Source organism: Enterobacter cloacae complex sp. GF14B (assembly GCF_004136805.1).
GTDB classification, from domain to species: Bacteria; Pseudomonadota; Gammaproteobacteria; order Enterobacterales; family Enterobacteriaceae; genus Enterobacter; species Enterobacter hormaechei_C.
Window position 1 is genome coordinate 1 of sequence record NZ_QFRV01000017.1, and the last position, 57,671, is coordinate 57,671.

The 57,671-nt window shown below is 55.7% G+C and carries 46 protein-coding genes and 1 tRNA gene (1 of these 47 running past the window's edge); 25 read left to right on the top strand and 22 right to left on the bottom strand.

Features of this window, described 5'->3' with window-relative positions:
* Positions 1 to 385 (bottom strand): YbfB/YjiJ family MFS transporter (locus DD606_RS08255; protein ID WP_129258509.1); only part of this gene is annotated, 385 nt, incomplete at its 3' end.
* A gap of 137 nt (positions 386 to 522) precedes the next feature.
* On the opposite strand from DD606_RS08255, the gene fghA reads away from it, so the two are divergent.
* A complete protein-coding gene (gene fghA, locus DD606_RS08260; RefSeq protein ID WP_003859332.1) occupies positions 523 to 1,350 on the top strand; it encodes an S-formylglutathione hydrolase in 828 nt (275 codons plus the stop codon).
* Between the two features lie 268 nt (positions 1,351 to 1,618).
* The gene (locus DD606_RS08265; protein WP_129258511.1) at positions 1,619 to 3,604 is read left to right on the top strand and encodes a ligand-gated channel protein; all 1,986 of its coding nucleotides are present in this window, start codon (positions 1,619 to 1,621) and stop codon (positions 3,602 to 3,604) included.
* Between the two features lie 56 nt (positions 3,605 to 3,660).
* On the opposite strand, the gene DD606_RS08270 is transcribed toward DD606_RS08265, so the two are convergent.
* Both DD606_RS08270 and yieE read right to left on the bottom strand, forming a co-directional pair.
* Positions 3,661 to 5,127: an amino acid permease gene (locus DD606_RS08270; RefSeq protein WP_003859336.1), complete on the bottom strand. Its 1,467-nt coding sequence runs from the start codon at positions 5,125 to 5,127 to the stop codon at positions 3,661 to 3,663.
* A gap of 170 nt (positions 5,128 to 5,297) precedes the next feature.
* The gene (gene yieE / locus DD606_RS08275; RefSeq protein WP_003859337.1) at positions 5,298 to 6,164 is read right to left on the bottom strand and encodes a DNA-binding transcriptional regulator YeiE; all 867 of its coding nucleotides are present in this window, start codon (positions 6,162 to 6,164) and stop codon (positions 5,298 to 5,300) included.
* 97 nt (positions 6,165 to 6,261) lie between these two features.
* Here yieE and DD606_RS08280 point away from each other — a divergent pair, with 97 nt between their 5' ends.
* Entirely contained in the window at positions 6,262 to 7,308 is a 1,047-nt protein-coding gene (locus tag DD606_RS08280; protein WP_129258513.1) for a YeiH family protein, read from the top strand.
* Between the two features lie 64 nt (positions 7,309 to 7,372).
* The gene (gene nfo, locus DD606_RS08285) at positions 7,373 to 8,230 is read left to right on the top strand and encodes a deoxyribonuclease IV (protein ID WP_003859342.1); all 858 of its coding nucleotides are present in this window, start codon (positions 7,373 to 7,375) and stop codon (positions 8,228 to 8,230) included.
* A gap of 46 nt (positions 8,231 to 8,276) precedes the next feature.
* Here nfo and fruA read toward each other — a convergent pair whose 3' ends face one another.
* Genes fruA through fruB form a run of 3 tightly spaced genes read right to left on the bottom strand, consistent with a single transcriptional unit; the run spans position 8,277 to position 12,047 of the window.
* Positions 8,277 to 9,962, bottom strand: a complete 1,686-nt coding sequence (fruA, locus tag DD606_RS08290; protein WP_003859344.1) for a PTS fructose transporter subunit IIBC — start codon at positions 9,960 to 9,962, stop codon at positions 8,277 to 8,279.
* A 16-nt stretch (positions 9,963 to 9,978) separates the two neighbouring features.
* Entirely contained in the window at positions 9,979 to 10,917 is a 939-nt protein-coding gene (fruK, locus tag DD606_RS08295) for a 1-phosphofructokinase (RefSeq protein WP_006811313.1), read from the bottom strand.
* Positions 10,917 to 12,047 (bottom strand): fused PTS fructose transporter subunit IIA/HPr protein, encoded by a 1,131-nt coding sequence (gene fruB / locus DD606_RS08300; protein ID WP_003859349.1) that lies wholly within the window; start codon positions 12,045 to 12,047, stop codon positions 10,917 to 10,919. The genes fruK and fruB overlap by 1 nt, the downstream gene beginning before the upstream one ends.
* A gap of 75 nt (positions 12,048 to 12,122) precedes the next feature.
* On the opposite strand from fruB, the gene DD606_RS25830 reads away from it, so the two are divergent.
* Both DD606_RS25830 and setB read left to right on the top strand, forming a co-directional pair.
* The gene (locus tag DD606_RS25830; protein WP_136129487.1) at positions 12,123 to 12,302 is read left to right on the top strand and encodes a hypothetical protein; all 180 of its coding nucleotides are present in this window, start codon (positions 12,123 to 12,125) and stop codon (positions 12,300 to 12,302) included.
* Positions 12,303 to 12,405: 103 nt separating this feature from the next.
* Entirely contained in the window at positions 12,406 to 13,587 is a 1,182-nt protein-coding gene (gene setB / locus DD606_RS08305) for a sugar efflux transporter SetB (protein WP_032609703.1), read from the top strand.
* Here the strand turns inward: setB and DD606_RS08310 are convergent.
* On the bottom strand, positions 13,584 to 13,838 hold the full coding sequence (locus DD606_RS08310; protein WP_003859353.1) for a YkgJ family cysteine cluster protein: 255 nt from the start codon (positions 13,836 to 13,838) through the stop codon (positions 13,584 to 13,586). The two genes, setB and DD606_RS08310, sit on opposite strands and share 4 nt — an antisense overlap.
* Before the next feature lie 164 nt (positions 13,839 to 14,002).
* On the opposite strand from DD606_RS08310, the gene yeiP reads away from it, so the two are divergent.
* Complete coding sequence (gene yeiP / locus DD606_RS08315; RefSeq protein WP_003859355.1) at positions 14,003 to 14,575, top strand: elongation factor P-like protein YeiP; 573 nt, start codon at positions 14,003 to 14,005, stop codon at positions 14,573 to 14,575.
* Positions 14,576 to 14,691: 116 nt separating this feature from the next.
* Here the strand turns inward: yeiP and uxuA are convergent, their stop codons facing one another.
* On the bottom strand, positions 14,692 to 15,882 hold the full coding sequence (gene uxuA, locus DD606_RS08320) for a mannonate dehydratase (protein WP_032609705.1): 1,191 nt from the start codon (positions 15,880 to 15,882) through the stop codon (positions 14,692 to 14,694).
* Positions 15,883 to 16,087: 205 nt separating this feature from the next.
* On the opposite strand from uxuA, the gene DD606_RS08325 reads away from it, so the two are divergent.
* The 9 genes from DD606_RS08325 to yejF all read left to right on the top strand — a co-directional run bounded on the left by DD606_RS08325 (position 16,088) and on the right by yejF (position 27,678).
* Entirely contained in the window at positions 16,088 to 17,554 is a 1,467-nt protein-coding gene (locus tag DD606_RS08325; protein ID WP_045345859.1) for a mannitol dehydrogenase family protein, read from the top strand.
* A 123-nt stretch (positions 17,555 to 17,677) separates the two neighbouring features.
* Positions 17,678 to 18,664 (top strand): GTP-binding protein, encoded by a 987-nt coding sequence (locus DD606_RS08330; protein ID WP_003859361.1) that lies wholly within the window; start codon positions 17,678 to 17,680, stop codon positions 18,662 to 18,664.
* A gap of 33 nt (positions 18,665 to 18,697) precedes the next feature.
* The gene (locus DD606_RS08335) at positions 18,698 to 19,411 is read left to right on the top strand and encodes a phosphatase PAP2 family protein (RefSeq protein ID WP_129258515.1); all 714 of its coding nucleotides are present in this window, start codon (positions 18,698 to 18,700) and stop codon (positions 19,409 to 19,411) included.
* A gap of 415 nt (positions 19,412 to 19,826) precedes the next feature.
* Positions 19,827 to 20,396 carry a bifunctional murein DD-endopeptidase/murein LD-carboxypeptidase gene (gene mepS, locus DD606_RS08340; RefSeq protein ID WP_003859364.1) on the top strand — a complete coding sequence of 190 codons (570 nt, stop codon included), beginning with the start codon at positions 19,827 to 19,829 and terminating at the stop codon, positions 20,394 to 20,396.
* A 127-nt stretch (positions 20,397 to 20,523) separates the two neighbouring features.
* Positions 20,524 to 22,077, top strand: coding sequence for a cyclic di-GMP phosphodiesterase (locus tag DD606_RS08345; RefSeq protein WP_032609708.1), 1,554 nt, complete (start codon positions 20,524 to 20,526; stop codon positions 22,075 to 22,077).
* A gap of 75 nt (positions 22,078 to 22,152) precedes the next feature.
* Positions 22,153 to 23,958 (top strand): extracellular solute-binding protein, encoded by a 1,806-nt coding sequence (locus DD606_RS08350; RefSeq protein WP_045337662.1) that lies wholly within the window; start codon positions 22,153 to 22,155, stop codon positions 23,956 to 23,958.
* Between the two features lie 9 nt (positions 23,959 to 23,967).
* Positions 23,968 to 25,062 carry a microcin C ABC transporter permease YejB gene (locus DD606_RS08355; RefSeq protein ID WP_063855601.1) on the top strand — a complete coding sequence of 365 codons (1,095 nt, stop codon included), beginning with the start codon at positions 23,968 to 23,970 and terminating at the stop codon, positions 25,060 to 25,062.
* Positions 25,062 to 26,087 carry an ABC transporter permease gene (locus DD606_RS08360; RefSeq protein ID WP_023314555.1) on the top strand — a complete coding sequence of 342 codons (1,026 nt, stop codon included), beginning with the start codon at positions 25,062 to 25,064 and terminating at the stop codon, positions 26,085 to 26,087. Before DD606_RS08355 ends, DD606_RS08360 begins: the two co-directional genes overlap by 1 nt.
* A gap of 1 nt (position 26,088) precedes the next feature.
* Complete coding sequence (gene yejF, locus DD606_RS08365) at positions 26,089 to 27,678, top strand: microcin C ABC transporter ATP-binding protein YejF (protein ID WP_129258517.1); 1,590 nt, start codon at positions 26,089 to 26,091, stop codon at positions 27,676 to 27,678.
* 3 nt (positions 27,679 to 27,681) lie between these two features.
* Here yejF and DD606_RS08370 read toward each other — a convergent pair whose 3' ends face one another.
* The 3 genes from DD606_RS08370 to rsuA form a co-directional block, all read right to left on the bottom strand.
* Entirely contained in the window at positions 27,682 to 28,026 is a 345-nt protein-coding gene (locus tag DD606_RS08370) for a YejG family protein (RefSeq protein ID WP_003859372.1), read from the bottom strand.
* Between the two features lie 276 nt (positions 28,027 to 28,302).
* Positions 28,303 to 29,502 carry a Bcr/CflA family multidrug efflux MFS transporter gene (locus DD606_RS08375; RefSeq protein ID WP_003859373.1) on the bottom strand — a complete coding sequence of 400 codons (1,200 nt, stop codon included), beginning with the start codon at positions 29,500 to 29,502 and terminating at the stop codon, positions 28,303 to 28,305.
* A 15-nt stretch (positions 29,503 to 29,517) separates the two neighbouring features.
* Positions 29,518 to 30,225, bottom strand: coding sequence for a 16S rRNA pseudouridine(516) synthase RsuA (rsuA, locus tag DD606_RS08380; RefSeq protein WP_045896180.1), 708 nt, complete (start codon positions 30,223 to 30,225; stop codon positions 29,518 to 29,520).
* Positions 30,226 to 30,376: 151 nt separating this feature from the next.
* On the opposite strand from rsuA, the gene DD606_RS08385 reads away from it, so the two are divergent.
* Entirely contained in the window at positions 30,377 to 32,137 is a 1,761-nt protein-coding gene (locus tag DD606_RS08385; RefSeq protein ID WP_022651520.1) for a DEAD/DEAH box helicase, read from the top strand.
* A gap of 125 nt (positions 32,138 to 32,262) precedes the next feature.
* The gene (gene rplY, locus DD606_RS08390) at positions 32,263 to 32,547 is read left to right on the top strand and encodes a 50S ribosomal protein L25 (RefSeq protein WP_003859376.1); all 285 of its coding nucleotides are present in this window, start codon (positions 32,263 to 32,265) and stop codon (positions 32,545 to 32,547) included.
* 51 nt (positions 32,548 to 32,598) lie between these two features.
* Here rplY and yejK read toward each other — a convergent pair whose 3' ends face one another.
* Positions 32,599 to 33,606: a nucleoid-associated protein YejK gene (gene yejK, locus DD606_RS08395; protein ID WP_017383403.1), complete on the bottom strand. Its 1,008-nt coding sequence runs from the start codon at positions 33,604 to 33,606 to the stop codon at positions 32,599 to 32,601.
* A gap of 134 nt (positions 33,607 to 33,740) precedes the next feature.
* Here yejK and DD606_RS08400 point away from each other — a divergent pair, with 134 nt between their 5' ends.
* From DD606_RS08400 to DD606_RS08410, 3 genes are all read left to right on the top strand, one after another.
* Positions 33,741 to 33,968, top strand: a complete 228-nt coding sequence (locus DD606_RS08400; RefSeq protein WP_001135586.1) for a YejL family protein — start codon at positions 33,741 to 33,743, stop codon at positions 33,966 to 33,968.
* 19 nt (positions 33,969 to 33,987) lie between these two features.
* A complete protein-coding gene (yejM, locus tag DD606_RS08405) occupies positions 33,988 to 35,748 on the top strand; it encodes an LPS biosynthesis-modulating metalloenzyme YejM (protein ID WP_047054729.1) in 1,761 nt (586 codons plus the stop codon).
* A 73-nt stretch (positions 35,749 to 35,821) separates the two neighbouring features.
* Positions 35,822 to 35,898, top strand: a tRNA-Pro gene (locus DD606_RS08410).
* A 66-nt stretch (positions 35,899 to 35,964) separates the two neighbouring features.
* On the opposite strand, the gene DD606_RS08415 is transcribed toward DD606_RS08410, so the two are convergent.
* Positions 35,965 to 36,225, bottom strand: a complete 261-nt coding sequence (locus DD606_RS08415; protein WP_006811332.1) for a DUF2534 family protein — start codon at positions 36,223 to 36,225, stop codon at positions 35,965 to 35,967.
* Between the two features lie 202 nt (positions 36,226 to 36,427).
* On the opposite strand from DD606_RS08415, the gene eco reads away from it, so the two are divergent.
* Positions 36,428 to 36,937 (top strand): serine protease inhibitor ecotin, encoded by a 510-nt coding sequence (gene eco / locus DD606_RS08420; protein ID WP_032609713.1) that lies wholly within the window; start codon positions 36,428 to 36,430, stop codon positions 36,935 to 36,937.
* A gap of 569 nt (positions 36,938 to 37,506) precedes the next feature.
* Here eco and mqo read toward each other — a convergent pair.
* Complete coding sequence (gene mqo, locus DD606_RS08430) at positions 37,507 to 39,156, bottom strand: malate dehydrogenase (quinone) (protein WP_003859385.1); 1,650 nt, start codon at positions 39,154 to 39,156, stop codon at positions 37,507 to 37,509.
* Between the two features lie 187 nt (positions 39,157 to 39,343).
* On the opposite strand from mqo, the gene DD606_RS08435 reads away from it, so the two are divergent.
* Positions 39,344 to 40,639, top strand: a complete 1,296-nt coding sequence (locus DD606_RS08435) for a SulP family inorganic anion transporter (protein ID WP_032610259.1) — start codon at positions 39,344 to 39,346, stop codon at positions 40,637 to 40,639.
* Here the strand turns inward: DD606_RS08435 and mgtE are convergent.
* From mgtE to DD606_RS08465, 6 genes are all read right to left on the bottom strand, one after another.
* Complete coding sequence (gene mgtE, locus DD606_RS08440; RefSeq protein WP_006811337.1) at positions 40,602 to 42,038, bottom strand: magnesium transporter; 1,437 nt, start codon at positions 42,036 to 42,038, stop codon at positions 40,602 to 40,604. The genes DD606_RS08435 and mgtE overlap by 38 nt on opposite strands.
* 141 nt (positions 42,039 to 42,179) lie before the next feature.
* Entirely contained in the window at positions 42,180 to 43,823 is a 1,644-nt protein-coding gene (locus tag DD606_RS08445) for a multidrug ABC transporter permease/ATP-binding protein (RefSeq protein WP_003859392.1), read from the bottom strand.
* A 76-nt stretch (positions 43,824 to 43,899) separates the two neighbouring features.
* Positions 43,900 to 44,550: a DNA oxidative demethylase AlkB gene (alkB, locus tag DD606_RS08450; RefSeq protein WP_045343033.1), complete on the bottom strand. Its 651-nt coding sequence runs from the start codon at positions 44,548 to 44,550 to the stop codon at positions 43,900 to 43,902.
* Positions 44,550 to 45,608 carry a bifunctional DNA-binding transcriptional regulator/O6-methylguanine-DNA methyltransferase Ada gene (gene ada / locus DD606_RS08455; protein ID WP_049126144.1) on the bottom strand — a complete coding sequence of 353 codons (1,059 nt, stop codon included), beginning with the start codon at positions 45,606 to 45,608 and terminating at the stop codon, positions 44,550 to 44,552. Before ada ends, alkB begins: the two co-directional genes overlap by 1 nt.
* Positions 45,609 to 45,680: 72 nt before the next feature.
* Entirely contained in the window at positions 45,681 to 46,736 is a 1,056-nt protein-coding gene (gene apbE, locus DD606_RS08460) for an FAD:protein FMN transferase ApbE (RefSeq protein ID WP_003859399.1), read from the bottom strand.
* A gap of 114 nt (positions 46,737 to 46,850) precedes the next feature.
* Complete coding sequence (locus DD606_RS08465) at positions 46,851 to 47,945, bottom strand: porin OmpC (RefSeq protein ID WP_003859401.1); 1,095 nt, start codon at positions 47,943 to 47,945, stop codon at positions 46,851 to 46,853.
* Positions 47,946 to 48,688: 743 nt separating this feature from the next.
* On the opposite strand from DD606_RS08465, the gene rcsD reads away from it, so the two are divergent.
* Both rcsD and rcsB read left to right on the top strand, forming a co-directional pair.
* Positions 48,689 to 51,361, top strand: coding sequence for a phosphotransferase RcsD (gene rcsD, locus DD606_RS08470; protein WP_003859403.1), 2,673 nt, complete (start codon positions 48,689 to 48,691; stop codon positions 51,359 to 51,361).
* A 16-nt stretch (positions 51,362 to 51,377) separates the two neighbouring features.
* Entirely contained in the window at positions 51,378 to 52,028 is a 651-nt protein-coding gene (rcsB, locus tag DD606_RS08475; protein WP_003859405.1) for a response regulator transcription factor RcsB, read from the top strand.
* A 111-nt stretch (positions 52,029 to 52,139) separates the two neighbouring features.
* On the opposite strand, the gene rcsC is transcribed toward rcsB, so the two are convergent.
* On the bottom strand, positions 52,140 to 54,986 hold the full coding sequence (gene rcsC, locus DD606_RS08480) for a two-component system sensor histidine kinase RcsC (RefSeq protein ID WP_059356627.1): 2,847 nt from the start codon (positions 54,984 to 54,986) through the stop codon (positions 52,140 to 52,142).
* Positions 54,987 to 55,121: 135 nt separating this feature from the next.
* Positions 55,122 to 57,671, bottom strand: partial view of a DNA topoisomerase (ATP-hydrolyzing) subunit A gene (gene gyrA / locus DD606_RS08485; protein WP_015572288.1) — the 3' portion only. It continues 87 nt past the right edge of the window; 2,550 of the gene's 2,637 nt are visible here — the last part of the coding sequence; the start codon falls outside the window, past its right edge — the gene reads right to left on this strand; it ends in the stop codon at positions 55,122 to 55,124.

The window sequence follows — 57,671 nt, forward strand, 5'->3', positions numbered from 1 at the left end:
TGAGTCCCGGTTTGCCCAGCTGCCCCAGCCGCTCGTTGGTCCAGGCGGCAATCAGCACCATCGACCAGCCGCTCATGCATCCGATCACAAAGCGCAGCAGACCGTGAACAACGGCATTCTCTGCCGCCGCGGAGAGCAGCGTCAGCGCCACCGCACCGGTGATGCCAAGCCAGAGGCGCGTTTCAACGAAGCGATGGGCGCGCATGGCATCCCATGCCCCCACCAGATAGCCCAGATAGTTCATTGCCGCCACCAGCCCCGCGCTGGTAAGCGTGAGTTGCCCGGCGGCTATCATCAGCGGCACCTGAGGCGTGAAGGCGAAGCGTCCTATCCCCATCGCCACGACCAGAACCACAAATCCGCTGAGCGCGATACGCAGCGCCATGATCGCTCCAATTGTTAAAGAAAAGTAAATTTATGATGCAACATCTCGCCGTCCTGCGAAAGTGAAAGTTGCTCACAGGTCAATGAAAACTCTGTATTATGCGTTTTATGAATAGTCTTTCGTATAAGGAGCCCTGCATGGAACTGCTCGAAGAGCATCGTTGTTTTGAAGGTCGACAGCAGCGCTGGCGGCACGACTCCACCACGCTGAATTGTGCTATGACGTTCAGCATTTTCCTGCCCCCTGCGGACAACCCACCGGTGCTGTACTGGCTTTCAGGCCTGACCTGCAACGACGAAAACTTCACCACCAAAGCGGGCGCCCAGCGTATTGCCGCCGAACTGGGCATTGCGCTGGTGATGCCAGATACCAGCCCGCGTGGCGAGGACGTGGCCGACGATGCCGGATACGACTTGGGTAAAGGCGCTGGCTTCTATCTCAACGCCACGGAACAACCGTGGGCGAGCCATTACCGCATGTATGACTACATTCGCGATGAACTGCCTGCCCTGGTGCACTCTCAGTTCGCGGTCAGCGAGCGCTGCGCGATAAGCGGACATTCGATGGGTGGCCACGGGGCGCTGATAATGGCGCTAAAAAATCCGGGGAAATACACCAGCGTGTCCGCATTTGCGCCGATTGTGAACCCAACGCAGGTGCCGTGGGGGCAAAAAGCCTTTAGGCACTATCTGGGTGAAGATGTAGAGAAATGGCAGGAATGGGACAGCTGCGCGCTGATGCTGGCGAGCCAGTCAGAAGACGCTATCCCGATGCTGGTGGATCAGGGTGATGCCGATCAGTTCCTCGCCGGGCAGTTACAGCCTGCGGTGCTGGCGGAAGCCGCGCGCCAGAAGGACTGGCCGCTAACGCTGCGCATTCAACCGGGATACGACCACAGCTATTACTTCATGGCGTCCTTTATTGAGGATCATCTCCGCTTCCATGCGGAGCATCTGTTCAGGTAAGTTCCGCCTTTTGCCCGGTAGCGCCTCCTGCCTGCCGGGTCTTTCCCCTCCCCCTCTTTACATACTTCTATCCGCTTGAATCCAGCCTGTTTTCCGTCGCCATCTCTCAAACACAAATGATTTCAATTATCATTTGTGTTTACAATTCTACATTCTTTTGTACAATTCCAAGCTCTTCTCCATCTCAAAGAGTTCTTACAAGACAAAAACATACAGTTCTCAGGGTTATCCCGATGGAGTTTTTTTCATTTTTATACGGAATGTACAAATGACAATACCACGCATTAAGCTCCTGGCCGTCGCCATTGGCGCTGCCACATGTTCCCCCTTCGTTCACGCAGCCGATCAGGACACCGTTGTCGTCACTGCAACGGGTTTTGAACAAAAGATCCAGAATGCCCCCGCCTCCATCTCTGTGATTTCAAAACAGCAGATTGAAGATAAAGCCTACCGTGATGTTACCGATGCCCTGAGAGATGTCCCGGGTGTTGTCGTCACTGGCGGCGGGAGCAGCAGTGATATCAGTATTCGCGGCATGGCCTCTCAGTACACCCTGTTCCTGGTGAACGGCAAACGCGTCAGTACGCGAAGCACCCGCCCCAACAGCGACAACTCGGGTATTGAACAAGGCTGGCTGCCGCCGCTGGAGTCCATTGAGCGCATCGAGGTCATCCGCGGCCCGATGTCCTCGCTTTACGGCTCCGATGCGATGGGTGGCGTCATTAACGTCATTACCAAAAAAGTCTCGAACACCAAAGCCTGGACCGGTTCGTTGCATGGCGATGCAACCTACCAGGAAAATCATGATTCCGGCGATATCTTCCAGACCAACGCCTACGCCTCTGGTCCCCTGATCGACGGACTTCTGGGCGCAAAGGTGACGGGGCTGTTGTCACGCCGCGCAGAAGATAAAATCGTGAACGGCTATAACGAGCAGAAAATGCGTAACGGTGGCATTACGCTGAACTTCACGCCGGACGAGAAGAACGATTTCGACCTCGACTTTGCTCGCGAACTTCAGGACAGAAACAGCACCCCGGGGATGTCGAAAGCGGCTGAAACCTGCCGGGGAACAACCTGTACGCCAAATACCAAAAGCGACTCGCGCTATGAGCACACGACCTACTCGTTAACCCACAGTGGTTATTACGAAGACTTCAATACCACCAGCTATATCCAGCAGGAAGAGACCAATAATCCAGGTCGCGAAATGCGCTCCTATAACACCACCTTCAACAACCAGAACCAGATTTTCCTCGGCGATCATACGTTGACCCTCGGCGGGCAGTATCGCTATGAGAAACTGCGCGACAACGGTAATCAGCTGGAAGCTGCTGACGGCCTGAACAAACTGACGCGCTGGAGCTGGGCCCTGTTTGCCGAAGATGAATGGTCAATGACGGAAAGCTTTACGTTGACCGGCGGCCTGCGTATGGACAAAGACCAAAACTACGGTACTAACTGGACGCCGCGCGGTTACGGCGTATGGCACCTGGCCGATCAGTGGACGTTGAAAGGCGGGGTTTCTGCTGGCTATCGTGCGCCGGATCTGCGTCAGTCGTCTGCCAGCTGGGGCCAGGTGACAGGTGGCGGCCGTCTTGACGGTATCATCGTCGGCAACCCGGATCTGAAACCAGAGAAGAGCCTGAGCGAAGAGCTCGCCCTGCTCTGGGATAACAACGATGACCTGAATGCCGGCGTAACGCTGTTTAATACCGACTTCAAGGACAAAATTACGGAAGTTCGCCGCTGTAACAGCAGCGCCGATCCCGCCTGTACGATTGGCGGTCACAGCTATGATTTCGTCAGCGATCGCGTCAACGTGGACAAAGCCAACATGCGCGGTGTGGAGTCCTCCTTCGGGTGGAAGATCACGCGTGATGTGAACTGGACTGCAAACTACACCTATACAGAGTCCGAGCAGAAGAGCGGCCAGTTCTCCGGCAAGCCGCTGAACAAAATGCCGAAACACATGTTCAACACCACCCTGGACTGGCAGGCGACGCCAGACGTCGGGTTCTGGAGCCGTCTGAACCTGCGCGGTAAAACGTCTGAGTACCTGAGCCGCACGTCAATGTCCCAGGGTACGCCGTCCTACACTCAGATTGATGTCGGTATGCGCTACAACGCCAACAAAAACCTGCTGGTTACTGCCGGTGTGTATAACGTGCTCGATAAGCAGATTGATTACGATACGTATGACACCGTGCTGGATGGCCGCCGCTATACCGTTGGCATGACCTACAGCTTCTGATCTGCCATAAAAAAGCCCGCTCAACTGAGCGGGCTAAAAGAGAGGAAGTGCGGTTATTATTTAAATCGTTCCGGGAAATCCATTTCACTGTAGCGAACGAAGCGTGTTCCTTTCGTCAGTTTGTAGCCAAACCAGATGATCAGGAACAGCGGAATGCCAATATAGGTGGCCGTGACGGCGCCCCAGTCAATGGTGTCCGCAAGGAAGGCCTCATAGTTCTGACCCAGGGTAATAATCAGGCACAGAACGAAGGCGAAGATCGGCCCCAGCGGGAAGAATCCTGACCGGTACGGCAGGTTATTCAGATCATGCCCCTGCTTGACGTACCCGCGACGGAAACGGTAGTGGCTGATGGCAATGCCCAGCCAGGCAATGAAGCCCGTCATACCAGAGGTGTTCAGCAGCCACAGGTAGACCGTCTGGTTGCCGAACATGGAGGTCAGGAAACAGAGACCCGCAATCACCGTGGTCGCATACAGCGCGTTGCGTGGCACGCCACCGCGAGACAGTTTCGAGAAAATACGCGGTGCTTTACCGTCGCAGGCCAGGGTGTAGAGCATGCGGGTGGAGGCGTACATCCCGGAGTTACCCGCAGACAGTACCGCCGTCAGGATCACCGCGTTCATCACCGCCGCCGCTGAGAGCAGACCCGCGTGCTGGAAGACCAGCGTGAACGGGCTGACGCTGATGTCTTTTACGTCGTTACGCAGCAGGCTTGGGTCGGTATACGGAATGATCAGGCTGATAATCAGGATCGCGAACACATAGAACAGCAGGATACGCCAGAACACCTGACGCACCGCGCGCGGAATATTCTTCTCCGGGTTTTCGGATTCACCGGCCGCAATGCCAATCAACTCGGTACCCTGGAAGGAGAAGCCGACAATCATCGCCACGCCAATCATCGCCGAGAAGCCCCCGGCAAACGGCGCATCGCCTATTGTCCAGTTACTCCAGCCCGCCGGTTCAGCCCCTTTGAAAATACCAACGATCATCGCCACACCGACGACGATAAAGATGATGACGGTTGCCACTTTAATCAAAGAGAACCAGTATTCCGCTTCGCCGAAACCGCGCACGGAGATGTAGTTCAGCAGGAAGATGACCGCCAGGAACAGGGCGCTCCAGATCCAGCCGGGCGTGTCCGGGAACCACCAGGTCATTACCAGCTGTGCCGCGACGAGGTCAACGGCGATGGTCACCGCCCAGTTGTACCAATAGTTCCAGCCCAGAGCGAAGCCGAAGCCTTCCTCAACGTATTTTTGTCCGTAGGTCGAAAACGAACCAGACACCGGCATGTATGCCGCCAGTTCACCCAGGCTGGTCATCAGGAAGTAGACCATCAGGCCAATCAGGATATAAGAGAATAATGCCCCACCCGGGCCGGCTGCCGAAATCGTTGCGCCAGAGGCAACGAAAAGACCTGTACCGATTGAGCCGCCAATGGCGATCATCGTCAGGTGACGCGCCTTAAGTGCGCGACGTAGCGCGGGCGCTTGTGTGGTTTTAGTTTCTGAAACCATGTGAAAATGCTGTCCATTCAATAAATGAGGCGCGATTGTAGCAGACGATCTGCGTTGCTTCCGGCAGAAATACTCAGTTATAAGAGAGCTTCATGACTCGGCCAGGATTATAAGTAAAGCATAATTTTTCCCTCTCCCCTTTGGGGAGAGGGCCAGGGTGAGGTGCGCTTTTACATCTCGCAGTAGCGCAGAAAACGCTGGAGCGAGCTGGAAAGGTGTTTCTGACGATGATGGATGCACCACAGCGTGCGCACCAGCTTCGGCAGCGGAACGGGGATCTCAACCAGTGAGCCGGTTTCCAGCTGTTCGGCAATCACCCGTCGGGAAAGACAGCTAATGCCCAGACCATGGCGTACGGCATGCTTAATGGCCTCGGAGTTACCTAATTCCATCCCTAACTGGAACTGCGGTAGATGGGACAGCAGCAGATAATCGACAATCTCACGCGTGCCGGAGCCCTGCTCTCGCAGGATCCACTGCGCTTGCGCCAGCCGCTCCAGCGTGACCTCGCCCTGGAGTAAAGAAGAGGCCGGAGAGGCAAACACCACCAGCTCATCCTCCAGCCAGGGCTCCGCAATGATATCCACGTTGTGGCACGGCCCTTCGATAAGCCCGATGTCCACGCGGAAATCAATCACCGCGTTGATCACGTCCTGGCTGTTGCCGACACTCATCTCCAGCGGCAGGGTCGGAAAATCCCGGCGGTAGCGGGCAATCACTTCCGGCAGGATGTAGTTACCGATCGTGCTGCTAGCGTAGACGCGAATAGCGCCGTTGTCCTCGCGGAACAGCTGTTCAATCTCCGTCGCCTGCTCCAGTAAAGCCAGGGCACGCGGATACAGCAGGCGGCCATGTTCGTTCACCACCAGCCGCTTCCCTACCCTGTCGAAAAGCTGGACGCCCAGTTGCCCTTCAAGATCGGTCAAGGCCGCGCTAACGGCGGACTGCGAGAGCGCCAGCATTTGTGACGCCTGGGTTGTCGAGCCGCTTTTCAGCACCTCGGCAAAAACTTCCAGCTGACGCAATGTAATGTGCATGGTTGCTTACCACTTATAAAGATTGATTATAAATATATAATCAATTTTATTTTTAAGCCAGAGCGCCGTAACCTTTAGCCAGACAAAGGAGAAGGTTATGTCAGAAATCACCTTACAACATCATCGTACAGTGTGGCACTTCGTGCCGGGTCTCGCGCTCAGCGCCGTGGTTACCGGCGTGGCCTTATGGGGCGGCAGTATACCGGCGGTTGCCGGTGCAGGGTTCAGCGCCCTGACGCTGGCCATTCTGCTCGGCATGGTGGTCGGGAACACCGTTTACCCGCACATCTGGAAATCCTGCGACGGCGGCGTGATTTTCGCCAAGCAGCATTTATTACGTCTCGGGATCATCCTTTATGGCTTCCGTCTCACCTTTTCGCAGATTGCGGATGTGGGGGTCAGCGGGATTGCCATTGACGTCCTGACCCTTTCGAGCACCTTTTTACTGGCGTGCTTTATCGGCCAGAAGATCTTTGGACTGGACAAACAGACCAGCTGGCTGATCGGTGCGGGTAGCAGCATCTGCGGCGCGGCGGCGGTACTGGCAACAGAACCCGTCGTTAAAGCCGAAGCCAGTAAAGTCACGGTTGCCGTCGCGACGGTAGTTATCTTCGGTACGCTGGCGATCTTCCTGTATCCGGCCATGTATCCGCTGGTGGCGCACTGGTTTAGTCCGGAAACCTACGGCATTTATATCGGCTCAACCATGCACGAAGTGGCGCAGGTGGTGGCGGCAGGTCACGCCATTAACCCGGAAGCGGAAAACGCGGCGGTCATCGCCAAAATGCTGCGCGTGATGATGCTGGCCCCGTTCCTGATTTTCCTCGCGGCGGGGGTTAAACAGCTTGCTCCGGCAGGCGGCAGCGAGAAAAGCAAAATCACCATTCCGTGGTTTGCGATCCTGTTCATCGTGGTCGCTGTCTTCAACTCTTTCCACCTGCTGCCAAAAGCGATGGTGGATATGCTGGTCACGCTGGATACGGTCCTGCTGGCGATGGCAATGGCGGCGCTGGGCATCACCACGCACGTCAGCGCGCTGAAAAAAGCCGGGGCGAAACCGCTGCTGATGGCGCTGGTGCTGTTCATCTGGCTGATAGTTGGCGGCGGTGCGATTAACCTTGCGGTACACAGCCTGTTGGCATAAACCATCTCGTCCTTCTCCTGTTAACCCGTTATCATAGGCATTTCGGGTTAACAGGAGTCTTTTTATGAAATATGTTGGAGCGCACGTCAGCGCTGCCGGTGGCCTTGCGAATGCCGCCATTCGCGCCGCCGAAATCGAGGCGACCGCTTTCGCCCTGTTCACCAAAAACCAGCGCCAGTGGCGCGCAGCTCCCCTCACCGCGGAAGTGATTGATGACTTCAAAGCCGCCTGCGAGAAATACGGCTACGGGCCTGGCCAGATCCTTCCCCATGACAGCTACCTCATTAACCTCGGTCACCCGGTTGCCGAGGCGCTGGAAAAATCCCGCGAAGCGTTCCTGGATGAGGTTCAGCGCTGTGAGCAACTGGGGCTAACGCTGCTGAATTTCCATCCCGGCAGCCATCTGATGCAAATCGACGAAGACGCCTGTCTGGCGCGCATCGCCGAGTCAATTAACATGACGCTGGATAAAACCCAGGGCGTGACGGCGGTGATTGAGAATACCGCCGGTCAGGGCAGCAACCTCGGCTTTAAGTTTGAGCATCTGGCGGCGATCATCGACGGCGTGGAAGACAAATCCCGCGTGGGCGTGTGCATTGATACCTGCCACGCGTTTGCGGCCGGTTATGACCTGCGCACAACCGAGGCCACAAAAAATACCTTCGAGGAGTTCGAGCGTATTGTTGGTTTTAAATATCTTCGCGGTATGCACTTAAACGATGCGAAAAGCGCCTTTGGTAGCCGCGTTGACCGCCATCACAGCCTGGGCGAAGGCAACATCGGCCACGATGCGTTCCGCTTTATCATGCAGGACGCTCGCTTCGACGGTATTCCGATGGTGCTGGAAACCATCAATCCGGACATCTGGGCAGAAGAGATTGCCTGGCTGAAGGCACAGCAAACCGCTGAACAGGCGGCATAAAAAAAGCCGGGTTGCATTAGCACCCGGCTTTTTTATTGCTTACCGCTTACGCTGCTTTCGCCACAACTTCCGCTTCCGGACGTTTCAGCACCGCGTAAGAGAGGCCCGCCACCAGCGTACCGGCAACAATCGCCAGCAGATAACCCAGCACCGGCGTGATGGCGCCAGGGATCAGCAGGACGAACAGACCGCCGTGCGGCGCCATCAGTTTCGCACCTACTGCCATGGAGATAGCCCCCGTCACCGCACCACCCACGATACAGCACGGCAGAACACGCATTGGATCGCGCGCCGCAAACGGAATTGCGCCTTCGGTGATGAAGCACAGGCCCAGCACCAGCGCAGCTTTACCGCCTTCCTGCTGCGCTTTATCGAACTTACGACGGGCAATGATCGTCGCCAGGCCAAGCGCCAGCGGTGGCACCATACCTGCCGCCATGATCGCCGCCATCGGCGCGTAGGTCTGGGTACTCAGCAGGCCAACGCCAAACGCATATGCCGCTTTGTTCACCGGCCCCCCCATGTCGGTACACATCATACCGCCGAGGATTGCGCCCAGCAGCACCGCATTCGCCGTCCCCATGGTTTGCAGCCAGTGGGTCAGACCTTCCAGAATGCCCGCGACCGGCTTACCAATCAGGTAAATCATCGCCAGACCGACCACCAGGCTGGAAATCAGCGGGATGATCAGGATAGGTTTCAGCGCTTCCATACTCTGCGGCAGCTTCAGCTTCGAGCTGATCAGCTTCGCCACATAACCGGCGAGGAAACCGGCAATGATACCGCCGATAAAGCCAGAACCGGTGCTCACGGCCAGCATACCGCCGATAAGACCCGGCGTCAGACCCGGACGGTCAGCAATGGAGAAGGCGATAAAGCCCGCCAGCACTGGCACCATCAGCGCAAACGCGGAGCCGCCGCCAATCTGCATCAACGCGGCCGCCAGCGTGCCCGGCTCTTTAAACGCCTCGATACCAAAGGCGAAGGAGAGCGCAATACACAGGCCGCCCGCCACCACCATCGGCAGCATGTAGGACACGCCGGTCAGCAGGTGACGATACGCACCCGCAGACTCTTTTTTCCCTTCAGTCGCAGTTTTAGCCGCACCGGTTGCCTGATACGGTTTGGCTTCTGCCAGCGCCTTATCAAACTCCTGCGCGGTCTTCTTCAGCGCCAGGCCGGTAGAGGTACGGTACATCGGCTTGCCGGCAAACTTCGCCAGATCCACTTCGATATCCGCCGCCACAATCACCAGATCGGCTTCCGCCACCTCTTCAGGCGTGATGGCATTGCCCGCGCCAACAGAGCCGCGAGTTTCAACCTTCACCCACCAGCCACGTTTTTTCGCTTCGGTTTCAATGGCTTCAGCCGCCATAAAGGTGTGCGCCACACCTGTCGGGCAGGCCGTTACCGCAACAATGCGTTTCGGCCCAACGGCGGCAACCGGCGCCGCCTCAACAGGTGCGCTGTAAACCGTCGCATGACCTTTTGCTTCGCTCAGAAACAGTTCAGGATGTGCCACCGCGCGATTAATATCACCCAGCCACACTTTTTTGCCGTTCAGGGCGCTGTCAGCGGGGATTTTGTCGCCCAGAACAATCGCCATTTCAGCATCACCCGGGTTATCAATGATATCCAGGTGCGCTTTTTGTGCCGCCGCGCCCAGCAGGGTCTTCGCCATATAGGCACGAGCCTGTCCGAGACCGGAGTCAATGATCAGCAGCGTTTTCATTATTCCTCTCCTGCTGTTAGTTAAAAGGTTTTAAGTCAACGCGCGCCATCATCGCGGCTAACTGGGTACGATCGGTAATACCGACATTGCTCTGGCTCACGGCCAGGGCCGCAACGGCGGTAGCAAGACGTAAGGTATGTTCACTGGATTCGCGCATCAGCAGACCGTAGATCAGACCGCCAACCATCGAATCCCCGGCACCCACGGTGCTGACCACCTCCATTGAAGGCGGTTTGGCAATCCATTCCCCGGAGGCGTTAACCCACAGGGCACCTTCTGCACCCAGCGAAATCACCACGTGAGCGATACCCTGCTCGCGCAGCGCATGGGCAGCGTCAATCACATCCTTTAATTCTGGCAGCTTACGGCCCGCCCAGATCTCCAGTTCGCGGCGATTAGGCTTAACCAGCCACGGAGAGGCTTTCAGACCGGCGACCAGCGCGTCGCGGCTGCTGTCGAAAATAATGCACGGGCACTGGCTGCGCAGGCGCGTCATCCAGTCGGTGAACGCTTCCGGGCTGACGCCGGAGGGCAGACTGCCGCTGACGCACACCATGTCAAACTGGCCCAGCCAGCTCAGGGAATCGGCAACAAAGCGCTCCCAGTCAGCCGGGGTCACTTCGAAGCCGGAGAAGTTCAGATCGGTCACTTCACCGTCTTTCTCGGTCAGCTTAACGTTAATGCGGGTACGGCCCTGCACAACCTGAAAACGGTTGGCGATGCCCAACTCGCTGAACAGCTGCTGAAAACCGTCCTGGTTGTCTTTACCGAGGAAGCCGCCAACGGTGACGTCGATGCCGAGATCTTTCAGCACTTTCGCCACGTTAATGCCTTTCCCTGCGGCATGCAGGCCGGTCGTCCGCACCAGGTTAACTTCGCCACGCTCAATTTCCGGGCAGAACCCCACCAGATCGTAAGCCGGGTTCAGCGTAATGGTCGCAACACGTCTGCTCATTATGCGCCCTCCCCCAGACCGGCCGCGATGGCGTCGCCAATCGCTTTCAGCGCCTGTTCAGCATCCGCACCCTGCGCGGTAAAGCGCAGACGATGGCCTTTCTTCACGCCCAGCGCGACAACTTTCATCAGGCTGCGCCCGTTGGCTGGTTTACCCGAACCGTCCAGATTGGTCACGGTGATCTCACTTTCAAATTGTTTAATGGTATTCACCAGCATGGTGCCCGGACGGGCATGCAGGCCATGTTCGTTACGCACCACGTACTCTGCGCTCAGCAGGTCATCCGTCAGCGCATCGTCGCTGGTCAGCAGAGCCAGCACCGTCGCCGCGTCTGCGTTCAGCAGTTTTTCAGCTTTATTGTTCAGCAGCAGATCGCCCAGACGCTTCAGCACGGAAACCGGCTGATCGTCAGTCATGGCAACCGTTACCAGCATCGCGGCGCGTTCGCCGTCTGTCTCAAAGGCAACCGCAGCACGGCTGACCGCGATAGCGCTGCGCAGGTTACCTTCAGCGCTGTCGTTCAGCCAGATGCCCTGCCCCAGGTTTAATGGCTTATCATTGATTGCGCGCGTCACAAAAGCGGTATCCGCCGCACCGACCTCTTTCAGGCGAGCCGCATTCAGCGCCTGGAGCGTTACCAGATCGGACGCAACGACGTCCAGCGTCAGGGTTTCATTATCCAGCTTCAGCGCTTCGCTCTGTTTTTCGCCCATCAGCAGGGCACGCAGTTCTTCAGCAGTGGTGGCGGATTTAAGCTGTTCCGCGACGGCATCATCACTCAGCACGTGCGTCAGCTGACGCAGCAGGCCCAGGTGTTCGTCACCGCTGGCCGCGATGCCGATCGCCACATAAGCCACCTGACCCTCGCCCCACAGCACGCCCTGCGGGAACTGGAAGACCTGCACACCGGTTTTCAGCACCTGATCGCGGGTGTCCGTGGTGCCGTGCGGAATTGCAATACCGTTACCGAGGAAGGTGGAGGTCTGCTGTTCACGCGCCAGCATGCCGTTGACGTAGCCGTCAGCCACGTTGCCAGCCTGCACGAGCGCAGCGGCGACCTGGCGAATAGCCTCTTCTTTATTCCCGGCCTGTTCGCCCGGGTGAATATCCTGAACAGATAACTGGAACATGATTCTCCTCTCCTGCTGAAATTGAATCGTTTCAGCTTAACTGAGAAAATAGGCGCTAACCTGCTTCTTCAGGACATGCAAGATAGCGCTGAAACGTTTCAAGAAGTCTTGTCTTTTCTACAAAAGGTTGCAAGAAAAGTTACATTTCTTGTTGCAGAATTTAGAAGTGCAGCACATTTCTTCTTCAGTTCAGGGGATTTTGTTGATGTTCAGCAAACAGGTTCAGCACGCTTCAGCGAGGCGGCGCGAAAGTGAAATGCCATTTTGATTTTTTGTAGCAATCTTGACTTTACCCTCTGTTTATTTAATGACGGGCGGCGTAAACTCCGCCTCTCTCTGTTACTCGCAAAGACTGAACATGCATAACACCCCCGCTGCCGCCTCACCAAAGCCCTTTGATTTGACGTCAACGGCGTTTTTGATCGTTGCTTTCCTCACCGGTATTGCCGGTGCGTTACAAACGCCTACGCTGAGCCTCTTTCTGACCAACGAAGTCCACGCCCGCCCGGCGATGGTTGGCTTCTTCTTTACCGGGAGCGCCATCATTGGCATTTTTGTCAGCCAGTTTCTTGCCGGTCGTTCAGACCGCAAAGGCGATCGCAAAAGCCTGATCGTTTTTTGCTGCCTGCTCGGGGTATTTGCCTGCCTGCTGTTTGCCTGGAACCGTAACTACTTCATTCTGCTGTTCGTGGGCGTCTTCCTGAGCAGCTTCGGCTCGACCGCCAACCCGCAGATGTTCGCCCTTGCCCGCGAGCATGCCGACCACACCGGGCGGGAAGCGGTGATGTTCAGCTCGATACTGCGCGCGCAGGTGTCGCTGGCGTGGGTGATTGGCCCCCCGCTTGCCTACGCGCTGGCGATGGGTTTTGGCTTTACGGTGATGTACCTCAGCGCAGCCGTGGCCTTCGTGGTATGCGGCGCGATGGTCTGGTTCTTCCTGCCCTCCATGCGTAAAGAGCCGAAAGTGGCGACTGGTACGCTGGAAGCTCCGCGACGCAACCGCCGCGACGCACTGCTGTTATTCATTATCTGTACGCTGATGTGGGGAACGAACAGCCTCTATATCATTAATATGCCGCTGTTTATTATTGATGAGCTGCATCTGCCGGAGAAGCTGGCCGGGATCATGATGGGAACCGCCGCGGGGCTTGAGATCCCCACCATGCTGATTGCGGGTTATTACGCGAAGCGCTTCGGCAAGCGCTTTTTGATGCGCGTCGCCGCCGTAGCCGGGCTGCTGTTTTATGTCGGTATGCTGACGGTTCATACGCCAGCCCTGCTTCTGGCTTTACAGCTGCTGAACGCCATTTACATCGGTATTCTGGCCGGTATCGGCATGCTCTACTTTCAGGACCTGATGCCGGGTCAGGCAGGCTCTGCCACCACCCTTTATACGAATACCACCCGCGTGGGCTGGATTATTGCAGGCTCACTGGCGGGCGTTGTGGCTGAAATCTGGAACTATCATACAGTGTTCTGGATTGCGCTGGTGATGTGCGTCATGACGCTGAGCTGCCTGACGCGGATCAAAGACGTTTAAGGCGCGGTGAGCGCTTCCAGCTCAAGCAGATAAGTGATGGCCTGCTGGCGCGTACTGCCGCACATTTCGGCGGTTGGCTGGAGCCCGGAGCACACCTTCGGGCGCAGGGGCGAGCCAAAGATCATGCACAGGTTAGTGTCAGAGAGCTGAACGCAGCGGGTATTGGCAGGCTTGCCCTCCGGCATGCCTGGAATGGGGCTTGAGATGGACGGTGCGGTACAGCACGCGCCACAGTCGGAACGACAATCCATACATGCTCTCTGTTGGTGGCAGATGCCCGCGCAGTCGGGCATTGCGCGCACAGTAACACCTTTTATGTATTGATAGCAAAACCCACGAATTCCGCTTGCCTGAAAGGCCGCGCGCGAGTAATTTGGCGCGATATTTTTTACCTCCCGTAAACAGGATTACTGCAATGCCAAGAGCGAACGAAATTAAGAAAGGTATGGTACTGAATTACAACGGCAAACTGCTGATTGTGAAAGATATCGACATTCAGGCACCCAGCGCCCGTGGCGCAGCAACGCTGTACAAAATGCGTTTCTCCGATGTCCGCACCGGCCTGAAAGTGGAAGAACGTTTTAAAGGCGACGATATCGTCGATACCGTAACCCTGACCCGTCGCTACGTTGATTTTTCCTACATTGACGGCAACGAATACGTGTTCATGGATAAAGAAGATTACACCCCGTATATCTTCACCAAAGATCAGATCGAAGAAGAGCTGCTGTTTATTCCTGAAGGTGGGATGCCGGACATGCAGGTGCTGACCTGGGATGGCGTGCTGCTGGCGCTGGAACTGCCGCAGACCGTTGATCTGGAAATTGTTGAAACGGCACCGGGCATCAAAGGCGCGTCTGCAAGTGCGCGTAACAAACCGGCTACCCTGACTACCGGTCTGGTCGTACAGGTGCCAGAGTACCTGTCGGCGGGCGAGAAAATCCGTATCCATATCGAAGAAAAACGCTATATGGGTCGTGCTGACTGATTGTGGCATTTGCCGGGTGGCGGCTACGCCTTACCCGGCCTACAAAAACACAAAAACCGGCCTCAGAGCCGGTTTTTCGTAGGCCCGGTAAGCGTAGCGCCACCGGGCAATCAGACTTAAAGAAGCTCAGGATACTTCGTCATTTTCAGCGCCAGCTCGATACCGCGCACTTCCGCCATCCCTTTCAGACGGCCAATCGCCGAATACCCTGGATTCGTTTTCTTGCGCAGATCGTCCAGCATCTGGTGCCCGTGATCCGGACGGAACGGGATAGGACGAACATCTCCCGCCTGCTTACGACGAACCTCTTCAGAGAGAATGGCATCCACCACCGCAACCATGTTCACGTCGCCGCCAAGATGGGCTGCTTCGTGGAAGGTTTTTGGATTCTCTTCACGGCAGGTTGCACGCAGGTGGGTGAAATGAATGCGATCGCCGAAGGTTTCGATCATCCGCACCAGATCGTTATCCGCCCGCACCCCATACGAGCCCGTACACATGGTAAAGCCGTTGTAGATGCTATCCACCGTCTCTTTTAGCCACTGCATATCTTCAATCGTAGACACAATACGCGGCAGGCCGAGGATAGGACGCGGTGGATCGTCCGGATGAACCGCCAGCCGCACGCCGACTTCTTCTGCCACCGGCACGATAGCGCGCAGGAAGTGCGCCATGTTTTCACGCAGCTGGTTTTTATCGATATCGCCATATTCCGCCAGGCGCGCGCGGAACTGATCGAGGGTATAGCCCTCTTCCGCCCCCGGCAGGCCCGCGATGATATTGCGAACCAGCTTCTCAATGTCCGCTTCACTGGCGGCATTGAACCACGCCAGCGCCTGCTGCTGCTCTTCGGCGGTGTAGTCTGCTTCCGCACCCGGACGCTTCAGAATGTGCAGCTCGAAAGCCGCAAAAGCGATTTGATCGAAACGCAGCGCCTTCGAACCATCGGCCATTACATATTCCAGGTCGGTACGCGTCCAGTCCAGAATCGGCATAAAGTTGTAGCAGACGGTATCAATACCGCAGGCTGCCAGGTTACGAATGCTCTGCTGATAATTCGCAATCCAGGTATCACACTCACCGGAGTGGGTTTTGATATCTTCGTGAACCGGAATACTTTCCACAACAGACCAGGTTAACCCCTTCTCTGCCAGCTGAGCCTGACGCTTTTGGATTTCCTCCACCGGCCACACCTGACCGTTCGGAATATGATGCAGCGCCGTGACCACACCCGTTGCGCCAGCCTGACGCACATCATCAAGAGAAACCGGATCGTTCGGCCCGTACCAACGCCAGGTTTGTTCCATTGCCCCACCCTCTCAAGTTGTTATACCAATATGTGTTACCTCAATGACGACTACCATACATGTTTAATCGAAGTGGTCAATACAGCGCGTGACATTGATTGATCAAACTCACATAACAGGGATATTTACGGCTTACCAATTTAATTTGTTGTCATATAACTTTACACTGGCATTGTTAATTAATGGTTAATCAGGTGTGTACTACATGAAGACTATTGCCTCCACCGCGCTTCCTGCTCATGTCCAGCAGCCCCGCTACGATCGCGAGCAGTTACGCTCCCGCATCGTCCATTTCGGTTTTGGCGCGTTCCACCGGGCGCATCAGGCGTTGTTAACAAACCGGGTACTAAATGCCAGAGGAGGCGACTGGGGAATTTGTGAGATTAGCCTCTTTAGCGGCGATGTCCTTATGCGCCAGCTCCGGGCGCAGGATCATCTGTTTACCGTTCTGGAGAAAGGTGCCGAAGGCAATCAGCCCATTATTATCGGTGCAGTAAAAGAGTGCCTGAACGCCAAACTCGACTCGCTGGCAGCCATTATTGAGAAGTTCTGCGAACCACAGGTGGCAATTGTCTCCCTCACCATTACCGAAAAAGGCTACTGCATCGATCCGGCGACGGGAAAACTGGATATGCAGAACAGCCGCATCCTGCACGATCTCGAGCATCCGTCTGAACCACATTCCGCACCGGGTATTCTGGTCGAAGCGCTTCATCGCCGCCGCGAGCGTGGCCTGCCGGCGTTTACCGTGCTCTCCTGCGACAATATTCCCGACAACGGCCACGTGGTGAAAAATGCCGTTCTCGGCATGGCCGGAAAGCGTTCCGCAGAGCTGGCCGCATGGATCGAGGCGCACGTGAGCTTCCCTGGCACCATGGTCGACCGAATCGTGCCCGCCGCCACCGACGCCTCACTCGCGGAAATCACCCAGGAACTTGGCGTTGAAGATCCCTGCGCCATCAGCTGTGAACCGTTCATTCAGTGGGTAGTGGAAGATAACTTTGTCGCCGGGCGTCCGGAATGGGAGGTTGCAGGCGTACAGATGGTTGAGGATGTCCTGCCCTGGGAGCAGATGAAGCTGCGGATGCTGAACGGCAGCCACTCCTTCCTCGCGTATCTGGGCTACCTTGCTGGCTACGCGCACATAAATGAATGTATGCAGGACGACAGTTTCCGCGAGGCTGCCCGCAGGCTGATGCTGAATGAGCAGGCCCCTACGCTGCGCATCACCAACGTTGATCTGACAGCCTATGCTGACAGCCTGCTTAACCGCTTCGCCAACCCGGCCCTTCAGCATCGTACATGGCAAATCGCCATGGACGGCAGCCAGAAACTGCCTCAGCGCATGCTGGATGGGATCCGCGTGCATCTTGAGCTTAACACCGCCTGGCCATTACTGGCGCTGGGGGTGGCGGGCTGGATGCGCTACGTCAGCGGGACGGACGAACAGGGCAACGCCATTGACGTCCGCGATCCGCTGAGCGACAAGTTCCAGGCCATTGTCGCCACCAGCAGCGACGCAGAACGCGTTAGCGCCCTGCTGACGTTAAATGAAATCTTTGGCGACGACCTGCCGCAAAACCCTGTCTTTGTCGAGGCAATTACCGGCGCGTACCAGCGCCTCGTCCGGCTCGGCGCGCACCAGGCCGTTATCGAAACGTTAAAAATTTAGCGATTATTGCGTTTATGGCGAACGGCATTACGCTCCGTTCGCCCTCCCTCTTCTCAATGCCCGATTTTTTCGTCAGGATGATAGGTAGTTGTTACTACATCACAATTATTTATCGGAGCGCACGTGACCAAAACCAACCTGATCACCGGTTTTCTCGGCAGCGGTAAAACTACGTCCATTCTGCATTTGCTGGCCAATAAAGATCCGGCGGAAAAGTGGGCCGTGCTGGTCAACGAATTTGGCGAAGTCGGCATCGACGGCGCGTTGCTCGCCGACAGCGGCGCGATGGTGAAAGAGATCCCGGGCGGGTGTATGTGCTGCGTGAATGGTCTGCCGATGCAGGTCGGGCTGAATACGCTGCTGCGTCAGGGCAAGCCGGACCGGTTGCTGATTGAGCCTACCGGGCTGGGTCATCCTAAGCAAATCCTTGATTTACTGACCGCCCCGGTCTACGAGCCGTGGCTTGAGCTGCGTGCGACGCTTTGCCTGCTCGACCCCCGCCAGCTGCTGGATGAAAAAACGATCAACAACGACAATTTCCGCGACCAGCTCGCCTCGGCAGATATTATCGTGGCGAATAAATCCGATCGCGCGACGGCTGAGAGTCAGGCCGCGTTCGAGTCCTGGTGGCAGCAGGCTGGCGGTGGACGTCAATACGTGCAGACCACCCAGGGCAACATTGATGGCGCCCTGCTCGATCTTCCCCGCCTCAACCAGACGCAACTGCCTGCCAGCGCAGAGCATTCGCATAGCCACGGCGCGAAGCAAGGCCTGGCTGCACTGAGCCTGCCGGAACATCAGCGCTGGCGTCGAAATTTGAACAGCGGTCAGGGGCACCAGGCCTGCGGGTGGATCTTCGATGCCGATACGGTTTTCGACACCATTGGTATACTGGAATGGGCGAGACTGGCGCCGGTTGAGCGGGTAAAAGGGATCATGCGCACTCCGGATGGTCTGGTGCGCATTAACCGTCAGGGCGAGGATTTCTTTATTGAAACCCAGAATGTCGCGCCACCCGACAGCCGGATAGAGTTAATTAGTGCGGTTAATACCGACTGGAATGCCCTCCAGTCAAGCCTGTTGAAGCTTCGTTTAAGTTTGGGCGGCTAACGTTGCCCCTGATTTCACACATTGCTGAAGACTATGACGACTCGACTTCCTGCTATTTTATTGCTCAACGCTGCCGGTCTGGCGCTCTTTTTCTCCTGGTATATCCCGGCGGATCACGGTTTCTGGTTCCCGCTGGATTCCGGGCTGTTCCACTTCTTTAACCAGGCGCTGGCGAAGAGTGAAGCCTTCCTGTGGCTGGTGGCGATCACCAACAACCGCGCGTTTGACGGCTGTTCGCTGCTGGCAATGGGCTGTCTGATGCTCTCCTTCTGGCTGAAGGAAGACAAAACGGGTCGTCGCCGTATTCTGATTATCGGCCTGGTGATGCTGCTGACGGCCGTGATTATCAACCAGCTGGCGCAGCATCTGATGCCGGTTAAACGCGCCAGTCCGTCGCTCTTTTTCCCGAATATTAACCGCGTCAGCGAGCTGCTTCATATTCCAACCAAAGATGCCTCGAAGGACAGTTTCCCGGGCGACCACGGTATGATGCTGCTGATTTTTGCAGGCTTCATGCTGCGCTATTTTGGTAAAAAAGCCTTCGCCATCGCCCTGTTTATTGTGGTGGTATTTGCATTCCCGCGAGTGATGATTGGTGCTCACTGGCTGACAGATATCGTCGTAGGCTCCCTCACAGCGGTGTTAATTGGTTTACCGTGGGTGCTGATGACCCCACTGAGCGATCGCGTAATAGGTATTTTTGATCGCTATCTTCCCGGTAAATTTAAACAAGTCAGAAACAGATAAATAACGCAAATTAACACCATTCATCAGGGATCGTTTTCGGTCCCTGAGTCTCTTCTTTCGGGCGTCATTCAACGCTGTCATCATCCTGTCATACAATTCGTGATAAAAATGAAGCAATTGCAGGGATTATCTGTATGAATGGCGGCATTTTGAGCAATTCCGCGCTGTAACTTTGTGTATCACATTTTCTTATAAAAAATCGGACTTTTTTGCTCGCAATACCCCGTGCAATCGGTTAACCTCAAACTCGTTTTGCCCCACTGAGATAATTATTATCATGGTGAATAATTTTGTGCGTTGAGCCACAGTTTTCACCATAAAGAATTGTCTCATTGTGAACAGATAATTAGTCTCGTCACGGTTGGCATTTTTATAACGATATTTTCGTTAAGGACTTCAAGGGAAAACAAACAAAATGGTCAAATCTCAACCAATCTTGAGATATATCTTGCGGGGGATCCCGGCGATTGCAGTGGCGGTTCTGCTTTCGGCATGTAGTACGACGAATACCGCGAAGAATATGCATCCTGAGACGCGTGTTGTGGGAATGGAAGATTCCTCTTCACTGCAAGCCTCTCAGGATGAATTTGAAAATATGGTACGTAATCTCGACGTTAAGTCGCGTATTATGGATCAGTATGCTGACTGGAAAGGCGTGCGTTACCGTCTGGGCGGCAGCACCAAGAAAGGCATCGATTGTTCCGCTTTCGTACAGCGTACGTTCCGTGAGCAGTTTGGGTTAGACCTTCCGCGTTCTACCTATGAACAGCAGGAAATGGGCAAGTCCATTTCGCGTACTAAACTACGCACGGGCGATTTAGTCCTGTTCAGAGCAGGTTCAACCGGTCGACACGTTGGCATCTATATCGGTAACGATCAGTTTGTCCATGCTTCCACCAGCAGCGGTGTGACGATTTCCAGCATGAACGAACCTTACTGGAAGAAACGCTACAACGAAGCTCGCCGCGTTCTGAGCCGTAGTTAATATTGTTGTCGTATCGTTGGTTATCCCTTGGCTGGCGATACGATAAAAAAAGCACTGCTCCGGCAGTGTTTTTTTTTGCCCGTTACACTGATAACTATCCAGCGGCATTTCAGGAATCACGACATCTATGTTAACCCGCTACTTCTCCAGCAACCGCAAGATACTGTTTATCAGTTTCCTTACGGGGTTATTCACTGCCCTGCTTCTGGGAGCATTACAGTTTTACTGGAGTTATCACAAGCGAGACGTCAGATTCGATACTCTCATTACCGATTTAAGCGTTTACATGGAGAGCTATTTCGATGAGCTCAAAATGTCGATTGATACGCTCCAGCCACTCACGCTGAACAGCTGCGAGGAAGTGAGTGCCGCCCTGACATCCCGGGCGGCCTTTAGCATCAACGTGCGCGCCTTTTTGCTGGTCAGGGATAAACAGGCCTTCTGCTCCTCGGCAACAGGCCCGATGAATACCCCGATGGAAAAGCTTATCCCTCAGCTACATATCAGCAAACCTGTTGATATCGCGCTCCTGCCGGGCACGCCAATGCTGCCGGATAAGCCCGCGATCGCCATCTGGTATCGCAATCCGCTGGTGAAAGACGGCGGCGTGTTTACGTCCGTCAACCTCAACCTGTCGCCCTATCTTCTCTATACGTCACGTCAGGATGAATTTGCCGGGATATCGATCGTCATTGGCGATTCCGCGTTATCTACACAGTCCGGAATGCTGATCCAGGCGCGGGATTTGCCTGACGTCCCTGCCCGTAGCGCCACGCTGAAAAATATTCCATTGACCGTTAACGTTTATGCGCAAGCCTGGACAACCGATGAACTACTCTACGCGGTGTTTTTCGGCCTGGTCTGCGGTATCGCGGCGGGCCTGTTGAATTTCTATATTCTTACTATCCGTCTCAATCCGGGGAAAGAGATCCTCACGGCCATCAAGCACGACCAGTTTTACGTGGTCTATCAACCCGTCGTGGATGCGCAGTCGCTCAGAATGACCGGGCTGGAAGTCCTGATGCGCTGGAAGCATCCGGTGATGGGCGAAATTCCACCGGATGCCTTTATTAACTTCGCTGAAGCGCAGAAGCTGATTGTCCCGCTGACGCTGCATCTTTTTGACCTGATTATCCGCGATGCCCCTGTTCTGCAAACGGTGCTCCCGCCTGGGGCCAAGTTTGGAATCAACATCGCGCCCGGGCATCTGCATGCGGAAAGCTTTAAAGGGGATATGCGCGCGTTTCTCGCCGCCCTTCCGCCCGATCACTTCCAGATTGTGCTGGAAATAACCGAGCGCGACATGATTAACCACCGCGAGGCAAATCAGCTGTTCGAATGGCTGCACAATGAAGGTTTTGAAATCGCCATCGATGATTTTGGCACTGGCCACAGCGCGCTGATCTATCTGGAACGCTTCACGATGGATTACCTGAAAATTGACCGTGGCTTCGTGAATGCCATCGGGACTGAAACCGTCACCTCGCCAGTGCTTGACGCGGTGCTGACGCTGGCAGAACGTCTGAATATGATAACCGTCGCCGAGGGTGTTGAAACGCCCGAGCAGGCGGCGTGGCTGCGCGAGCATGGCGTAAACTATCTTCAGGGCTACTGGATTGGCCGCCCGATGCCGCTGGAGCAGTTCAGGACGTGGCAACCCGATATCACGCTCGGGGAATAATTTCACAATCACGGCGCTGTCCCTTATTATTCTGTTCAACCGAGCCTGTCTGTGAACAAAGGGATCCGCCGCACTATGATTATGCGCGTTGTGTTGACGCTGTTGGCGCTGGTGAGCCTGTCGAGCCAGGCGCAGACCATCAAAGAGAGCACGGCCTTTGCCGTCATTGGCGAGCCGAAGTACGCGGTTAACTTTAACCACTACGATTACGTCAACCCAGCCGCCCCGAAAGGCGGAAACGTGACGCTTTCCGCCACGGGAACATTTGACAACTTTAACCGCTTTGCCCTGCGCGGCGTAGCGGCAGCGCGTACCGAATCCCTCTATGACACGCTGTTCGTCACCTCCGACGACGAGCCCGGCAGCTATTATCCCCTGGTCGCCGAGAACGTACGTTACGCCGATGATTTCAGCTGGGCAGAAATCGCGATTAATCCGCGGGCGCGTTTTCACGACGGTACGCCGGTTAGCGCCCGCGACGTGGCGTTCACTTTTCATAAATTTATGACCGAAGGCGTGCCGCAGTTTCGTCTGGTGTACAAGGGCACCACGGTGAAAGCCATCGCCCCGCTGACCGTGCGAATCGAACTCCCTGAGGCGAACAAAGAGAATATGCTGAGCCTGTTCTCCCTGCCCGTCATGCCCGAATCCTTCTGGAAAAACCATAAGCTGAGCGATCCCCTCTCTACCCCGCCGCTGGCCGGAGGGCCGTATCGCATTACCGACTGGCGAATGGGCCAGTATGTGATCTATTCCCGTGTGAAAGATTACTGGGCAGCCACGCTGCCGGTAAACCGGGGCCGCTGGAACTTCGATACAATCCGCTACGACTACTACCTGGATGATAACGTGGCCTTCGAGGCATTTAAGGCAGGCGCATTTGATTTACGTGTCGAGAACAGCGCCAAAAACTGGGCGACCCGCTATATCGGAAAAAATTTCGCGAAAGGCTATATCGTTAAAGACGAACACAAAAACGAATCCGCGCAGGACACGCGCTGGCTGGCGTTTAATATTCAGCGCCCGGTTTTTTCCGATCGTCGGGTGCGTGAAGCCATTACTCTGGCGTTTGATTTCGAATGGATGAACAAAGCGCTGTTTTACGGAGCCTACAGCCGGGCGAACAGCTATTTCCAGAATACTGAATATGCCGCCCGTGATTATCCCCACGCGGACGAGCTGGTTTTGCTGGCGCCATTGAAAGCGGAGCTACCGCCGGAGGTGTTCACCCGCATATTTGAACCGCCCAAATCCGACGGAAACGGGTTCGACCGGGACAACCTGCTGAAAGCCAGCAGCCTGCTGGATGACGCTGGCTGGGTGCTGAAAAATCGGCAACGGGTTAATGCGCAAACCGGTAAACCGCTCAGCTTCGAACTGCTGATTGCCTCTGGCGCAAACGATCAGTGGGTGCTGCCGTTTAAGAAGAACCTTGCCCGGCTTGGCGTCACTATGAATATCCGCCAGGTCGATATGGCCCAGTTGACTAACCGCAAGCGCAGTCGCGATTACGATATGATGCAGACCCTGTGGGCCGCCCAGCCGTGGCCGAGTTCAGATCTGCAAATCTCCTGGGCATCGGGGTATATCGACTCCTCCTACAACGCCCCGGGCGTAAAGAGCCCGGTGATTGATGCGCTGATTGCAAAAATTGTGGCCGCTCAGGGCGATAAGAACAAGCTTCTGCCGCTTGGCCGCGCGCTCGATCGGGTATTAACCTGGAACTATTACATGCTGCCGATGTGGTATATGGGCGAAGATCGCGTGGCCCGCTGGGATAAATTCTCCCTGCCTGCCGTTCGCCCGGTTTACACCCTCGGCTTTGACACCTGGTGGTATGACGTGAATAAAGCCGCAAAATTGCCCGCAGAGCGGCGTTAAGGAGTGACGATGGGCGCTTATCTTATCCGCCGGCTGCTGTTAGTGATCCCGACGCTGTGGGCCATCATTACCATTAACTTTTTTATCGTCCAGATCGCCCCCGGCGGTCCGGTGGACCAGGCGATTGCGGCAATAGAATTTGGTCACGCTGGCGGCATGCCGGGCGGCGGCGGCGAAGGAATGGGGGCCAGCCATGCCCGGACGGGCGTGGGCAACATCAGCGAAAGCCACTACCGGGGCGGTCGGGGACTGGATCCGGAGGTGATCGCCGAGATCACCCATCGCTATGGTTTTGACAAGCCGCTGCACGAGCGCTATTTCAGGATGCTATGGGATTATGTCCGTTTCGATTTTGGCGACAGCCTGTTTCGCAGCGCCTCGGTGTTAACCCTGATCAAACAAAGCCTGCCGGTTTCCATCACGCTCGGACTGTGGGGGACGCTGATTATTTATCTGGTCTCCATTCCGCTGGGGATAAGGAAAGCGGTCTACAACGGTAGCCGTTTCGATATCTGGAGCAGTACGTTTATTATCATCGGCTACGCTATTCCGGCGTTTCTGTTTGCCGTGCTGTTGATTGTGTTTTTCGCAGGCGGCAGTTATTTCGACCTCTTCCCGCTGCGCGGGCTGGTCTCCGCGGATTTCAGCACGCTGCCGTGGTATCAGAAAATCACCGATTACTTCTGGCACATCACGCTGCCGGTGCTGGCGACGGTCATCGGCGGTTTGGCGGCGCTTACGATGCTGACCAAAAACGCCTTTCTTGATGAGATCCGCAAACAGTACGTCGTCACCGCGCGCGCCAAAGGCGTCGGTGAAAAGCAGATCATGTGGAAGCACGTTTTTCGTAACGCCATGCTGCTGGTGATTGCAGGTTTCCCCGCCACGTTCATCAGTATGTTTTTTACCGGCTCGTTGCTGATAGAAGTGATGTTCTCGCTCAACGGATTAGGGCTGCTGGGCTATGAGGCCACCGTCTCCCGTGATTATCCGGTGATGTTTGGCACACTCTACATTTTCACCCTGATCGGCCTGCTGCTGAACATCATCAGCGATATCAGCTATACGCTGGTCGATCCCCGTATCGATTTTGAGGGCCGCTGATGTCGCGTTTAAGCCCCGTCAATCAGGCCCGCTGGGCGCGCTTTCGCCACAACCGTCGCGGCTACTGGTCGCTGTGGATCTTCGCCGTCCTGTTCGCCTTAAGTATGTGTTCGGAACTGATTGCCAACGATAAACCCCTGCTGGTGCATTTCAAAGACCGCTGGTACGTGCCGGTGCTTACTACCTATAGCGAAAGCGATTTTGGCGGCCCATTTGCGACGCCAGCCGAGTACCAGGATCCCTGGTTACGTGAGCAGATAGCGCAGCACGGCTGGGCTATCTGGGCACCGATTCGTTTTGGCGCGAACAGTATTAACTTCGCCACGTCTACCCCCTTCCCTTCGCCGCCTTCCGCGCAAAACTGGCTGGGAACGGACGCCAACGGCGGCGATGTGCTGGCGCGCATCCTCTATGGCACCCGCATCTCGCTCCTGTTTGGGCTGATGCTGACGCTCTTTAGCAGCGTAATGGGCGTTGTGGCGGGCGCCGTGCAAGGCTATTACGGGGGTAAAATAGATTTATGGGGACAGCGCGTGATTGAAGTCTGGTCCGGTATGCCAACGCTGTTTCTGATTATCCTGCTGTCCAGTGTGGTACAGCCTGGCTTCTGGTGGCTGCTCGGGATCACCGTCCTGTTCGGCTGGATGGCGCTGGTCGGCGTGGTGCGCGCGGAGTTTCTGCGCACGCGGAATTACGACTATATTCGCGCCGCGCAAGCGTTAGGCGTGAGCGATCGCGCAATTATCTTCCGCCACATGCTTCCCAATGCGGTGGTGGCGACCCTCACCTTCCTGCCGTTTATTTTGTGCAGCTCCATTACCACCCTGACGTCGCTTGATTTTCTTGGTTTCGGTTTGCCACTGGGCTCACCGTCCCTTGGCGAACTGCTGTTGCAGGGCAAAAACAATCTCCAGGCCCCCTGGCTGGGCATCACCGCATTCCTCTCCGTGGCGGTGCTGCTTTCCCTGCTGATTTTTATTGGCGAAGCCGTGCGCGATGCCTTCGATCCCAACAAGGCGGTATGACATGACCCGGCCTCTTCTGAGCATAGAAAACCTGTCGATTGCGTTTTCAAAGCAGGGCGAATCACGCACGGTAGTGACGGATTTATCGTTGCAGATCCAGCGCGGAGAGACGCTGGCGCTGGTCGGGGAATCCGGTTCCGGTAAAAGCGTCTCGGCACTTTCGGTGCTGCGCCTGCTCCCCTCCCCGCCGGTCAGCTATCCGCAGGGGGATATTCTGTTCCATGGACAATCGCTGCTGAACGCTGACGAGCAAACCCTGCGCGGCATTCGTGGCAATAACATCGCCATGATTTTTCAGGAGCCGATGGTGTCGCTCAACCCTCTGCATACGCTGGAAAAACAGCTCTATGAAGTGCTGTCCCTTCATCGGGGAATGCGTAAAGAGGCAGCGCGGGGTGAAATTCTGGACTGCCTTGAACGCACCGGTATTCGTCATGCGGCGAAACGGCTGAACGATTTCCCGCACCAGCTTTCCGGCGGCGAGCGCCAGCGCGTGATGATCGCAATGGCCCTGCTCACGCGCCCCGAACTGCTGATTGCCGATGAACCCACCACCGCGCTGGACGTCACGGTGCAGGCGCAAATTCTGCAACTGCTGCGCGAGCTTCGCGACGAGCTGAAAATGAGCCTGTTGTTCATTACGCACAACCTGAGCATCGTGAAAAAGCTTGCTGACACGGTGGCCGTGATGCAAAACGGCCGCTGCGTGGAACAGAACCGGGTATCCGCCCTGCTGAGCGCGCCTCAGCACCCGTATACACAGCGCCTGCTCGATAGCGAACCCGCTGGCGACCCGGTTCCGCTTAACGCTGACTGCGCGCCGTTGCTGAGCGTTGAGGGGCTGTCGGTGTCATTCCCGATCCGCAAAGGCATTCTCCGTCGCGTGGTCGATCACAATCATGTCCTGAAAGACATGAGTTTCGCTCTGCGTCCGGGTGAGTCGCTTGGGCTTGTGGGCGAATCCGGCTCGGGCAAAAGCACCACCGGCCTGGCGCTGCTGCGCCTGATCGCCTCTCAGGGAAGCATTGTCTTTGACGGCATGCCGCTGCAAAACCTGAATCGCCGGATGATGCTTCCTGTCCGCCCGCGGATGCAGGTGGTATTTCAGGATCCAAACTCTTCGCTTAACCCGCGCCTGAGCGTATTACAGATTATTGAAGAGGGCCTGCGCGTCCACCAGCCGACAATGACGGCGCAACAGCGTGAAATCGACGTGAAGCGGGTGATGGAGGAAGTGGGTTTAGATCCCGAGACCCGGCACCGGTATCCGGCTGAGTTTTCTGGCGGACAGCGCCAGCGTATAGCGATTGCCCGCGCGCTGATCCTGAAACCGGAGCTGATCGTGCTGGACGAGCCAACCTCTTCCCTGGACCGCACCGTGCAGGCGCAAATTCTGGCGCTGCTGAAGGGGCTACAGGAAAAGCATCGGCTGGCCTATATCTTTATCAGCCACGATTTACAGGTGGTGCGTGCGCTTTGCCATCAGGTGGTGGTATTGCGGCAGGGAGAAGTCGTGGAGCAGGGAGAGTGCCAGCGCGTATTCACCGCGCCGACGCAGGATTACACGCGCCAGCTATTGTCCGCTGACTAGCACTCAGAAAGGGTATTGACCGGAGAACGGCTCGGCAATGGCCACGCCGAAGTTTTTCAGACGACAGGTGGCGGCAAACTCATCCTGGCTGTTAACAAACAGGCACGGCTCACCTTCGCATTCCAGCACGGAGCTGTCCACTTCGATGTCCGTCAGCGCCTGGCTGAGACGTTCCATAACCGGCCACGCATTTTCATCGCTCGGGCTGAGCAGTTTGAGCGCCACCAGGCAATTATCCTCCCCGGCAACGCTTTGCGGAATCGGTTCAACTTTCGAACCTGCAAAACCCGTCGACCAGCGATAGCTCTGGGGCAAGCGATGGACAATGGAGAGTTGTAATGTATTCACGTTCAGATCCCCGGAAGCAAATTTACTTCACAATTTATTTACATTTATAGTAACACATCATCGACAACCTGCACTGTTTAGCGGATTTTATAGGCGTTGCAGGCTCGCGTCGGCGCTATATGTACCCGTTTCTGCGATCTAACTCAACCTTTTTAAATACAATGATGTGACTTTTTACATAAATAGATTTTACATAAAAGAAACAAACACAGGGTAAACGAACGTAGGGTTGGTTGATATGGGTCAACAAAAAGGCCCGTATCGGGCCTTAAGTGGTCATTTATGCGCCGTCTTTCGCGGCCGGCTGGCGTAAAGATAAAAAAGAATGGAGCAGGTCGCGCAGAGGGCAATCGCCCACAGCATCGGCCAGGCGGTATTAAACGTCGCCGTCGAGAGCAGCGCCCCGACTATCGCGCCAATCCCGAAACGGAACGTTCCTGCCAGCGACGAGGCGGTACCCGCCATATGCGGGAATTCGTCGAGGATCACCGCCATCGCGTTGGATGAAACCATCGACACGCAGCCGACAAACGCCGCCACGCCCACCACCAGCGCCCAGAAACCGACGCCCAGCAACGCGCTCAATACCAGCCAGATAGCCATCACGAACTGGATCCACAGCCCGGCGCGGAACATATTCAGCGCCCCAACCCGCCGGACAAAGCGGCTGTTGATAATGGTCATCACAAACAGGAACACAATATTCAGCGCGAAGTAGTAACCAAAATGCTGGGGTGACACATGGTTCAGTTCGATGTACACAAACGGCCCCGCACTCAGGAACGAGAACATTCCGGCAAAGCTGAAGCCGCTGGCAAGCATATAACTGAGCACACGCTTATGGCGAAACAGCGAGGCAAAGTTGCCAAGCGTGGTGCGAACGTGGAACTTCTGACGTCGCTCGACCGGCAGCGTTTCATCGATAAAGACGAAGATCATCACCGAGGCCAGCAGCGCGGCAATCGCCAGGATCCAGAAAATCGCATGCCAGCTGAACCAAACCAGCACCGCCCCGCCCACCATGGGGGCGACCAGCGGCGCAATTGTCGTGACCAGCATGACGAACGACATCATGCGTGAGAACTCTTCCTTCGGGTAGACGTCGCGCATCAGCGCGTTAATTACCACGCTTGCCGCAGCCGCCGCCAGGCCATGGAAGAAACGCATCACAATCAGCTGATCGATACTCTGCGCCAGCGCGCAGGCCACCGCCGCCGCGGCAAATATCAATGTCCCCCCCAGAATAACGGGTTTACGCCCCAGGCTGTCTGCCATTGGGCCATAAAAGAGCTGGCCGAGCGCAAAACCAAGAATGTAGGTGCTGAGCGTCATCTGTGCGCTGCCTGCCGGTACGCCAAACTGCGCGGAAATCACCGGCAGCGCGGGCAGATACATATCGATAGACAGCGGCATCAGCATGGCCAACAGGCCAAGGATAAATACGATTTTAAACGACGAGTGTGGCCTGGTGGTCACAGGGTTCTCCTGAATTTAGCGTGAAGGCAGCCCGACGCTGGCAATCTCTTCTTCCGTCAGCGGGCGATATTCCCCTGGCGCCAGGTCTGGATCGAGTGCAATCGCGCCGATACGTTCACGATGCAGCCCCACAACGTGGTTGCCCACGGCGGCAAACATCCGTTTCACCTGGTGATAGCGGCCTTCACTGATGGTCAGGCGCACGTCGGTTGGAGTGATGATTTCCAGCACCGCCGGTTTGGTCAGATCTTTTTCATTATGCAGCTGAACGCCTTTTGCGAACTGCTCTGCCGTGTCATCCGAGACCGGAGACTCAAGCGTCACCCGATAGGTTTTCTCACAGTGATGGCGCGGGGAGGTGATGCGATGCGACCACTGGCCGTCATCGGTCATCAGCACCAGGCCGGTGGTATCAATATCCAGTCGCCCTGCCGCATGCAGCTTGTGCGCCACAGGTTCGTCGAGGAAGTAGAGCACCGTCGGGTGATCCGGATCGTCCGTTGAACAGACGTAACCTTCCGGTTTGTTGAGCATGAAGTAGCGCGGGCCATTCTGCTGGGTCAGCGGGTTGCCGTCATACTCCACCTGATGCTCAGGCTGGAGTTTAAAAGCGCTGTCTTTCACAATGTCGCCGTCCACGGTTACGCGGCTGGCGCGAATTTCACGCCCGGCAATAGCGCGGCTTACGCCGAGTTGCTGAGCGATAAACTTATCAAGTCGCATGAAATCTTTTTAGCCTTAATGGTGCTGGAAGTCGGACTACGCGTCCGAAAAAGAAGCAGTCAGAAACAGTTCAGTATAATGGTCTGGTTGCGCCACTCAAGGGAAAAAGTTTCGTGGCATACTATATGCGAGTTAACTGAATAGAGAAGCCATGACGTTCACATTACGCCCCTATCAGCAGGAAGCCGTTGATGCCACCCTCGCCTGGTTTCGCAAGCATCGGGAGCCCGCCGCCATCGTACTCCCGACCGGAGCCGGCAAAAGCCTGGTGATTGCCGAACTGGCGCGCCTGGCCCGCGGACGCGTGCTGGTGCTGGCGCATGTCAAAGAGCTGGTGGCGCAAAACCACGCCAAATATTGCGCGCTCGGCCTGGAGGCCGACATTTTTGCCGCCGGACTGAAGCGCAAAGAGAGCCACGGAAAAGTGGTGTTTGGCAGCGTACAGTCCGTCGCGCGCAACCTGGAACTGTTTCGCAGCGAGTTTTCCCTGCTGATTGTCGATGAGTGTCATCGCATCAGCGATGACGACGACAGCCAGTATCAGCAAATCCTCACTCATCTGAAAAAGGTGAATCCTCACCTCCGTCTGCTTGGCCTCACCGCCACGCCGTTTCGTCTGGGCAAGGGCTGGATTTATCAGTTTCATTATCACGGCATGGTGCGTGGCGATGAAAAGGCCCTGTTCCGCGACTGTATCTATGAGCTTCCGCTGCGCTACATGATCAAGCACGGCTACCTGACGCCGCCGGAGCGGCTGGATATGCCCGTCGTTCAGTACGATTTCAGCCGCTTACAGGCGCAGAGCAACGGGCTGTTCAGCGAGGCAGATCTTAACCATGAGCTGAAAAAACAGAAGCGGATCACGCCCCATATCATCAGCCAGATTGAAGAGTTCGCACAAACGCGCAAAGGGGTGATGATTTTTGCTGCCACTGTCGAACACGCGCGCGAAATTACGGGGCTGCTGCCCGCCGACGACGCGGCGTTAATTACCGGTGAAACCCCCGGCCCGGAGCGCGACAGCCTGATCGAGGACTTCAAAGCTCAGCGGTTCCGCTATCTGGTGAATGTCTCCGTACTAACCACCGGCTTTGACGCCCCGCACGTCGACCTGATTGCGATTCTTCGCCCGACGGAATCCGTCAGCCTGTATCAGCAGATTGTTGGCCGCGGGCTGCGTCTGGCGCCGGGCAAAACCGACTGTCTGATCCTTGATTACGCCGGTAACCCGCACGATCTCTATTCGCCGGAAGTAGGCACGCCAAAAGGCAAGAGCGACAACGTTCCCGTTCAGGTTTTTTGCCCTGCCTGCGGGTTTGCCAACACCTTCTGGGGGAAAACCACCGCCGACGGCACGCTGATTGAACATTTTGGCCGCCGCTGTCAGGGCTGGTTTGAAGACGATGAAGGCCATCGCGAACAGTGTGATTTCCGCTTCCGCTTCAAAAACTGCCCGCAGTGCAACGCTGAAAACGACATTGCCGCCCGCCGCTGTCGGGAGTGCGACACGGTCCTGGTCGACCCGGACGACATGCTGAAAGCAGCGCTGAAACTAAAGGATGCGCTGGTGCTGCGCTGTTCCGGCATGGCCTTACAACCCGGCGCGGATGAAAAAGGCGAGTGGCTAAAAATCACCTATTACGACGAGGATGGCGCAGACGTCAGCGAGCGGTTCCGGGTCCAGACGTCCGCCCAGCGCACCGCGTTCGAGCAGCTCTTTATCCGCCCGCATACCCGCACGCCTGGCGTACCGCTGCGCTGGCTAACCGTTGCCGATATCGTGCGCCAGCAGGCGTTGCTGCGGCATCCTGATTTTGTTGTCGCCCGCAAAAAAGGGCAGTTCTGGCAGGTACGTGAGAAGGTCTTTGACTATGAAGGACGCTTTCGCCGGGCAAACGAATTGCGCGGTTAACGGGACTTTTCGTTGATGCGCGAGCCATTTGAGTATAAAATGCCGCCCGCTTCACATCCGTGAGGCAGAACACTCACCTGCTGCTGGGTCGCCTGTAGTAGGGTTTTAAATACAGAGAGAAATCAATGTTCACTATCGAAGCAGAAGTACGTAACGTGCAGGGTAAGGGTGCGAGCCGCCGCCTGCGTACCGCAAACAAGTTCCCGGCTATCGTTTACGGTGGCGAAGCTGCTCCAGTTGCTATTGAACTGGATCACGACAAAGTATGGAACATGCAGACCAAAGCTGAGTTCTACAGCGAAGTTCTGACCATCGTTGTTGGCGGTAAAGAAGAAAAAGTGAAAGTTCAGGCTGTTCAGCGTCACGCGTTCAAGCCAAAACTGACTCACATCGACTTCGTTCGCGCGTAATCGCAAACCTGTCGAGAAAAACCCCGCGTTTGCGGGGTTTTTTTATGGCTGTTACTTACCGCCTGAGGTGCGACGCTGAAGCTGGTCGCGCAGATTCGGCGGCGTGCCTTTAATGGTCAGCGTGTCGGTGGCCGGGTCCCAGAAGATACGTTCCCCGAGCAGCATGGCATCAAAGTTAATGGTTAACCCACCGCCGCTACCGGCAAATTTCGTCAGCTGACGCAGCGTACTGCGATCCGCCGGGAAGCTCTCTTCCAGCTCATAGCCTTTTTCCGCGGTAAATTCCTGGAAGCTGACTTCGCTGACGCCTGCCAGCTCTTTGGACAGCGACTCCAGCTCAATCTCTTCCCCGGCCTGTAACTGCTCGTTGCAGTAGCTGTAAACCTGCTGACGCACGTTTTGACGCTCAGATTTATCAAGCTGCGCCTCAGCCGTAAAGTCATCCACCGCCTGGAGGAGACCTTTGTTCTGCGCTTTGGCATTCAGCCCTTCGCTGGCACCGAGGAAGTCCATAAAGAAATCGGCCACTTTGCGGCCCACGCGACCTTTAAGGAAGGTCAGGTAGCGCGTCGATTCCGGGTTGGTTTCCCATTCGGTTAAATCGATACGCGCCACAATATCCGCATGGTTGATATCCAGATAGTGCGTTGAGCTGATATCCAGTTGCTCGTTCACGCGCATACTGCTTAAGTTATTCAGCACGGTGACCAGCAGATACTCTACCGCCAGATAGCGGTAGTGGCAGAACAGGACGATACCGCCATCGGCGAAGGGATATTTCGCCAGTTCGTCACGCAGACGGCCAGTAGCAGCGCGGCTGAATGCCAGGAAATCCTCTTCGCCCTGACGTTGCAGGCGCAGGCTATCCGCCAGTTCGCTCTCTTCGCTGAACAAGCCATAGGCTTTATTTTTCGCGCTGTAGACGCGATGCAACTCCGCCATCATCTCGACAACGGTAGGCGTTGGTTCCAGTAACGAATCGCGCAGCACCACTTCAAGGGTTTGCTCATCACGCTTGATAAGCTGGTGCAAGGCAATCTGGTTGATTTCCAGACTCATGATAAACTCTCCTTTTAGACCGGGCGGTATTCAACCACCACCAACGCATGTGTGCAACAGAAGATAAAAAAGGGGAAAAAAAGCTGTTGCTACGGTAATATGTCGCCCTTCTCTCAACAAACTGATTTTGATTTATGCCACAACATTCCCGCTACAGTGACGAACACGTTGAACAACTGCTCAGTGAGCTGGTCAACGTACTGGAAAAACATAAAACGCCAACCGATCTCTCCCTGATGGTTTTGGGAAATATGGTTACCAACCTGATCAATACCAGCGTTGCTCCGGCTCAGCGTCAGGCGATCGCCAAATCTTTCGCCCAGGCTTTGCAGTCCTCCGTTAGCGACGACCAGGCACACTAAGGGAAACGAACAACAGTTTATGGTGACGAATCGTCAGCGCTACCGTGAAAAAGTCTCCCAGATGGTCAGCTGGGGGCACTGGTTTGCCCTGTTCAACATTCTGTTGGCGATGGTGCTCGGCTGCCGTTATCTGTTTGTGGCGGACTGGCCAACCACATTAACCGGGCGCGTCTACTCGTGGATGAGCCTTGTGGGTCACTTTAGCTTTCTGGTCTTCGCCACCTATCTGCTGATCCTGTTCCCACTGACGTTTATCGTCATGTCGCAGCGGCTGATGCGCTTCCTGTCTGCCATTCTTGCAACGGCGGGCATGACGCTGTTGCTGATCGACAGCGAAGTCTTTACCCGATTCCACCTGCACCTGAATCCTGTCGTCTGGGAGCTGGTGATTAACCCGGATCAGAACGAGACCGCGCGCGACTGGCAGCTGATGTTTATCAGCGTGCCGATTATCCTGCTGATCGAAATGCTGTTCGCCACGTGGAGCTGGCAAAAACTCCGCAGTCTGACCCGACGCCGCCATTATGCGAAGCCCGTCGCGGCGCTCTTTTTCGCCTCATTTATCGGTTCGCACCTGATGTATATCTGGGCAGATGCGAACTTCTACCGCCCGATTACCATGCAGCGCGCAAACCTGCCGCTCTCCTATCCGATGACGGCGCGTCGTTTCCTCGAAAAACACGGCCTGCTGGACGCGCAGGAGTATCAGCGTCGTCTGGTCGAACAGGGTAATCCGGAAGCGGTCAGCGTGCAGTATCCCCTGAGCGATCTGAAATATCGCGACATGGGGCGCGGTCAGAACGTGCTGCTGATTACCGTCGATGGCCTGAACTATTCCCGCTATGAGAAGCAGATGCCAGCGCTGGCTGAATTCGCTGAGAACAATATCGTATTCACTCAGCATATGAGCTCCGGTAATTCGACCGACGCGGGTATTTTCGGCCTGTTCTATGGCATTTCACCGAGCTATATGGACGGCGTGCTGTCGGCCCGTATTCCGGCGGCATTGATTACCGGGCTTAATCAGCAGGGCTACCAGCTGGGGCTGTTCGCCTCTGATGGTTTCAACAGCTCGCTGTACCGCCAGGCGCTGCTGTCTGATTTCTCACTGCCCGCCGCGCAGAGCCAGTCTGACGATCGGACCGCTGACCAGTGGATAGACTGGCTGAAGCGCTATGCGCAGGAAGATAACCGCTGGTTCTCCTGGGTTGCGTTTAACGGCACAACGCTTGATGACAGCAATCAGAAAGGCTTCGCGCGCCGCTATAGCCGTGCGGCGGGCGATGTTGATGCGCAGATCGGCCGCGTGCTGACCGCCCTGCGCGACGCGGGCAAGCTGGATAATACGGTCGTGATTATCACGGCGGGGCATGGCGTGCCGCTCGGCGAGGAGGCGAAGGGCATGGAGTGGTCGCGTCCGAACCTGCATGTTCCCCTGGTGATCCACTGGCCAGGCACTCCCGCGCAGCGCATCAACATGCTGACCGACCATAAAGACGTCATGACCACGTTAATGCAGCGGCTGCTGCACGTCAGCACACCGGCAATTGAGTACTCGCAGGGCCAAGACCTCTTTAGCGCCACGCGGCGTCATAACTGGGTCACGGCTGCTGGCGGAAACACGCTGGTGGTGACCACACCGACGTTGTCCCTGGTGTTGAACAGCAACGGCAATTACCAGACGTATAGCCTCGAAGGTGAGAAGCTGAAAGACCAGAAACCGCAGCTCAGTTTGCTGTTGCAGGTGCTGACAGACGAGAAGCGCTTTATCGCTAACTGATTATTTATGAATCAGTTAGCGTTGCTTGCCCCTTGCATTCAAAAAGGAATAGAGTAGTATTCCTTTTATGCGTCGGCACGTAGCGCAGCCTGGTAGCGCACCGTCATGGGGTGTCGGGGGTCGGAGGTTCAAATCCTCTCGTGCCGACCAAAACTACACAAAAAAACCAGCCGCTTATGGCTGGTTTTTTATTGCCTGTCTCCGCATGCGCAATGCTTAGTGTTTTTCACGCCCACCGAGAAAGAAAATCCCCAGCGGAATCGCCAGCAGCACGGTGAACACCAGGCTGTAAACAAAGATCATCGCCGATTGCAGGACAAACATGCTGGTTGTCCAGGCAGAGAGCGGGATGTTGTACTGCTCAATCACGCCGACAATGGTTGCTCGCCCCACGCATGCAGCAGCAATCATAAACACAACCAGTAACGCCAGCAGGAACTTGCGGCCTTCAGGTGTCTTCAGTTTTTCCCGTACCATCTCTCCTCCCTTTACAGATAAATAACAATAATTAACGCGTAAAATAACACGATCGCCGCATCGACTCCACTACAGCATTAAACACCAATAAAAGAACACAAAAGCAGTGCATTACTCCGTTTAAAATGAAAATGTGAGTAAATTACGCCAACCATTCACGTATATTATGTTAGTCTTTCCAGGATCGTTTTAACAAAAAGGAATGACAGTGAAAAACGCACCTAAATTTGCCATCGCCCTCATCGCCGCTGCGTGCGCCAGCAGCAGTGCTTTCGCCAGCGAAACCCAGAAAGAGCAGCCGCTGGAAAAAGTTGCTCCGTATCCGCAAGCGGACAAAGGGATGAAGCGCCAGGTTATTCAGCTCCCGGCTCAGCAGGATGAAGCAAATTTCAAAGTTGAGCTGTTAATCGGCCAGACGCTGGAAGTGGACTGCAACCAGCATCGTCTGGGCGGCCAGCTGGAAAGCAAAACGCTGGAAGGCTGGGGCTATGACTACTATGTCTTCGACAAAGTAACCTCGCCAGTCTCCACCATGATGGCGTGCCCGGACGGCAAGAAAGAGAAGAAATTTATTACCGCGTATCTGGGTGATAACAGTCTGCTGCGCTATAACAGCAAGCTGCCGATCGTCGTATATACGCCGGAAAACGTGGATGTGAAATATCGCGTATGGAAGGCGGATGAGACGGTAGGACAAGCGGTAGTTCGTTAAAAATAAGTCGGGTGGCGCTCTCGCTTACCCGACCAGGAAAGGGTGCGTTCAGGTGCCCTCACCCCAACCCTCTCCCACCGGGGAAAGGGGTCCCCAGTAATTTGAAAGCAAAAGCGATAACGTTGCCTTCAGAATAACTGAAGGCTTTCAGCGATGCCCTGGTCCGGCTGTAAATCGCTGAGGCGTGTCCTGTAGGCCGGGGCGAGGCGCAGGGATGCGCCGAGAGGGCGGGCTTTACAGGGATGTTACCTCCGCCCGTCCCCGATAAGCCGGAAGGAATAAGCCGAAGGCACCGCGAAGCGGCGATTTACCGCCGGAAGCCCGGGTCGCCAGGGTGGTGGCGACTGAGCCACCCTGGCACGTTCACCGGTCATGTCGTGACAGAGTAGCAAGGAACATAACGTGAACGGAATGACCACCAGAGCCGTATGTTCCCCCTCACCCCAGCCCTCTCCCTCAAGGGAGAGGGGGCCGTCTGTGCAGGCATTATTTTGTGGGGAACCCTCAGCCCACCGGGAGAGGGAGAAAACACTAGAAACGGTAACGGATGTTACCGTTTTGCGTTTATCTTACAGCGCGATATCCGCTACCGGCTTGCTTTCCGCCTGAGGCTTCAGCTCTGCCTTTGGCGCAGCATCCGCAGCCTGCGGTTTGACGTATTGCAGTTGCAGAACGCGGCTGGTGTATTCCAGCTCTTGTTCCGTGGCCTCAACGTTACCGTTCAGCTTCGTACCGTAGGATGGAATAATGGTTTTCAGCTTCGCCTGCCATTCCGGGCTGGATACTTTGTCTTTAAACACTTTTTCCATCAGGTGCAGCATGATTGGCGCAGCGGTAGACGCCCCCGGAGATGCCCCCAGCAGCGCGGCAATGGTGCCATCCTTATCGCTTACCACTTCGGTACCCAGACGCAACACGCCGCCCTCTTTCGGATCGCGTTTGATGATCTGCACACGCTGACCTGCCTGCCACAGACGCCAGTCTTCTTTCTTCGCCTGCGGATAGTACTCTTTCAGCGCCTCGAAGCGTTCTTCATCAGAGAGCATCACCTGGCTAATCAGGTATTTCACCAGATCGAAGTTATCCAGCCCCACGTCCATCATTGGCTTGACGTTTGACGTTGTGGTCGCGCTCAACAGATCCCACAGGGAACCGTTTTTCAGGAACTTGGTGGAGAATGTGGCGAACGGCCCGAACAGCACTACACGCTTACCGTCCAGCATGCGGGTGTCGATATGCGGAACGGACATCGGTGGTGCGCCCACAGAGGCCTGACCGTACACTTTCGCCAGATGACGGTTAACCACTTCCGGGTTTTCCGACACCAGGAACTGGCCGCCAACCGGGAAGCCCGCGTAGTCGTCCGCTTCCGGAATACCGGACTCCTGCAACAGTTTCAGCGCTGCGCCGCCCGCACCGATAAACACGAACTTGGCCTTAATCACATGTTCGGCTTCGTTGTTTTTCAGATCGGCAACGGTCACGCTCCAGCTGTTATCCGCATTGCGCTTGAAACCACGCACTTCGGAGCTGAGTTGCAGGTTAAAGTTCTCTTTTTTCTTCAGAGAGGCCACCAGCTGACGGGTGATTTCACCGTAGTTAACGTCAGTACCAATTTCAGTGCGGGTCGCCGCCACTTTCTGGTTCGGATCGCGGCCTTCCATGACCAGCGGCGCCCACTCTTTGATTTGAGCGTGATCTTCAGAGTATTTCATCCCGCGGAAAAGCGTGCTCTGTTGCAGGGCAGCGTAGCGCGCGCGCAGGAAGTTGACGTTTTGATCGCCCCACACAAAGCTCATGTGCGGTACGGTGTTGATGAAGGAGTGCGGATTGTGCAACACACCGCTGTTCACCTGGTGAGACCAGAACTGACGTGAGATCTGGAACGCTTCGTTGATCTCTACCGCCTTCTCGATACTAATGGAACCGTCCTTTTTCTGCGGCGTATAGTTCAGTTCCATGAGTGCCGAGTGCCCCGTCCCGGCGTTGTTCCAGCCGTTAGAGCTTTCCTGTGCCACGCCATCGAGGCGCTCGACCATGGTCATGGACCAGTTCGGCTCTAATTCCTGAAGATACGTTCCCAGCGTGGCGCTCATGATGCCGCCACCAATTAAAAGGACATCCGTTTCCTGCTCTTTTGGTGCGTCAGCCTTCGCCGCCAGCGAGACGGCGTTCAGCCCCACGGCCAGAGAAAAGAGCACGGCAGTCATTTTTTTCATCATTTATGCCTTAGTTGAATAGTGCTTGATGCGTGGAAATTACAGGTGAAACACGCTGCGGTGGCACGGTAGCAACTTTTAAATATTGTTTAAAGGTTACGAAATTATTGTAATTGTGAAATTTAATGATGGATTGTTTGTAGGGTTTTGGCAGACAGGCTGGCACCAGACGATTTTCCTGGCTATGATGCTGCACTTTGTGATCGCGCGCACGGAAGCCTGCCCCTACCAGCGAATTGTTATGTCATTACCCCACTCGTCTGTACCTCAAGAAGGCCATGTCGCCACTGTTTTACGTTCGCCTCACCGTCTGATGCGCGAAACCCTGGCCGGTGTGATTACCGCGCTGGCGCTGATCCCGGAAGTGATTTCGTTTTCCGTGGTCGCGGGCGTGGATCCGAAAGTGAGTCTTATCGCCTCCGTGGTGCTCTGTTTCGCCCTTTCCCTGCTCGGCGGGCGTCCGGCCATGGTGACGGCGGCGGCAGGTTCCGTCGCGCTGGTGATTGGCCCGATGGTCCATCAACACGGCGTACAGTACATTCTGCCCGCGGTGGTGATGGCAGGCATGATTCAGATCCTGTTCGGCGCGCTGGGTATGGCGCGGCTGATGCGCTTTATTCCCCAGTCGGTGATGACCGGGTTTGTTAACGCCCTTGGCATCTTGATTTTCTTTGCCCAGGTGCCCCATTTCTGGAGCCGAAGCCCGCTGATTGTGGGCCTGTTCGTGCTGACGCTGCTGATTGTGCTGTGGGTGCCACGCTATATCAAAAGCGTGCCCTCCCCGCTGATTGCCATTGTGCTGCTGACTTTGTTCACCGTCACCAGCGGGCAAATTCTGCCGACGGTAGGGGATGAAGGCTCCATGAGCGGCGGTTTGCCGGGCTTTACGCAACTGCTGGTGCCGCTCAATCTGGAAACCCTGAGCATTATCTGGCCGTGCGCGCTAAGTATCGCTTTCGTTGGCCTGCTGGAATCCTTGCTGACGGCAAAACTGGTGGATGAACTGACCGCGACCCCCTCCAGTAAGCGTCGCGAGAGCATCGGTCTGGGCGTGGGGAATATTATGGCCGGGTTCTACGGTGGCATTGCGGGCTGCGCGATGATTGGGCAGACCATCGTAAACGTGGAGATGGGGAAAGGCAGAAGCCGTATCTCCACCCTTGCGGCGGGTATCGTACTGCTGGTGCTGGTTACGGCGCTCAGCGAGGTGATGGCCAAAATCCCGATGGCGGTACTGGCGGGTATTATGGCCATTGTGGCCGTCAAGACCTTTAGCTGGCATAGCGTTCAGCCCGGAACGCTGAAAAACGCGCCGGTGGCTGAAACCGTCGTGATGCTGGTGACGGTTGTGGCAACGGTTTACACCGGCAACCTGGCGATTGGCGTGCTGGGCGGGATTGTGATGATGTTCATCCTCCCTGCCCGACTTAAGCAAAAAGCACTGGCTACAGAAGAAAAATCGTCGCCAGTCCAAGAAAAATAAAGAAACCGCCGGTATCGGTAATGGCGGTGATCATCACGCTCGACCCCACCGCGGGGTCGCGCCCCAGCCGGGTCATCGTCAATGGGATAATCACGCCCATCATCGCCGCCACCAGCAGGTTCAGCACCATCGCCAGCATCATGACCCCGCCCAGCGCCATATCATCGTACAGCCACCAGGTAATACCGCCCATGATGCCGCCCCAGACCAGGCCGTTAATCAGCGCGACGCCCATCTCCCTGAAAATCAGCCACGAAAAATTACCCGGCTGAATGTTTTCCAGCGCCAGGGCGCGAACGATCATGGTGATAGTCTGGTTGCCGGTGTTCCCGCCGATCCCCGCCACAATCGGCATCAGCGACGCCAGGGCCACCAGCTGGGAAATGGTATGTTCGAAGCCGTCAATAACGCGGGACGCCACGAACGCGGTGCATAAATTGATGGCGAGCCACGCCCAGCGGGTTTTGACGGCCTTGCCGACGGAGGCATGAACATCGTCTTCGGCACTGATCCCGCCAAGGGCTCGCAGGTCGTTATCGGTCTCTTCATAGACCACGTCAACGATCTCATCGATGGTCAGACGCCCCATCAGCTTGCCCACCGAATCCACCACCGCCGCGCTCACCAGGTCATCACGTTCGAAAGTACGCGCCGCTTTTTCGGCATCGTCTTCCGGCGAGAAGACCATCGGCTCGGTTTCCATGACCTCACTCACCCGCTGCTGGGTGCTGTTCAGCAGGATCGTTTTCAGCTCCAGCTCCCCGAGCAGGGTTTTATCCCGCGAGGTGACGAACAGTTTATCGGTGTTGTCCGGCATACTGCCCAGGCGACGAAGATAGCGCTGCACCGTCCCCAGGGTGACGTCCGGACGCACGGTGATGACGCCAAACTCCATGATCGCGCCGACGCTGTTTTTCTCGTAGTGCATCACCTGACGCACGCGCGCCCGCTCTTCGGCAGGCAGGGAAGCCAGCAGGCGTCCGGTCAGGTTTCGCGGAAGGTGCTGTACAAGGTAGATCTGCTCGTCGATATCCAGCGTTTGCAGTGCGTCAAGAATGTCCCGGTCGCTCATCTCATCGATAAGGTCATCCCAGACGTTTTCCGAGGCTTCAAGCAGCACCTGACCACGCTCGTGATCCTGCACCAGCCGCCACAGGGCGTGGCGCTCCTCGGAAGGCAATGCCTCCAGGGTGTCCGCCAGATCCGGAGGTGGTAAATGTGCAACCAGCGCACCTACCTCAGCAATATCGTCGGCCAGCGTGCCGACATCATATTGCTCAGCCAGGGTTAGCTTACCCAATAACGTTGACGTGACCGCTTTATCAGTCGTCAGGAGCCAGATGAGCCGCGCACGCTCCTGGTCACGCTGCCTGGCGCTGTTTTTCTTTAATACCGACATCAATCATAAATCCATTAAATGAGTTGGCGTTAAGCATAGCGCGGGGATATGTAAATAAGAATAAACGGCGGGTCGGGATGGAGAAAAAAACGGCATATATGAAAAAATTAGTGTGCCGGGGTTCACCCGGCACAATTGCAATCAGGCCGTACGCGCCACCGCGTCCCGTGACGCCGCATCGCGCTCATCGCCGGTCAGCTCGCTCAGCTTGCCGTCGCGCATCTCCAGCAGACGGTCGGCGTGAATGAAGTAGTGATCGTCATGGCTGATGGCAAAAATGGTTTTTCCCATCGCCTGCATCAGCGGCAGCAGGACCTGATAAAACTCGCGACGGAAGTGCGGGTCCTGATCGGCGGCCCATTCATCCAGAAGGATGATGTCGCGCTCTTCGGCCAGCGCCAGCAGCAGCGCCACGCGCTTCTTCTGCCCTTTCGACAGCTTGAGATTCAGGATTTTGCCATCCTGAAGCTCCAGCTTGTGCGACATTTGCAGGTGCGCAAGCCACTTCTCCACCAGCGCCGGATCCGCCTGCTGCCCTTCCGGTCCCAGCAGCCGGTCGAACAGCCAGACGTCGGTAAATACCGCCGAGAAGAGCTTGCGGTAGTCCTCCGGTTTCTCCGCGCTCAGCGCTTTACCATCCAGCAAAATTTCACCCGACTGCGGCTGATAGAGGCCCGTCAGCAGCATCGCCAGCGTGGATTTGCCGCTGCCGTTACCGCCGATCAGGAACAGGAGTTCGCCGCGGTGAATGGTCAGGTTGATCGGCCCCACTGAGAAGGCGTTATCCTGATAGCGGAAGGTAACGTTACGCAGCTCCAGCGTTTGCCAGTTCGGGAAGGCCTGCGGGCGCGGGAACTCAGCCTTAAACGGCGCAAGGTCGAACTTCTTCAGCTTGTTGAAGGCCACCTGTGCGCTCAGCAGCGTCGGCAGTGCGCCAACGGCCGACAGCAGCGGCGTGCGTAAAAACAGCAGCGTCAGGGAGTAGGTTGCCGCCACGTTGGTATCCGCCCACCCCAGGCTGTTCGCCATCCAGAACACCAGGCCAATCGCGCCCAGCATCATGATGTTGGACCAGTTCACAGCGCTCAGGTGGAACGTATCGGCGCGAATAATGTGATGACGATATTCGTGCGCATCCGGGATATAGAGATGGTTGAAGATATGTTCGGCGCGCTCGCGGTTCAGCGTCAGCTCTTTACGCCCTTCCAGCACCGTCTGGTAATCGTTATAGAGCTTGTCTTCCGTTTCGCGCAGCACCGCCATGTGCTTATAGACGCGTGATACCAGCAGGAACCCGCCCCAGATGGTAATAACAATCCACAGCGCCGTTACCGCCAGCATTTTGCTGGAGAGCCAGGCGAGATAGGCTGCCGAGCCAAAGGTCAGGATGATCCCCTGCACCAGCTCCGGCAGGCGCACAAAGGCGATGGTAATGGCGCGCACATCGCTGGTCAGCCCCGCCAGCAGAGAAGCACTTCCCAGCTGTTCGATGCGTTCCACTTGAGTATCAAGGATCCGTTTGATGAACTCACTGCGCAGACGGAAAACGAAGTGGTGGCCGAGCGCGGTCAGCGCCAGCTGTGACCCGAGCGTGACTGCCATCAGCAGCAGCAGTAAACCCAGAAATTCCGGCAGGACGGAGAGTGACGTGTCGACCATTTCGATCAAACGCACGTTAATGAAGGCAATCAGGCCGATCCCCAGCGCCGCGCTGGCAAGGCTTAACGCCATCACCGCGATAAAAGGCCAGCGATACTGCCGCCAGACAAGAAGAAGTAGTTGCATGCAGAGCAATCCGGACAAGAAAAATCAGCCAGCAGTGTAAACTGCCTTTCACACACATCAAGAATAATTCTTATTTTTATTCTCTGTACGCTGCCTGGCGGAACGTGAGGTTGTAGCGAAACGCCCCCGCCACCGGGTGATCGCCTGGTTTAAGCGGCTGAATACCGTGATAAAAAAGCCGTGATTCACCGCCCCAGACCACCACATCGCCATGCTCCAGCATCAGCCGTTTGAGCGGGTCGTTGCGCCGCAGGCCGCCAAACTGAAAGACAGCGGGCAGCCCAAGGGATACCGAGACAATCGGCGCGCGCAGGTCCGGCTCGTCCTTATCCTGATGCAAGGAGAGCTTTGCCCCAACGGCATAGCGGTTAATAAGACAGGCATCGGGTCGAAAATCAGGATAGCCGGCCGCCACGGCGGCATCATGACACAGCGCCTGAAACGCCTCCGGCATCGGCGGCCACGGCTGATCCGTCAGCGGATCGTACGCGGCATATACATAGCCCCGCTCATTCGTCGCCCATCCCAGTTCGCCGCAGTTGGTCATCGCCACGGACATGGTATACCCGCCTGGCGTAACCATATGGCGAAACGGCGAACGGGTGGTGACGGCTTTAATGCCGTCGAACAGCGCCGCCGCGCGGGAAAGCGCGAAGCGTCTCAGGATCGTCGCCCCCGGCGCGAGCGACTCCTGCCAGGGTTCAGCATCAGCAAAAAGATCGAGCATTATTCCTCCGGGTTGTTCGCCTCACGTTTCAACAATAGCACCTTACGCGCTGCGCCCCAGCGATAACCCGACAGCGCACCGTCGTTACGCACCACGCGGTGACAGGGGATGACTATCGCCAGTTTGTTGGCACCGCAGGCCCCCGCCACGGCACGTACGGCATTGGGTTTACCAATGGCCTTTGCCACCTGCTGATAGCTTGCCGTTTCACCGCAGGGGATAGCCCGCAGCGCCTGCCAGACCTGCTGCTGGAAGGCGGTACCCCGGATATCCAGCGGCAGCGTCAGCGACGTCGCGCGGCTGTCGACAGAGGCAATCACCTGACGAACACGCCCGGCAAATGCGCCTTCCATCGGTTCACGGACGGCAAGCGGAAACAGTGACAGCAGCTCAGCCGTCAGCCCGGCGTCGTCATCACCCAGCAGTATTGCGCAGATCCCGCGCTCGCTTTCCGCCACCAGACAGCGGCCCAGCGAGCAGTCACTGATGGCATAGCGGACCGCAGCCTCTCCGTTGCGGTACTGTTTTGCCGTCATGCCCAGCGCGCCGTTGGCTTTACGGTAGTAACTGCTGCCGTCCGGAAAGCCAGCGGCCAGTACGGCGTCGGTGATTTTACCGCCCAGTGCAAGCAGGCTGCGCAGGCGTTGTTCACGCGCGGCCTGCTGCCATGCTTTCGGCGTCATGCCGGTGACGGATTTAAACAAGCGGTGGAAATGGAACGGACTCATGGCAACCTGCTGCGCCAGTGCCTCCAGGTTCAGCGAGGCATCCTGTTCAAGCAGTCGACAGGCCAGCGCAATGTTGGCCTTTTTCTGTGCCATTGGGTCGCCCTGGTCCGGCCTACAGCGCTTACAGGGGCGGAAACCCGCCTGCGCGGCCTGGTGAGCATCAGGATAAAAGCAGACATTTTTACGCAGCGCGTGGCGGGCGCGACAGGACGGACGACAATAAATGCCGGTCGTCTGCACGGCAAAGACAAACTGGTTATCCGCACGCGGATCGCGGGCCAGTACGGCCTGCCAGCGATCCTCATCGGTAAGATAGGTTGTGTTTTTCATCATCGGCTCCTCTCACAAGCATACGCTCAGCTTGCCTGAACGCCACCGAACAAAAACCCGCAACCTTGCTTTTTAATTTTTTTCGCTCACCAGGAAGCTGTTGAACTGCGGCGAACTCCAGGTTTTAAATCCGTCAGCCTCTTTAGTGATCATATAGACGGCCAGCCCTTCCTGACGCACTACCTCTTTGGCCTTCTCCGTGCCGAGCACCATCAATCCGGTATCCCAGGCATCCGCCTCCAGCGCGGTTGGGGCTATCACCGTCACGGACACCAGGTTATGGGTAATCGGGCGTCCGGTTTGCGGATCAATCACGTGCGAGATACGTTTGCCATCCAGCTCGTAATAGTTGCGGTAGCTTCCGGAGGTGCTGATACCATGCCCGTTGATGTCGACAATCGCCTGCACCGCGTTTTGCTGATCGGTTGGTTTTTGGATGGCCACTCGCCACGGCCTGCCGCTGGCGTTCATGCCCCGGCTGACGAGCGCGCCCCCGACGGAAACCAGATAACGCGGAATGCCTTCCTGCGCCATCAGGGCCGCGAGATGATCCGCAGCATACCCCTCGCCTACCGTGGAGAGATCCACAAACAGGTCGGGAATATCTTTTTGCAGGTATTGCTGACCATACTGGGAGATCACCGTCAGATGCTGTAACCCTGTACGCGCGCGGGCGTCGTCGATGGCGGCTTGATCGGGTGTAGTCACCGGCTGCTTGTTGGGGCCAAATCCCCACAGGTTCACGAGCGGCCCCACGGTCACATCCATTGCGCCGTTGGTTTTGTAGCCCACGCGCATGGCTTCCGTGACGATATCGGCCATTGCTTCGCTCACCGGCCACAGCGAGGTGCTGCTGGAGCGATTGAAACGCATCAGCGCTGAGTCATTTTTATAGGTAGAGAGTAGCTGATCGTCGGCATCCAGCTGCGCCTGAATTTTACCGCGTAATTCTTCAGCGCGGGATTTATCAATATCCATCACGCTGACGCGCCAGAAGGTCCCCATGGTTTTCCCTTCCAGCACCGTCGCGGCGGGTGCGTCGATTTTTGCGGGCTGTGTGGAAGAGTCACACGCGGTCAGGAGTAAAAAAGTCGCCAGAACGCTGGCGCGTAAAAAAGTCATATCCATTGGTTATTATCCTCATGCCAGGGCGGCAAGAGTACACTAAAACAGCGTATTTGTAAGACCCTAAAAAAGCATGAAAAAAGGGGCCTGTTGGCCCCTTTGTCGCTGTATGAGCAATTAGAACTGGTAAACCAGACCCAGCGCGACGATATCGTCAGTACCGATACCTGCTGCGCGAGTGAAGTCGTTCTCATCAACCAGGTTGATTTTGTAATCAACGTAGGTGGACATGTTTTTGTTGAAGTAGTAAGTCGCGCCAACATCAACATATTTCAGCAGATCCTGGTCGCCGTAGCCGTTTTCCAGGTCCTTACCTTTAGATTGCAGGTATGCCACGGATGGACGCAGACCGAAGTCGAACTGATACTGCGCAACCACTTCGAAGTTCTGCGCTTTGTTAGCCCAGCCCAGGTCGCCCGCACGGGTCGCGTTGTAAGTCTGAGTATACTGTGCAGCCAGGTAGATGTTGTTCGCGTCATATTTCAGACCACCGGTGTAAGTCTCTGCGCGATCGCCTTCACCGTAGTAGCCCGCAGCGTTCTGGTCAGCAGTACGTTTAGAACTGGTGACTGCCGTACCGATAGCGAAGCCTTCGCCCAGATCATAGGTCAGAGAGCCGCCGTAGCCATCACCGTTCTGACGCAGTGCCTCACGACCGTTGTTGGTCTGGCCTTCGCCGCTTGCGCTGCCGTTTTTACCCTGGTACTGCAACGCGAAGTTCAGACCATCAACCAGACCGAAGAAGTCCTGGTTACGGTAGGTCGCGAAGCCGTTACCACGCTGCTGCATGAAGTTGTCAGAACCGTAGGTATCGCCGCCGAATTCCGGCAGAACGTCGGTCCAGGAAGTTACATCGTAAACAACGCCGTAGTTACGACCATAGTCGAATGAACCCGCATCAGCGAATTTCAGACCTGCGAACGCCACACGCGTCCATGAGTTGTTTTCGTTCTCACCAGAGTTACCCTGGATCTGGTATTCCCACTGGCCGTAACCGGTCAGCTGGTCGTTAACCTGAGTTTCGCCTTTGAAGCCCAGACGCATGTAGGTCTGGTCGCCGTCTGCACTGTCGTCATCAGAGAAATAGTGCAGGCCATCCACTTTACCGTACAGATCTAATTTGTTGCCGTCTTTGTTATAAATTTCAGCCGCATTTGCTGCGCCTGCCACCAGCAGAGCTGGTACCAGGAGGGACAGTACTTTAACTTTCATTTTATTAACCCTCTGTTATATGCCTTATTATTTACCACTGCTTACTGGTCAACCCTCTTAACCAGTCGGCAAGTTCATTCTCCTCAAAAATGCAGAATAATCCAACAGGAATATGATACGAAAACTTTGAAGATGTTTCACTTTACCATCAAGATGTTTCAATTTGTAAATTTGGAGGAACTTTTACAGAGCATTAATAGTTTAAAAATATAGCACGGATAATCAAAACAAAAATATATCGCATTAAATTCAGCAAATTGCCGTAAAAAACAGTACAGCACTGAATGACAAAAAAATTCCCTTCAACACCACTAAAATAACCCTCGCTATCATCATTAACTTTATTTATTACCGTCATTCAGTTCTGAATGTCTGTTTATCCCTAATTGAACCGGATGCTTCGCATTCGGTTTTTTTTTACCTTTCTTTACGTCAACCTACATTTAATGTGCTACCGCTGGGTAATGATAACGACTATTAACTAAATCCCGAATACGGCTTGCACTTAATTGTTTTTATGCTATCGAAATTAATTTCTTGTTTATTCGTGCTATTTTTCTGCCGGTGCGACGGCGTATTTATACATTTCACGGGGTTTTGTACACCTTTCACCCGGGGACGTTGAAGCCGGTTACCCGGATAAAAAGTCAAGGTTATACCGATAACGACGCTGGAAATTCAGTTATTACCCTTTATACTGCCCTATCCCATTACCGCGCGGCCATTACGGGTTAAACACATCGATGAGTCAGACTGAAACTACCGCCCCGAGCAAATTCTCCCTTCTACCGGGCAGCATCACCCGTTTCTTTCTTCTGTTGATCGTTGTGCTGTTAGTCACAATGGGAGTGATGATCCAGAGCGCCGTTAACACCTGGCTTAAAGATAAAAGCTATCAAATCGTCGATATCACCCATGCGGTGCATAAGCGCATTGATACGTGGCGCTATGCGACCTGGCAAATCTACGACAATATCGCTGCCGCGCCCGCCACCTCATCAGGCGAAGGGTTGCAGGAAACGCGCCTTAAGCAGGATGTGTATTACCTTGAAAAACCGCAGCGCAAGACGGAAGCCCTGATTTTCGGCTCGCACGACAGCGCAACGCTTGAGATGACGCAGCGGATCTCCTCCTATCTGGACACCCTGTGGGGCGCCGAGACCGTACCGTGGTCAATGTATTACCTGAACGGTCAGGACAACAGCATGATCCTGATCTCAACCCTGCCGCTTAAGGATCTCTCGTCGGGCTTTAAAGAGACCACCGTTGGCAGTATTGTCGATTCCCGTCGGGCAGAAATGCTGCAACAGGCCAACGCGCTGGACGAGCGCGAAAGTTTCTCGTCATTACGCCGTCTTGCCTGGCAGAATGGTCACTACTTTACGCTGCGAACCACCTTTAACCAGCCGGGCCATCTGGCGACCGTGGTTGCCTTCGACCTGCCGATTAACGATCTCATCCCACCGGATATGCCGCTGGACAGCTTCCGTCTGGAGCCAGACAATAGCACCCAAAATATGCGCTCGCCGTCGGATAAAGAAGGCGCGGACAGCGTAGCGATCTCATTTAATGGCTCAAAGATTGAGATTGCCTCATCGCTCAACTCAACCGGTATGCGTCTGGTGTGGCAGGTGCCTTTTGGCACCCTGATGCTTGATACTCTGCAAAACATTCTGCTGCCGCTGCTGCTGAATATCGGCCTGCTGGCGCTGGCGCTGTTTGGTTACAGCACCTTCCGTTTCCAGTCGGGCCGCCAGAGCGACTCGACGTCGGTATCAGCCGGGACCAGCAACGAGCTGCGCATTCTTCGTGCCCTGAATGAAGAGATTATTTCCGTGCTGCCGCTTGGGGTGCTCGTTCACGATCAGGAGGCAAACCGCACGGTAATGAGCAATAAAATTGCCGATCACCTTCTGCCGCATCTTAACCTGCAAAATATTACGGCCATGGCGGACCAGCATCAGGGTGTCATCCAGGCCACCATTAATAATGAACTGTATGAGATCCGTCAGTTCCGCAGTCAGGTCGCGTCGCGCACGCAAATCTTCATCATTCGCGATCAGGATCGCGAAGTGCTGGTGAATAAAAAGCTCAAGCAGGCGCAAAGACTGTACGAGAAAAACCAGCATGGCCGCGCCGCGTTTATGCAAAATATTGGCGATGCCTTTAAACAGCCGTTGAAGTCACTCGCCACGCAGATTGCTGATCTGAGCACGCCAGAAAGCCGACAGCTAAGCAGCCAGGCCGATTCACTGGTTCGTCTGGTGGACGAAATCCAGCTTGCGAACATGCTGGAGAATGACATCTGGAAGGGCACCCCTACGCTCTTCTCCATCCAGGACCTGATTGATGAGGTGGTGCCGGAAGTCCTGCCGGTGATCAAGCGCAAGGGACTCCAGCTGCTGATCAACAACCATTTACCGGCCAACGACGAACGTCATGGCGATCGCGATGCCCTGCGTCGCATCCTGATGATGTTGATTCAGTATGCCGTCACCACGACGCAGATCGGCAAGATCACCCTTGAAGTCAGCACCGATGAGTCCACCGACGATCGTCTGACGTTCCGCATCCTTGATACGGGTGAAGGCGTGACCGTGAGCGAAATTGATAACCTGCACTTCCCGTTCCTGAACGATACCCAGCGCGACCACTACGGTAAGGCGAATGCCCTCACCTTCTGGCTTTGCGATCAGCTGGCGCGTAAGCTGGGCGGTCATCTGAACATTAAGGCGCGCGAATCCCTCGGCACCCGCTACTCTTTACACGTTAAAATGGCGGCGAATCCACAGGAAGAGGATGAAGAGCGTCTGCTGGACGATGTGGTGGTGATGGTGGATGTGACCTCCAGTGAGATCCGAAATATCGTCGTACGTCAGCTGGAAAACTGGGGTGCGTCCTGCATTACCCCGGACGAAAGGCTCGCGAGTCAAGAATTTGATCTATTTTTAACTGATAATCCGTCTAATCTTACTGCCTCAGGCTTGCTTTTAAGCGATGATGAGCCAGGCGTGCGGAAAATCGGCCCTGGGCAGCTGCGCGTCAACTTTAATATGAGCAATGCAATGCAGGAAGCTGTATTACAACTGATTGAAGAGAATCTGGCGCAGGAAGAGATCCTGGAGTCACCGTTAGGCGGCGATGAAAATGCCGAACTCCATGCCAGCGGATATTATTCGCTCTTCGTTGATACAGTACCAGATGATGTTAAGCGGTTGTATACTGAGTCCGCTGCGCAGGATTTTGCAGCGCTGGCACAGACAGCACACCGGCTTAAAGGGGTGTTTGCCATGCTTAATCTGGTTCCCGGCAAGCAGTTATGTGAAACGCTGGAACATCTAATTCGTGAGAAAGATGCCTCTGGCATTGAAAAATACATCAGCGACATTGACGCTTACGTCAAGAGCTTGCTGTAGCAAGGTAGCCTTATACATGAACAATATGAACGTAATTATTGCCGATGACCATCCGATTGTACTGTTCGGTATTCGCAAATCACTTGAACAGATCGAGTGGGTGAATGTAGTCGGTGAATTTGAAGATTCCACAGCCCTCATTAACAACCTGCCTAAACTTGATGCGCACGTGCTCATTACCGATCTCTCCATGCCTGGAGATAAATACGGTGATGGGATCACGCTCATCAAATACATTAAACGCCACTTCCCGGACATTTCGATCATTGTTCTGACCATGAACAATAACCCGGCGATCCTGAGCGCCGTTCTGGATCTCGATATTGAAGGGATTGTACTGAAACAAGGCGCACCTACCGATCTGCCAAAAGCGCTGGCGGCGCTACAGAAAGGGAAGAAATTCACTCCTGAGAGCGTCTCACGCCTGCTTGAAAAAATCAGCGCGGGTGGTTATGGCGACAAGCGTCTCTCGCCTAAAGAGAGTGAAGTTCTGCGTCTGTTCGCTGAAGGTTTCCTGGTCACTGAAATCGCCAAGAAGCTGAACCGCAGTATTAAAACCATCAGTAGCCAGAAAAAATCCGCGATGATGAAGCTGGGTGTGGATAACGATATCGCCCTGCTGAACTATCTCTCTTCCGTGACGCTGAGCGCAACGGACAAAGACTGATCCTCGCTGTCTATGCCGGGTGGCGCTCGCGCTTACCCGGCCTACAAACCCCGCAGGCCCGCGCAAGCGCAGCGCCGCCGGGCACATAAAAAAGGCCCTTTCGGGCCTTTTTTATTGTCTCGCTTTTCGTACCCGCTCCGCATAGACGGATAGCGTCTGCTTCAGTACATCCAGCGTGACCGGCTTCGACAGGCAGCTGTCCATTCCCGACTCCAGACAGCGCTGCTTCTCCTCCGCCAGCGCGTTGGCTGTCACCCCCACCACCGGCAGCGTCAGCCCCAGCTGCCGGATACGCTGCGTCAGACGGTAGCCGTCCATGTTAGGCATGTTCACATCGCTGAGCACAATATCAATATGGTTCTTACTTAAGACATTCAGGGCATCCACGCCATCATTGGCCGTTTTACACTGATAGCCCAGAGAGCCAAGCTGGTCTGCGAGCAGACGACGGTTAATCGGATGATCGTCGACGACCAGAATCATCATATCGTCGTTCACCGACGCCAGCTCATCAGGGGAAGCCAGCACGGTGGCGCCGTCGCTGTCTTCAAGCTGCACGCTGTAAATGCGCGCCAGCAAGCCCAGCAGCTCGTGCGGTGTCGCCACGCTGTGCACCCATACTCCAGGCGAACGCTCAAGCGGAATACCGATATGACGGCGGCAGAACATCACCACGCCGCGCCCCGCCCACGCCTGTTCCGGCTCAACGTCGGTGATCAGCATGTCATCCGCGCCCGGCGTCTGGCCTTCGTAGCGCGAAACCCGCACGCCGCTGCTGGCCAGCATTGAGGTCAGGAAATCATGTAAGGAGGCGTTGTGCACCGCCAGCCAGCAGTGCTTATCGCTCAGGCCGTCGACCGTGGTTTTCGCCGGATAATGCGCCGAATAGAGCGGAATACGAATGGTGAACTGGCTGCCCATACCCGGCTCAGTATCGACGGAGATATCCCCGTCCATCATGCTGATAAGCTTCTCGCAAATCGCCAGACCTAGCCCGGTCCCCTGAAAATTACGCTGGACGCCGGTTCCCACCTGGAAGAACGGATCGAACAGGCGAACAACTTCTTTCGCCGGAATCCCCACCCCCGTGTCGCGCACGCGAATGGTCAGGTACTCCCCTGCCCGACAGACGTGCAGCACAATACAGCCGATATCGGTGAATTTGATGGCGTTGCTCAGCAGGTTTGAGATGACCTGTTGCAGACGCATCGGATCGCCATGCAGCGTCAGGGGCACATCCGGCTCGATAAAGCAGTACAGCCCAAGCTGTTTACGCACCACCAGCGGCAGATAGTTAGCGCAGATATGGTTCATCACCTCGCGCGGGGAGAACTCGCGCGGCTCTATTTTCAACTGCTCGGATTCAATTTTAGAGAAGTCGAGAATATCGCTGATGATTTTCAGCAGCAGGCTGGACGAGTTGTTCATGGCCGTCACCAGCCGGTCGACCCCTTTCGGCAGCTCTTTGGTCTGGAGCAGATCGAGGTTACCGATAATACCGTACAGCGGCGTACGCAGCTCATGGCTGACGGTCGCGAGGAACATCGATTTCGACTGACTGGCCTGCTCCGCCGCCTGCGCCATATCCTGCAACGACTCTTCCATTTTCACGCGCGCAGAGACGTCCACCAGCACGCAAATCGCCACGTTTTCATTACGGTAGCGCGAATGGACAAAGCTGATTTGCAGGTTGGTGTGGGTGCTGGTCAGCACATCCACAAAGTTAACCTGTTGCCCACAGATGATCTGCGTTAACCGCTGACGGTCTTCATGCGTTAGCATGTTCAGGTAGTTATGGGCAAGCTCGTTACTGAGGATATTTGTCCCGTCCTGAGTACGCAGGATGCAGATCCCCACCGGTGCCGAGGCGACAATTTTACGGTTAAACTGCTCGTGCTCCTCCAGACGCTGAGCATCCGCCTCCGCCGGAATAAAGATCCGCCGCTCATACATTCTCGCCAGCATAAACAGCGCGACGCCTACCGCGATGTTCAGCAAAATGGCGTTAAGGATCAGGATGCGAATGCGCTCCAGGACCTTGTCCACCGGCAGCGAGTAGACAATGCTCAGCGACGATGGCGGTAAACTTTTCTTCAGCACCAGCTCGCGGAACCCGGAGGTATAGCCAAACCATGACCGCTCCTGCATCCAGCTGGGTTCCACCTTCAGGCGGTTTTCAGGCCCGGTAAGGGAGATGAGCGGATGGCCGTTTTCATCCAGAATGGTCACGCCCATCGGCAGACTGCCCGGCGTGAAGAAGTTTTCCATGCGGATGGTTTGTTCAATCCCCAGCAGCGCTTGCAGGCGGTTTCCGAGGTAAACCGGAGTCAGGGCATAGAAATAGCCGACCCCCATGCGCGGCCCCTGGCTTATCCAGAAGATGTTGTTCCCGCGCTCTTCCTGAGGCGCATTACGGTATTTCACTATGCGCTCATGCAGGCTTTTCAGCGCGTCTTCGCGTTCGACGGGCATATCCCGCAGGCCGAAATCCGCCATGCAGAGATTTTCGTTGCTAATCAGGTAGACACGGTTCAGATCGTAAGCGGCCGAGAAGTTATCGCGCCAGTAGCGCATAAACCATGACAGGGACTCCAGTGAACCACGCCAGGCTTTGCCCATGGCGGAACAATCGGAATCCGGGAAGAGCGGTTCGAAATCAGGCACTTCGGTTTTTTCATCCCGACCGCGGATGGCAAGAATGCCGTTCTCCGCCGTCAGTCGATTCTCAGCAATATACTTAAGCTCTTTCATCACGTCAGACGTACGCTGGATATAGCGCTGAGCCTGATCCGAGCTCAAATTAAACTCCTGGCGGATCTCCGCTTCTTTCTGGTGTAACGCGTTAACGATGTAAAACACCGAGAGCAGTGCCACCAGCAACCATAGCAGTAGCGCAAGCGCCCGAAACAGATAGCGGGAGACTTTTAACGTGGTACGAAAGGAGACGAGGTATTTCAAAGGGGCGAGGCTCCGCCGTCGGGGTCAAAAAGAATGTGGTTAAGGTAGCGGTAAACGCGGCTTGTCGCAACGTTCACTTGTCTGCTTGCGCAAAACAAAAGGGCCGGAAACCGGCCCTTTATGCGTCAGGAGACGTTACTCGTCAGCGTCATCCGCTGCTTCATCATCGGTGTCCGCTTCCGGGGCGATTTCATCATCCCCTTCCGCGACGCTGCCGTCGATAGAGTCAAGCTCTTCGTCATCCACCGGCTCAGCAACGCGTTGCAGACCGACGACGTTTTCATCTTCCGCAGTGCGGATGAGGATAACGCCCTGGGTGTTACGACCTACCACGCTGATCTCTGACACGCGGGTACGCACCAGCGTACCGGCATCGGTGATCATCATGATCTGGTCCGCGTCGTCCACCTGCACCGCGCCAACAACGGAACCGTTGCGCTCGGTCACTTTGATGGAGATAACGCCCTGCGTGCCGCGAGACTTGGTCGGGTATTCGCTTTCCGCCGTACGTTTACCGTAGCCGTTCTGGGTGACGGTCAGGATTGCGCCTTCGCCACGAGGAACGATCAGGGAAACAACGGAGTCTTCACCCGCCAGCTTGATACCACGCACGCCGGTCGCCGTACGACCCATTGCGCGCACGGCGTTCTCTTTAAAGCGCACCACTTTACCGGCGGCAGAGAAGAGCATCACTTCATCAGAACCGGACGTCAGATCCACGCCGATCAGTTCGTCGCCTTCGTTCAGGTTCACCGCGATAATCCCGGCAGAACGTGGACGGCTGAACTCGGTCAGTGCGGTTTTCTTCACGGTACCGCTCGCGGTCGCCATAAAGACGTTCACGCCCTCTTCGTACTCGCGTACCGGCAGTATGGCGGTGATACGTTCGTTCGCTTCCAGCGGCAGCAGGTTGACGATTGGACGTCCACGCGCGCCACGGCTTGCTTCCGGCAGCTGATAGACTTTCATCCAGTACAGACGGCCCCGGCTGGAGAAGCAGAGGATCGTGTCATGGGTGTTGGCCACCAGCAGACGATCAATGAAGTCTTCTTCTTTAATACGCGCCGCAGATTTGCCTTTACCGCCCCGACGCTGAGCTTCGTAGTCGGTCAACGGCTGATACTTCACGTAGCCCTGGTGAGACAGCGTCACTACCACGTCTTCGCGGTTGATCAGATCTTCAATGTTGATATCAGAGCTGTTGGCCGTGATTTCGGTGCGACGCTCATCGCCGAACTGATCGCGAACCAGCTCCAGCTCTTCACGGATCACTTCCATCAGGCGCTCTGCGCTACCCAGGATATGCAGCAGCTCGGCAATCTGCTCCAGCAGCTCTTTGTACTCGTCGAGCAGTTTTTCATGCTCAAGGCCGGTCAGTTTCTGCAAACGCAGATCCAGAATCGCCTGGGCCTGCTGTTCAGTCAGGTAGTACTGACCGTCACGCACGCCGAATTCCGGCTCCAGCCACTCAGGACGCGCAGCGTCATCGCCGGCACGTTCCAGCATCGCCGCCACGTTGCCCAGATCCCATGGACGCGCAACCAGCGACGCCTTCGCTTCTGCTGGCGTCGGCGCACGGCGGATCAGCTCGATGATCGGGTCGATGTTCGCCAGCGCAACGGCCAGTGCTTCAAGGATATGGGCACGGTCGCGCGCTTTGCGCAGTTCGAAGATGGTACGGCGAGTCACCACTTCACGGCGGTGACGCACGAACGCGCTCAGGATCTCTTTCAGGTTCATGATCTTCGGCTGGCCATGGTGCAGCGCAACCATGTTGATACCGAAGGAGACCTGAAGCTGAGTCTGGGAGTAAAGGTTGTTCAACACAACTTCACCCACCGCGTCGCGCTTGATTTCAATCACGATGCGCATACCGTCTTTGTCAGACTCGTCACGCAGCGCGCTGATGCCTTCAACGCGTTTTTCTTTTACCAGCTCGGCGATTTTTTCAATCAGTCGCGCTTTGTTCACCTGATACGGGATCTCGTGAACAATAATGGTTTCACGGCCGGTTTTGGCGTCCGCTTCCACTTCGGCGCGGGCACGGATGTAAATCTTGCCGCGACCGGTACGGTACGCTTCTTCAATACCGCGACGGCCATTGATGATTGCCGCCGTCGGGAAGTCCGGGCCCGGGATGTGTTCCATCAGCCCTTCAATGCTGATGTCTTCATCGTCAATGTAGGCCAGGCAGCCGTTGATCACTTCCGTGATATTGTGCGGCGGAATGTTGGTTGCCATACCGACGGCGATACCGGACGAACCGTTCACCAGCAGGTTTGGGATCTTCGTTGGCATGACGTCAGGAATTTTTTCCGTGCCGTCGTAGTTATCAACGAAATCAACCGTCTCTTTTTCCAGGTCAGCCATCAGCTCATGGGCAATCTTCGCCAGACGGATTTCCGTATAACGCATTGCCGCGGCGGAGTCGCCGTCGATAGAACCAAAGTTACCCTGACCATCTACCAGCATGTAACGCAGCGAGAAGGGCTGCGCCATACGGACAATGGTGTCGTACACCGCGGAATCACCATGAGGATGGTATTTACCGATTACGTCACCAACGACACGGGCAGATTTTTTGTAGGCTTTATTCCAGTCATTGCCCAATACGTTCATGGCGTATAGTACGCGACGGTGTACCGGCTTCAGGCCATCGCGGACGTCCGGCAGCGCACGGCCAAC

Excerpts from the sequence above, each read along its gene's own strand:
- DD606_RS08385 (WP_022651520.1), top strand. The coding sequence starts at position 30,377 with ATGACGTTCACATTACGCCCCTATCAGCAGGAAGCCGTTGATGCCACC.
- uxuA (WP_032609705.1), bottom strand. The coding sequence starts at position 15,882 with ATGGAACAAACCTGGCGTTGGTACGGGCCGAACGATCCGGTTTCTCTT.
- alkB (WP_045343033.1), bottom strand. The coding sequence starts at position 44,550 with ATGCTCGATCTTTTTGCTGATGCTGAACCCTGGCAGGAGTCGCTCGCG.
- rplY (WP_003859376.1), top strand. The coding sequence starts at position 32,263 with ATGTTCACTATCGAAGCAGAAGTACGTAACGTGCAGGGTAAGGGTGCG.
- rsuA (WP_045896180.1), bottom strand. The coding sequence starts at position 30,225 with ATGCGACTTGATAAGTTTATCGCTCAGCAACTCGGCGTAAGCCGCGCT.
- DD606_RS08400 (WP_001135586.1), top strand. The coding sequence starts at position 33,741 with ATGCCACAACATTCCCGCTACAGTGACGAACACGTTGAACAACTGCTC.
- ada (WP_049126144.1), bottom strand. The coding sequence starts at position 45,608 with ATGAAAAACACAACCTATCTTACCGATGAGGATCGCTGGCAGGCCGTA.
- rcsD (WP_003859403.1), top strand. The coding sequence starts at position 48,689 with ATGAGTCAGACTGAAACTACCGCCCCGAGCAAATTCTCCCTTCTACCG.
- yejM (WP_047054729.1), top strand. The coding sequence starts at position 33,988 with ATGGTGACGAATCGTCAGCGCTACCGTGAAAAAGTCTCCCAGATGGTC.
- fghA (WP_003859332.1), top strand. The coding sequence starts at position 523 with ATGGAACTGCTCGAAGAGCATCGTTGTTTTGAAGGTCGACAGCAGCGC.
- fruA (WP_003859344.1), bottom strand. The coding sequence starts at position 9,962 with ATGAAAACGCTGCTGATCATTGACTCCGGTCTCGGACAGGCTCGTGCC.
- eco (WP_032609713.1), top strand. The coding sequence starts at position 36,428 with ATGACAGTGAAAAACGCACCTAAATTTGCCATCGCCCTCATCGCCGCT.
- DD606_RS08415 (WP_006811332.1), bottom strand. The coding sequence starts at position 36,225 with ATGGTACGGGAAAAACTGAAGACACCTGAAGGCCGCAAGTTCCTGCTG.
- DD606_RS08360 (WP_023314555.1), top strand. The coding sequence starts at position 25,062 with ATGTCGCGTTTAAGCCCCGTCAATCAGGCCCGCTGGGCGCGCTTTCGC.
- DD606_RS25830 (WP_136129487.1), top strand. The coding sequence starts at position 12,123 with ATGCAAGATAGCGCTGAAACGTTTCAAGAAGTCTTGTCTTTTCTACAA.
- mepS (WP_003859364.1), top strand. The coding sequence starts at position 19,827 with ATGGTCAAATCTCAACCAATCTTGAGATATATCTTGCGGGGGATCCCG.
- DD606_RS08325 (WP_045345859.1), top strand. The coding sequence starts at position 16,088 with ATGAAGACTATTGCCTCCACCGCGCTTCCTGCTCATGTCCAGCAGCCC.
- yejF (WP_129258517.1), top strand. The coding sequence starts at position 26,089 with ATGACCCGGCCTCTTCTGAGCATAGAAAACCTGTCGATTGCGTTTTCA.
- fruB (WP_003859349.1), bottom strand. The coding sequence starts at position 12,047 with ATGTTCCAGTTATCTGTTCAGGATATTCACCCGGGCGAACAGGCCGGG.
- mgtE (WP_006811337.1), bottom strand. The coding sequence starts at position 42,038 with ATGTCGGTATTAAAGAAAAACAGCGCCAGGCAGCGTGACCAGGAGCGT.
- DD606_RS08465 (WP_003859401.1), bottom strand. The coding sequence starts at position 47,945 with ATGAAAGTTAAAGTACTGTCCCTCCTGGTACCAGCTCTGCTGGTGGCA.
- nfo (WP_003859342.1), top strand. The coding sequence starts at position 7,373 with ATGAAATATGTTGGAGCGCACGTCAGCGCTGCCGGTGGCCTTGCGAAT.
- yejK (WP_017383403.1), bottom strand. The coding sequence starts at position 33,606 with ATGAGTCTGGAAATCAACCAGATTGCCTTGCACCAGCTTATCAAGCGT.
- yeiP (WP_003859355.1), top strand. The coding sequence starts at position 14,003 with ATGCCAAGAGCGAACGAAATTAAGAAAGGTATGGTACTGAATTACAAC.
- rcsB (WP_003859405.1), top strand. The coding sequence starts at position 51,378 with ATGAACAATATGAACGTAATTATTGCCGATGACCATCCGATTGTACTG.
- setB (WP_032609703.1), top strand. The coding sequence starts at position 12,406 with ATGCATAACACCCCCGCTGCCGCCTCACCAAAGCCCTTTGATTTGACG.
- DD606_RS08335 (WP_129258515.1), top strand. The coding sequence starts at position 18,698 with ATGACGACTCGACTTCCTGCTATTTTATTGCTCAACGCTGCCGGTCTG.
- DD606_RS08445 (WP_003859392.1), bottom strand. The coding sequence starts at position 43,823 with ATGCAACTACTTCTTCTTGTCTGGCGGCAGTATCGCTGGCCTTTTATC.
- DD606_RS08280 (WP_129258513.1), top strand. The coding sequence starts at position 6,262 with ATGTCAGAAATCACCTTACAACATCATCGTACAGTGTGGCACTTCGTG.
- DD606_RS08435 (WP_032610259.1), top strand. The coding sequence starts at position 39,344 with ATGCTGCACTTTGTGATCGCGCGCACGGAAGCCTGCCCCTACCAGCGA.
- DD606_RS08265 (WP_129258511.1), top strand. The coding sequence starts at position 1,619 with ATGACAATACCACGCATTAAGCTCCTGGCCGTCGCCATTGGCGCTGCC.
- DD606_RS08355 (WP_063855601.1), top strand. The coding sequence starts at position 23,968 with ATGGGCGCTTATCTTATCCGCCGGCTGCTGTTAGTGATCCCGACGCTG.
- mqo (WP_003859385.1), bottom strand. The coding sequence starts at position 39,156 with ATGAAAAAAATGACTGCCGTGCTCTTTTCTCTGGCCGTGGGGCTGAAC.
- fruK (WP_006811313.1), bottom strand. The coding sequence starts at position 10,917 with ATGAGCAGACGTGTTGCGACCATTACGCTGAACCCGGCTTACGATCTG.
- yieE (WP_003859337.1), bottom strand. The coding sequence starts at position 6,164 with ATGCACATTACATTGCGTCAGCTGGAAGTTTTTGCCGAGGTGCTGAAA.
- DD606_RS08310 (WP_003859353.1), bottom strand. The coding sequence starts at position 13,838 with ATGGATTGTCGTTCCGACTGTGGCGCGTGCTGTACCGCACCGTCCATC.
- apbE (WP_003859399.1), bottom strand. The coding sequence starts at position 46,736 with ATGGATATGACTTTTTTACGCGCCAGCGTTCTGGCGACTTTTTTACTC.
- DD606_RS08345 (WP_032609708.1), top strand. The coding sequence starts at position 20,524 with ATGTTAACCCGCTACTTCTCCAGCAACCGCAAGATACTGTTTATCAGT.
- DD606_RS08350 (WP_045337662.1), top strand. The coding sequence starts at position 22,153 with ATGATTATGCGCGTTGTGTTGACGCTGTTGGCGCTGGTGAGCCTGTCG.
- DD606_RS08270 (WP_003859336.1), bottom strand. The coding sequence starts at position 5,127 with ATGGTTTCAGAAACTAAAACCACACAAGCGCCCGCGCTACGTCGCGCA.